This window comes from Micromonospora sp. NPDC047756, from assembly GCF_055587245.1.
This window is the reverse complement of the sequence record NZ_JBVJGQ010000001.1, coordinates 454609-509723: the sequence shown is the minus strand read 5'-3', so window position 1 is coordinate 509723 and position 55115 is coordinate 454609. Positions and strand designations below refer to the sequence as shown.

Genomic DNA, 55115 nt, shown 5'->3' with positions numbered 1-55115 from the left:
TCCTGGCGACGGATGAGGACCGTGAGGGCGAGGCCATCGCCTGGCACCTGGTCGAGACGCTCAAGCCCAAGGTCCCGGTCAAGCGGATGGTCTTCCACGAGATCACCAAGCCGGCGATCCAGGCGGCGGTGGCCAACCCGCGGGAGATCGACCGCGATCTGGTGGACGCCCAGGAGGCGCGCCGGATCCTCGACCGCCTGTACGGCTACGAGGTCTCCCCGGTGCTGTGGAAGAAGGTCATGCCGCGGCTCTCGGCCGGCCGGGTGCAGTCCGTGGCGACCCGCATCGTGGTCGAGCGGGAGCGCCAGCGGATGGCCTTCCGCACCGCCGAGTACTGGGACATCCTGGCCACCCTCGCGGTGGCGAACGCCGGCGAGGGCCCGCGGAACTTCAACGCCACGCTGATCGCGTTGAACGGCGACCGGATCGCCACCGGTAAGGACTTCGAGCCGACCACCGGTCGGGTCCGGGCCGGCGCGGGCGTCGTGCACCTCGACGAGAGTGGCGCCCGGGGTCTCGCGGCCCGACTGGAGGGGCGGCCGTTCACCGTCACCCGGGTCGAGGAGAAGCCCTACCGCCGTCGCCCGTACGCGCCGTTCATCACCTCGACCCTCCAGCAGGAGGCGGCCCGCAAGCTGCGCCTGTCCTCGCAGCAGACGATGCGCACCGCGCAGCGCCTGTACGAGAACGGCTACATCACCTATATGCGTACCGACTCGGTCAACCTGTCGGAGACCGCCATCTCGGCCGCCCGCCGACAGATCGTCGAGCTGTACGGCGAGCGCAGCGTTCCGCCGGAGCCGCGCCGCTACACCGGCAAGGTGAAGAACGCGCAGGAGGCGCACGAGGCGATCCGCCCGGCGGGGGACAACTTCCGTACCCCGGGTGAGGTGGCCAAGGAGCTGTCCTCCGAGGAGTTCAAGCTCTACGAGCTGATCTGGCGGCGCACCATCGCCTCGCAGATGACCGACGCGGTCGGCTCCAGCGTGTCGGTGCGCATCCGGGCGGTCTCCACCTCGCAGGAGGAAGCCGACTTCGGCGCGACCGGCAAGACCATCACCGACCCGGGCTTCCTGCGCGCCTACGTCGAGTCGAGCGACGACGAGAACGCCGAGGCCGAGGACGCCGAGCGTCGGCTGCCCACCCTGGTCAAGGACCAGCCGCTGACCGCCGACCAGCTTGCCGCGCAGGGCCACCACACCCAGCCGCCGTCGCGCTACACCGAAGCGTCGCTGGTCAAGGCCCTGGAAGAGCTGGGCATCGGCCGTCCGTCGACCTACGCGTCGATCATGCAGACGATCCAGGACCGGGGGTACGTCACCAAGCGCGGCCAGGCGATGATCCCGACCTTCCTGGCCTTCGCGGTGATCGGGCTGATGGAGCGGCACTACCCGCGCCTGATCGACTACGACTTCACCGCCACCATGGAGAACGAGCTGGACGAGATCGCCGGCGGTGACCACGCCGCGGTCGACTTCCTCACCGCGTTCTACTTCGGCAGCTCCAACGGTGCCGGCGACCAGGACATCGCTCGTTCCGGCGGGCTCAAGAAGCTGGTCACCGAGAACCTCAACGACATCGACGCCCGCAGCGTCAACTCCATCCCGCTCTTCACCGACGACGACGGCCGCGAGGTCGTCGTGCGGGTCGGCCGCTACGGGCCGTACCTGCAACGGGAGCTGCCCGGCGGCGAGCAGCCGGCACCGGCCGCTGCTTCGGGCGAGGGCGAGGAGGCCGGTGCCCAGGGTGACCGGGCGCCGATCCCCGAGGGCCTGGCCCCGGACGAGTTGACCCCGGAGAAGGTGCACGAGCTGTTCCTCGGCGGCAGCGGCGAGCGCAAGCTCGGCGACGACCCCGGCACCGGCGAGCCGATCGTGCTCAAGTCCGGCCGGTTCGGCCCGTACGTGTCCAGCGGCGAGCGGAAGTCGTCGCTGCTGCGTACGCAGACCCCGGAGTCGCTGACCCTGGAGGAGGCGCTCAAGCTGCTCAGCCTTCCCCGGCTGATCGGTGTCGCGCCGGACGGCGTCGAGATCTTCGCGAACAACGGTCGCTACGGCCCGTACGTCAAGCGGGGCGAGGAGTTCCGTTCGCTGGAGTCAGAGGACCAGATGTTCACCGTCGGTCTGGACGAGGCGCTGGCTCTGCTGGCCGCCCCGAAGACCCGTGGACGGCGAGCCGCGGCTCCGCCGCTGCGCGAGATGGGCGTGGACCCGGCGACCGAGAAGCCGTTGGTGATCAAGGACGGTCGGTTCGGTCCGTACGTGACCGACGGGGAGGTCAACGCGTCGCTGCGGCGCGGCCAGACGCCGGAGGCGCTGACCATCGAGGAAGCGTCCGAGATGCTGGCCGAGAAGCGGGCGAAGGGTCCGGCGCCGCGGAAGAAGGCGGCGGCGAAGAAGGCCCCGGCGAAGAAGGCGACGGCCACCAAGAAGACGGCTGCCGCCAGCAAGTCCACGGCCGCGAAGAAGACCACCACTGCCAAGGCGACGGCGGCGAAGAAGGCTCCGGCGAAGAAGGCCGCCCCGCGCAAGGCCGCCACCAGCACGGAGTAGCTCGCCGCGCCGTCCGACCCGTCGGGTGGCGCCGTTCCGACGCTCCAGATCTTGGGCAGTTTCCGACGGAAACTGCCCAAGATCTATTTTGTGGTGTTTCGGGTCACGCGAGCGGCCGGAGCCTTTCGCGGTTTCGCCGGTACCGTCGTACCGTATGGCCATGCCGACAAGGAAGAGGCGTGCGGGCGGAGAGAAGCGGGATGCCGTTCTCGACGCCGTTGCCGGCGTCCTGGCCACCCGCGGCTACGAGAACACCCGCTTCACGGACGTGTCGGCTGCCGGTGGGGTGGCGATCAGCACCCTCCAGACCTACTTCGGCTCCCGCGAAGACATGATCATCGAAGCGATGCAGGTGTTCACCGACCGGGAGGTGGAGGCCCTGCGCGCCGTCTGCACCGCCGAGGACGATCCGTGGCGACGACTTGTGGCGTTGGTCGACCGGAGCCTGCACAACTCGGAGCAGACCCGGCAGGTTCTGGTCGAGTTCTGGCGCTCCGCGATGCGCGACGACGAGCTGCGCGACTACAGCGCCAACGTGCAGGAGCGGTACCGGGCACCCTTCCTGGCCGCCGTCCGGGAAGGCGCTGCCCGGGGTGCGTTCACGCTGGCCCACGACGCCGAGGCGGTGACGGACCTGCTGCTCTCGGCGCTGGCCGGTCTGATCATCTCTCGCGTCCAGCACCATTCCACGCCGGCACCGGCGGACTTCCGCGATGTTCTCCTGACCCAGCTCAGGCTGATGCTGGGCGTCAACGGCTCCCAACCCGAACGGATCGAGGCACGATGACCACCGTCGAGATCACCCGTTTCCGCGTTCCCGCCGAGCACGCGGACGCCCTGCTGGCCGCGCGGCCGGCGATGCTGCGTGACTTCCAGGCCGACCGTGGTGGCTTCCTCGGTGCGCGACTGATCCGGCTGACGGCCGACGAGTGGCTGGACGTCGTCTTCTGGGCCTCGTCCGAGGACTACGCCGAATCCCGCCGCCGGGGCGCCGACCTGCCCGGCATCCAGACGTTCTTCTCGCTGATCGAATCAGTGATCAGCATGGAGGAGGGCACGACCACCGACCTGGACCAGCCGTGATCTGGGCCGCCGGCTTCCGTACCGGGTTGCTCAGCCCGCACGAGCAGCTTCAGTTCAGCGAACCCCGTGGCTTCGCCGATCAGACCGTCCGTCAGGTGCTGCACCTGGCCGGCGGCGGGGAGGCATTCCGGGTACGGCTGACGAACCGCTACGGCCGCACCCCGTTGACCATCGGGGCTGCCACGGTCGCCGTCGGCGGCCGGTGGGTCGCTCTCACCGTCGACGGTGCTGAGCGTCACGTCATCCCGGCGGGCGAGGAGGCGGTCACCGACCCGGTGGGCATCCCGGTCGCGGCCGGCACGGATCTGGTGCTGAGCCTCTATCTTCCGGAGCGGACCGGTCTGGCCACCCATTCGCACAAGCCGGCCGAGGTCGCCCGGATAGTCGACGGGAATCACGTCACCTCTCCCGATCTGGTGGGGGCCGAGCAGGTCGAGGCCAGGTACCACCTCGCGGGCGTGGACGTGCTCGCCCCCCGGGACACCGCTGTCGCCGTGGCCTTCGGAGACTCCTGGTTCGAAGGCGTCGGCACCACGACGAGCGCGAATCGTCGCTCGGTCGACGTCCTCAACGGGCGTCTGAAGCGCGGATGGGTGGTCAACCAGGGCATCGCCGGCAACCGTCTCCTGCGTGACGGCGTCGGTGAACACGCGCTCGCGCGCTTCGACAGTGACGTCCTCTCCATCCCCGCCCTGACCCACGTCCTGGTCCACTTCGGTATCAACGACCTCGGTCTCCCGGTCATGTTGGGCGAGCCGGCCGTCACCGCCGACGCTCTCGTCGGGGGCTTCCGGGCGCTGGCCGACCGCGCCCACGGCGCCGGCCTGCGGATCGTCGTCGCCACCATCGGCCCCTTCGCGGGCGCCGGCCCGGAGATCAGCACGCCGGCCGGCCTCGCCACCCGACGCGAGGTGAACGACTGGATCCGTACGACGGACGCCTTCGACGCCGTCTTCGATGTGGCGAGCGCCGTCGCGGATCCGCACGCCCCCGACCACATTCACCCGGCGCTGGACAGCGGCGACGGCATGCACCTGAACGACCGGGGCGCGCAGGCGATGGCCGACGCGGTGAACCTGGACGACCTGGTGCTTTAAGGCTGGTCACCGCGACGGCGCGTACCGAGGTGAGCCGTCAGACCCCGAGGACGTGCTTCAGGTGGGGGTTGGTGAAGACGCGGTGGGGGTCGAGCCGGTCGCGGACAGCCTGGAAATCAGCGAAGCGGGGGTACGCGGTGGCCAGCGAGGCGGCGTCGCGGTAGTGCAGCTTGCCCCAGTGCGGGCGGCCGCCCAGCCCGGCGGTCACCTGCTCGAAGGCCCGGAAGTACGGCTCGTACGGCATGCCGACGTACTGGTGCACGGCGATGTAGGCGTTGTCCCGGCCGTAGCCGTGCGACAGCCAGATGTCGTCGGCGGCGGTGAATCGCACCTCCACCGGGAAGAGCACCTTGAACGGCAGGCCGTCCACGATCCGCTGGAGCGCGGCGAGCGCCTCGGGCAACGCCTCCCGGGGCAGGCCGTACTCCATCTCCACGAAGCGGACCCGGCGCGGTGTGCAGAAGACCCGGTCGGAGCGTCCGGTGTACTGCCGTTCGGTGAGGGCGCGGGCGGACACCGCGCTGATCCCCGGGGCCAGCGCGGGCACGGCTCGGCCGAGTCGGCAGGCGCCGGCGAAGACCCGGTTGGACAGGAAGTCGTCGTCCACCCAGCCGCGCCAGCGGGACAGCGGCCGGTCGTTGGCGGGTACCCGGTCGTTTGCCTTGACCTGGACGCGGGACGTGTACGGGAACCAGTAGAACTCGACGTGGTCGTGCCGGCCGATCAGCTCGGGTAGTTCGCCGAGCACGTCGGCGAGTTCGGCCGGTCGTTCGTGGGCGCGCAGGACGAAGGCGTCCACGCAACGCAGGGTCACCTCGACCAGGACGCCGAGCGCGCCGAGCGACACCCGGGCGGCGGCGAGGACGTCGGGGTGCTCGTCGGCGGAGCAGCGCAGCACCTCGCCGGTGCCGGTGACCAGGGTGATCGCCTCGACGAAGGTGGAGAGGCACCCGTAGCCGGCTCCGGTGCCGTGGGTGCCGGTGGAGATCGCCCCGGCGACGGTCTGCGCGTCGATGTCGCCGAGGTTGGGCAGCGCGAGGCCGTGCCGGGCGAGCAGGCCGTTGAGCGCGTGCAGGGTCATGCCCGCCGGCACGGTGACCAGTCGGTGTGCGACGTCCACGCTGACGGTGGTGTCCAGGTCGGACAGGTCCATTCGACGGTCGTCGGCGAGCGCGACGGCGGTGAACGAGTGGCCGCTGCCCGTCACCCGGATCCGACCGCCGTCGTCGGCGGTGGATCTGACGGCTTCTGCGACCTCGGTCGGCGAGCCGGGGCGCAGGATCGCGCTGGCGCTGCCACGCTGGTTCCCGGCCCAGTTGGACCATCCAGCCCCGAGGGGTGCGGTGCGGACCATGCGCGCTCCTCATTCATGAATATGAACTGACTTCATATCAGGAACGTTCTAGCTGGTAAATACCGCAATTGCGATCCGCTCGTTGTACCGGTAGTCACGGACTCGTGACGTGGAGATATGTTCATCCGTCGAAGGGGGGTGGCGCAGAGTGTCCACACCAGCCGCCACGACCGGGCCGCTGCGCCGCGTACCGGTGCAAGGTCGAAGTGTCGCGCGGGTACAGCGCATGTTGGATGCCTGCGCCGAACTCGTCGACGAGGTGGGGTACGAGGGGCTGACCACCACCCTGCTGGCCGAGCGGGCCGAGGTGGCGATCGGGTCGGTCTACCAGTTCTTCCCGGACAAGCGAGCCATCGTGCAGGCGTTGACCCTGCGGACCATGGAGTCCTACCTCCAGCGCCTCGACGAGCGGTTCGCCTCCGACGAGATGACCCACTGGTGGGACGGCGTCGACGCGGGCATCGACGAGTACATCACGATGCACCGCACCGTCCCCGGCTTCCGTACCCTGCACTTCGGCGACGTGGTCGACCTGCACCTGCTCGACGAGCAGCGGGACAACAACGGCGTGATCGCCGACCAGTTGGCCCGGGTGCTCACCGAGCGTTTCGGGCTCACCGACGTGCCCAAGCTGCGCTTCGTGCTGGAGATCGCCGTCGAGGCGGCGGACGCGCTGATCAAGCTCGCGTTCCGTCGGAAGTCCGACGGTGACGAGCGGGTGCTGCTGGAGGCGAAGGCGTTGATCCGGGAGTACCTGCACCGCCAGGTCGACGGCCCGGAAAACGGCCGGCCCGTGGTCGGCCAGCAGGCCGAGGCGCCCCAACACGCCTGAGTCGGCGTGGGGCGCCGGCCCCGGCCGGCGGTGGTGGGGCCGGCTGTCCGGTCTCAGAGGAAAGCCTGCCCCTCACCCCGGTAGGTGGGGACGGTCGCCACGAGCCTGTCGCCCTCGATCAGGTGCAGCTCGTTGACCCGTTCGCACAGCTCACCCGCCTTGGCGTGCCGGAACCACACCCGGTCGCCGACGCGCAGCCCGGCCGCCGCCGCTCCGGACAGCGGAGTCTGCACCTCGCCGGCGCCCTCGGTGCCGACCAGCTTCAGCCCGGCCGGTAGCCACGGCCGGGGCAGTCGACTGTCGGCGGCCGGGCCGGAGGCGATCCAGCCACCGCCGAGCACCGTCGCCAACTCCGGCGTCGGTCGGCGGACCACCGCGCAGGCGAAGAACGCCGCCGGGGTGGGCCGCCAGGCACGGTAGGCGTCGAACAGCGTCGGCCCGTACAGGCCCGATCCCGCGGTGATCTCGGTTACCGCGGGATCGGCGCTGGTCGCGGCCATGCTGCCGGTGCCGCCGCCGTTGACGAACTCCAGGTCGGCGTGCTCGCGTACCGCAGCGACCGCCGCACCACGGCGGGCCAGCAACTCCCGGTACGACCCGCGCTGGGCCAGCCTGATCGCGCCCGCCAGCAGCGTCTTACCCGGCGGCGCGTCACCCAGGCCGGCGATCTGCGCCTCGTACGACATGAGCCCGACCAGCCGGAAGCCGGGCCGACCGGCGACGGCGGCGGCGAGCGCGCCGGCCGCCCGAGCGCTGTGCACCGGTGAGCGGCGGACGCCGACGTGCACCCCGCGCACCGGTCGCCAGGAGGCGTCCAGATCCAGGCAGAGCCGTAGCTCGGCGCGCTGCCCCGGGCCCTTGACGGCGTCGACGAGGTCGAGTTGGCCGGCGCTGTCGATCATCAGGGTGATCGCGGCGGCGAGTGTCTGGTCGGCGCACAGCTCGGCGAGGGCGGCCCGGTCGGCGCTCGGGTACGCGACCAGCACGTCGTCGCTGACGCCGGCGCGGACCAACCAGATCGCCTCGGGCACCGTGAAGGCCATCACGCCCTGCCAGCCGGGCCGGGCGAGGGCTCGGCCGATCAACTCCCGACTGCGGACCGACTTGCTGGCGAGCCGGACCGGTTTTCCGGCGGCGCGGTCGGCCAGAGCGGCCGCATTGGCGTCGAAGGCGGTGAGGTCGACCACCGCGTACGGGGGGTCGAGGTGGGCAGTCGCCCGATCCAGGCGCTCGCGAAGTTTGTCGCTTTCGATGGCCACGTGTGCACGCTAACTGTCTGACGGAGAATGCGAAATACCCTCGCGTACGTCCGGGCTGCGGTCGGTACCTCCAGCGGCCTAGGCTCAGCGAGCAGGAGAATGTCGCCCGGGGGGTGGCCCCCACCGGGTCTAGAGTGTTGCACCGGAGGTGCCCAGCGATGGGCCGGCACGTGGAGGTACGGCCATCGAAAGCCAGAACAGCGGCGAGTCGCCCGGCGTGTCGCGTTCGAGCGACAAGTCGGGCAACGGCGCCAACCCGTCCAGCGGTGGTCAGGCAGACCCGTCCGGTTACGCCGCCATCCGGTCCGTGTTGCGCATCCGGCCGTTCCGCCGGCTCTGGATCGTGCTCGGCGCAGCCTCCTTCGGTGACTGGCTCGGCCTGCTGGCCACCGCGCTCTTCGCCGCCTCGCAGGTGCAGGGCAGCACCGCCCAGGGCGCCGCGTTCGGCGGGGTCACCGCGATCCGGCTGCTGCCCGCGCTGGTGCTCGGCCCGGTGGCCGGCGTCTTCGCCGACCGGTTCGACCGACGCTGGACGATGGTCATCTGCGACCTGCTGCGCTTCGTGCTCTTCGCGTCCATTCCGCTCTACGCCCTCAGCGGGGCCGCGGGCGGCCTGGTGGTCGGCTGGGCGCTGATCGCCACCTTCCTGATCGAGTCGCTCACCCTGCTCTGGATCCCGGCCAAGGAGGCCGCGGTCCCGAACCTCATCCCGCGGGCCCGGCTCGAGGCGGCCAACCAGCTCACCCTGATCACCACCTACGGCCTCACCCCCGTCGCCGCCGCCATCGGCCTCGCCGTGCTCGACCGTGGCGTCCGTGGTGCCGTCGGCGGCGACCTGCCCTCGTGGGCCGAGCCGGCCCAGCTCGCCCTCTGGTTCAACGCCTTCTCCCGGCTCGCCACCGCACTGGTGGTGGCATTCGGGATCAAGGAGATCAGCGAGGCGCAACGCGGTGAGGCCGAACGCTCCGAGCAGAGCATGTTCCGGCAGTTCTCCGAGGGCTGGAAGTACATCGGCAAGACCCCGCTCGTCCGCGGCCTGGTGCTGGGCATCTTCGGCGCGTTCGCCGGCGGTGGCATCGTGGTCGGCACCGCCAAGTTCTTCGCCAACTCACTGGGTGCCGGTGATGCCGCGTTCTCGCTGCTCTTCGGCGCGATCTTCGTCGGCCTGGCGCTCGGCATCGGGCTGGGCCCGATGATCGTCAAGGAAATGTCCCGGCGTCGCTGGTTCGGCATGAGCATCGTGCTGGCCAGCGCCGCGGTGATGACCCTCGCCTTCGCCATCCACCTGTCCATGGCGATCGTCGGCGCGGTGCTGGTCGGCGCCGGTGCCGGGATGGCCTTCCTGGCCGGCACCACGCTGCTGGGCGGGGAGGTGGCCGACGAGGTGCGGGGCCGGGTCTTCGCCGTGGTGCAGATCGGCACCCGACTGGTGCTGATCCTGGCCATCGGGCTGAGCAGCGTGTTGGTCGGCGTCGGTGGCTCGCGCAAGCTGGAGATCGCCGACCTCGGCATCTCCGTCTCCTCCACCCGACTGCTGCTGCTCGCCGCCGGTGCCGCCGGCATCTTCGCCGGCATCAGCGCGTTCGGCCAGATGGACGACAAGAAGGGCGTCCCGGTCCTCGCCGACCTGTGGGGCTCCATCCGGGGTCGCCCGCTGATGCCCGCCGAGCCGTTCGTCTCCGCCGGGCTCTTCGTGGTCTTCGAGGGCGGCGAGGGCGCGGGAAAATCCACCCAGCTCACCGCGCTCTCCGAGCGGCTGCGCGGGCACGGCCGGGAGGTCGTGGTCACCCGCGAGCCGGGGGCCACCGGCGTCGGCCGGCGAATCCGGTCGCTGGTGCTGGACACCTCCGGCGACGACGCGCCCTCGCCCCGGGCCGAGGCGCTGCTCTACGCCGCCGACCGGGCGCACCACGTGGCCACCGTCGTCCGGCCCGCGCTGGTTCGGGGCGGCGTGGTGATCAGTGACCGGTACGTCGACTCGTCCCTGGCGTACCAGGGCGCCGGCCGGACCCTGCCCGTCGACGAGGTCTCCTGGCTCTCCTCCTGGGCCACCGGTGGGCTCAAGCCCGACCTGGTGGTGCTGCTGGACGTCGAACCGCGCACCGGCCTGTCCCGGGTGGCCTCGCGCAACACCGGCACCGACCGGCTGGAGGCCGAGTCGATCGCCTTCCACGAGCGCGTCCGGTACGCGTTCCTCGACCTCGCCGCCGCCGACCCGAAGCGCTACCTGGTGCTCGACGCGTCCCGGCCGGCCGACGAGATCACCCAGCTGGTGGTCCGGCGGGTCGAGGAGTTGCTCGGCAAGCCGGGTGGCATCGTGCACCCTCGGCCCGCGCAGGGCCCGGACACCTCGGTGCAACCTGAGTTATCCGACGCGGAGCTGGTGACGATGGAGCACAAGACCTGATGCCCGACGTCTTCGCCGACCTGGTCGGTCAGGACGAGGCGGTGGTCGAGCTGCGGCGCGCCGCCGCGGCCGCCGCCGCCGTCCTGCGTGCCGGCGCAGCCGCGTTGGTCACCGCCGGCCCGGCCGGCGGTGACGGGTCCACGGCCGACGAAGCGGTGACCGGCGTGGACCCGTCCGCCGGGATGACCCACGCGTGGATCTTCACCGGGCCTCCCGGATCCGGCCGCTCGGTCGCCGCCCGCGCGTTCGCCGCCGCACTCCAGTGCGTGCACGGCACCGGCTGCGGTGAGTGCCCCGGCTGCCACACCACGATGGGTGCCACCAACGCCGACGTACGGATGGTGGTGCCGGAAGGGCTCTCCATCGGCGTCGGCGAGATGCGCGCCCTGGTGCTCCGCGCGGCCAGCACCCCGTCCGGCGGGCGCTGGCAGGTGGTGGTCATCGAGGACGCCGACCGGCTCACCGAGGCCGCCGGCAACGCGCTGCTCAAGGCGATCGAGGAACCACCGCCGCGGACGGTCTTCCTGCTCTGCGCCCCGTCCACCCACCCGGACGACATCTCGGTGACCATCCGGTCGCGCTGCCGGGTCGTACCCCTGCGGCAGCCGCCGGCCGCCGCGGTGGCCGAGGTGCTGGTGCGTCGGGACGGCATCGCGCCCGACGTGGCGCAGTGGGCGGCGGCGGCCGCGCAGGGTCACGTGGGTCGGGCCCGCCGGCTGGCCCGCGACCCGGAAGCCCGCAAACGACGCGAGGCGGTGCTCGCGGTGCCCCGCCGGTTGACCGGTGTCGGCGCGGCGTTCGACGCGGCGTCCGCACTGATCGAGGCGGCCGAAGCGGAGGCCGAGGCGTCGGTCACCGAGGCCGACACGACCGAGCGCGCGGCGCTGGAGACCGCGCTCGGCGCGGGCGGCACCGGCCGGGGCGCGGCCGGCGCCCTGCGAGGCGCCGCCGGGCAGCTCAAGGAGTTGGAGAAGCGGCAGAAGTCCCGGGCCACCCGGGCCCAGCGGGACGCACTGGACCGGGCGCTCGTCGACCTCGCGGGCTTCTACCGGGACGCGCTCACCATGGCGCTGCGCGCACCCGTCGCCCCGGTGCACACCGACACTGCCGCGCTCGCCGGTGCCGGCGCGCAGAAGTGGGACGCCGAGGGCGCGCTGCGCCGGTTGGAGGCCGTGCTCGCCTGCCGCGCGGCGATCGAGGCGAACGTCAAGCCGCGGATCGCGGTCGAGGCGATGATGCTCGCCCTCTGGAAGGGCTGACCCGCACTTCCCGGCCGTTGTCCACAGGCATCGACAGGCCCGATTCCGGTGCGGTACGGTCCCTGTGCCGTGGTGACGGTGGCACCACACTGAGTGATGAATCACCCGGGAGGAGTCGGCCGATGCCGCGGGGGGAGATCGACGAGGCCTGGATCGAGGAGGCGGTGCGGCGCTACCGCCGGATCGAGTCCCTCCAGGCCGAGTTCGACCAGGCGGTGTCGACCGTCGAAGTGACCGTCCGCTCGCCGGACGGCCTGGTCGAGGTGGTGGTCACCGCCGGTGGACGGATCACCGACGTCCGGTTCCTCGGGCCGCTGCACAGCCGCAGCCCGCGCGACGTCGCCGGTTCCGTGCAGGCCGCGGTCACCGCGGCGGCCGACGCCGCCGAATGGGCCCGCGAAAAGCTGCACAACGAGACGTTCGCCGCCTACCGACCGCTCGCGGGGGCCTGAGATGGACACACTGCGCGCGCTCTCCGCCCGACTGGACGAGGCGAGCGCCACGCTAACCGTCGTCTCGCACACCGTCACCGCCAGCGATCCGGCCCAGGCCGCGTTCGGCGCCGACGCGCCGGGCCGTCCGGGCGAGATCGGTCGGGCGCTGCACCGGCAGTGGACCACCGCCACGGACGACCGGGCCCGGGAGGCCCGCACCGCGGCCGGTCGACTGGCCGCCGCCGCGGCTGCCGTGCGGGAGGCCGCCGACCGCTACGCCGAGGTCGACCGGGCGGCCCGCCGCCGGCTCACCGGGGAACCGTGATGGACGCGCTGGACCGGCTCGCCGAGCCCGGCCTCGACCTGCTCCGCCGGGTGGATAGGCTGATCGCGGCCGGTGTCCCCGAGGGGCACCGGGTCTGGCCGCTGCTGCGCCGCATGCAGGTGCTGCCGGGCGACGCGGTCCGCGGCTTCCTCGACCTGCACCCCGTGCCGCTCGCCAGCGCCGGCCACGCGGTGCGCCGGCTCGTCCGGGGGTACGACGACGTCTCCGCCGCGCTCACCGACCCGGTGCTCTGGTCCGGTCCGGCCGCCACGGCGTACGGGCAACAGCGGGCGGCGCTGCTGCGTCACCTCGACGAGGGGCCGGACAGCCTGGTCGGGAGACTCGAATCCACCGCCGGTTACGCCGACGCCCTCGCCGACTGGGTGGAGGGCAGCCGACTCGCGCTGGCCCGCACGTTGGCCGACGTGCTCCGCTCGGCCGAAGCGGTCGCCGTGGTCGCCGCCACCGCCACCGGTGCGTCGACCCGCCCCGGCCCGGTCGGGCCCGGCGTGGCCGATGCCGCCGAGATCGCCGCACGGGTGCTGGCGGTGCTCTGCGTCGCGTACGACGGTGCGGAGACGCTGCTGCGTCAGTGGGCGCCGAGCCTGGCCGAGACCGCGTGGCGTCCGCCAACGGACGGGCGTCCCCACTACGACCAGCCCACCCGGGTCGGCTGGTAGCCGAGCCCGGCCCTCCGACCGTGGTCGAGTCGCCCCGCCTTCCGGTCTTCCGGGCGTGGCTGCGTCGCCCTGCCTCTCGACCTCTGATCGAGGTCGTTCTGCCTCGGACAGGCCACGGCGTCGCTCGCGGGCGCCTGCCCTGAAGCCGGCGCTCACGGCGACGCCGTGGTCTTCCCCCTGCACCCCCCGCAGGTCTGCCTCCACTCAACGCCGCCGAGGCACGTCTTGTCTCCTGCCCGGCCCCGGATTCAACCGTCCGGGCGAGCAGCAACGGCACGACGGGACGCCAGGCAATAGGTCGAGTCGACGGTCATGAATGGCAGCGGGGCGTAGCCGGCCGGTGCGCCTTGCGCCGTGACCCGTCGTAGGGTGGGGGGATGGGCATGCTCTGCGCGGTCAGCTTCAACCGGTACGGGCGGCTCTACTACCTCGACCCGGGCGAGTTGCGCCCGCAGGTGGGCGACCGGGTGCTGGTGCCCACCGATGACGGGCCCGAGGTGGCGGAGTGCGTATGGGCCGCGCAGTGGGTGACCGAGGAGACCGACGGTTTCCCCCGCCTGGTTGGGTTGGCCGGCGACGACGACCTCCGCCGGGACGAGGCGTTGCGTCGGCGCAAGGCCGAGGCCAAGGTGGCCGCGAAACGGCTGATCCGCTCGCACGGCCTGCCGATGAAGGTGGTGGCGGTCGACCATGTGCTCGGCTCTGCCGAGAGCGGTGAGCGCAGCACCGTCTACTTCACCGCCCCGCACCGGGTGGACTTCCGGTCCCTCGTCCGCGACCTGGGGGCGACCCTGCACTGTCGGGTGGAGCTGCGTCAGCTCTCCGCCCGCGACTCCGCGCGGGTGCAGGGCGGCATCGGCTCCTGCGGTCGGGACCTGTGCTGCGCCACGTTCCTCACCGACTTCGAGCCGGTGACCATCCGGATGGCGAAGGACCAGGACCTGCCGCTCAACCCGCTGCGCATCTCCGGCGCGTGCGGGCGGCTGATGTGCTGCCTAAAGTACGAGCACCCGCTGTACCAGCGCTTTCAGGAGACCGCCCCGGCGGTCGGCAGTCGGGTCTCCACCCCCGAGGGTGACGGCCGGGTCGTCGGTCACAGCGTCCCCCGTGACGCGGTGACCGTACGCCTGGACGCCGACGGCTCGCGCTCCATGTGCTCCCGCGCCGACGTCTGCGGCTCCCGCCAAGCCCACAACCAGCAATACACCCCCTAACCCCCACCCACCCCCCACCCCCCCTCCCGCGCACCGCCCCCCCTCCCGCGCACCGCCCCCCTTCCGCCCCGTTGATCATGAAGTTATTGCCACCTAGCGCGGCGTGTCGGGGCAATAACTTCATGGTCAACGCGGGTGGGGCGGTGTGGGGTTGGGGTGGGTTGGTCAGCGCAGGACTGTGGGGGGTTCGGTCAGGCGGGGGGTCAGGGGGGATTTGGGGGTCAGCCAGCTTTGGGTGGGGGACTGGTCGGGGTTCACCTGCCAGTCGCGGGAGACCCGGTCCACCCCGAGCGGGTAGATGGTCAACGTGCCGTCCGGGTCGATGCGCAGTCGCAGGAAAGACTTCGAGTCCTCGATGCCCTGGCCGGCGAAGAGTTCGTTGACGTTCACGCCGAACGAGCCCGCCACCAGCAGGTACGCCGCCACCAGTTGGCTGGCGACCAGACCGATCACCGGGCCGTAGAGCACCGCCGCGGCGACCGCCGGCAGCGGCCACGGCCAGCCGTAGAACGGCAGCGCCAACCAGACCCAGGTGCCGCCCGCCGCCAGGGCCACCTGCGCCACGCCGTGGCCGACACCGAGGATCCAGTGCCTCGCATGGCGTTTGCCGCTCGCGCTCGGCGGCTTGGCGAACAGGGCCGCCGCGATCACCGTCACCAGCACCATCACCACCAGCGGGACGCTGAACAGCCGCTGGTCGGTGCTGTCGGCCCAGTTCGCCGTCGCACCGGCCATGGCCAGCATCAGCAGGGTGTGCAGGGTGCCGAGCAACGTGGTGAAGCCGGGATTACGGAACGGCAACCTGGGGAAGATGCCCCAGCCGTAGCGGCGCGACCGCGCGGCGTCCGGGTAACGGGCCACCAGGTCGTACGGCTGAGCGGTGCTGGCCTTGCGGGCCAGCGTGTCCCGCGGCGGCACCTCGATGCGCTCCGGCAGCTTGTGCGTGGGGTAGAGGTACGCGCCGCCCCCGCCGCAGGTGATCAGCTGCCGGTCGCCCCCCGAGTAGCGGGCGTAGTGGTGCAGGTCGCCCGAGAGCAACAGCCGCACCCGCGCCCCGGTCGGGTCGATGATCGTGCGGATGAAGTAGTCGATCGAGTCGTGCGCGGTGGGGTCGTCGACGGCCTTGACCCAGGTCGGTGCCGGCGCTGCGATGATCACCTTGGACTCCGGCCCGAGCCGGCGGGCCACCTCGTCGAAGTAGACCAACTGCGGGTCGTCCAGGTACGAGCCGGACTGGTCGTCGACGCCGAGCAACCACCAGTCGGCCGGCAACTCCACGGCGAAGTACGACCGGGACTGCCCGGTGCCCCAGCCCGCGAAGTTGCGGTCCCGGGAGCGGACGAACAACCGGAGGAACGCGGTGAGGCCGTCGTACCAGTCGTGGTTGCCGGGCACCGCGAAGAGCGTCGGCTTCTCTGCCGGCGCCACCGGAAGGGCTGCCTGGTAGGGGCCCTTGCACCGGTCCTCGTACGCGGCGTAGGCCGCCGACGGATACACCTGGTCGCCGCCCATCACCAGCGTCTGCGCCCGGGGCAGGCGGTGCCCGTCGACGGTCAGCTCGGGCTGCGCCAGCAGGTACGCCACCGAATACGTGGCGTTGAAGCCGTCGCCGAGGTCGGCCACGTAGTCGAGCCACAGCCCGCCGTCCGGCCCGACCTGGCGGAAGACGTCGTCGCCGAACGCGTTCTGCAACTCGCGCTTGTCGAGGTACGCCCCGAAGAGCACCGCCAGCAGCGTCCGGATGCCGGTGCTGATCAACAGAAACGGTGCCAGCCACGGCACCGGCTTGCGCGGCGTGAAGCCCAACTCCAGCGGATCGGTGCTGCGCGGCCGGTGCGCGACGCGTTCACCGGCCGGCGGACGGTCAGGGTGTTCGGCGGGCTCGTCCTCGGGGTGGTCGCGTTCGTCGCTCACCCGCCGCAGCGTAGTCCCGGACCCGATCATCCGCTGTCTGGTAATCGTCCAGATGGCAGCCGATGTCCGGTTGGTGCTGGGCGGCGCGACGGGGGTATCCCGTTCGGTCGGTGGCGGCGGGGTGCCGTACACTTGCTGATCGTTGCCGCCTTAGCTCAGTCGGCTAGAGCGACGCACTCGTAATGCGTAGGTCGACGGTTCGATTCCGTCAGGCGGCTCGGTACAGAAGCCCAGGTCATTGGCCTGGGCTTCTGCCGTTTCCCAAGGTCCGTCACGGTCGCCGCTGCTTCCGGGTTCCGGCCACGGAGCGGGTGCCGATCAGGGCTCCCGTCGTCCGACGATGATGCCGCCGAGCCGGCTCTCCGCCGAGGTGACGGTGGTCTGCGAGTCGATCGTGAAGCCGCTCTGGCGTAGCCAGGCCGCCACCTGGGCCGGCTGCCGACGGTGGACACGCACGTTCATCGGGTGCCCGCCGTACCCCTCGGTCTTGAGGGTCGTTTCGTCGCCCACGTGGAAGCCGAGCAGCAGCGGGCCGCCGGGGCGTATCACCCGCCGGAAGTGGGCGAACACGACGTCGATCTGGTCGTCGGGGATGTGGATGAGGGAGTACCAGGCGACCAGGCCGGCGACCGAGCCGTCGGCCAGGTCCAGGTCGGTCATCGAACCGACCTCGAACCTCAGCTCACTGTGGTCACGACGGGCCACGTCGATCATTCCGGGCGAGAGGTCGATCCCGAAGGCGTCCACGCCGAGCGTGTGCAGGTGGGCGGTGATGCGCCCCGTTCCGCAGCCCACGTCCGCGACCGGCCCACCGCCGGCGGCCAGCACCAGCTGCGCGAACGAGGCCAGAGCGGCTCGTTCGTGCGGTGCTTGCGCGAGGAGGTCGCGCACCAGGCGTGCGTAGCTGACTGCCACCGTGTCGTAGGAGGTGCGAGTATCAGACAGCCAGCCGTCTACCGTCACGACGCCAACGTTAGTTCAGCGACACGACCGGCACCTTGGAGGCGTCCACCCATGACTCCCGCACCCGTGATCGTGAGTCTGCCCATCGCCGACCGTCCCACCTCCTACCGGTTCTACCGCGACGGCCTCGGCCTCGAAGCCGTGGGCGAGTTGGCCGACGACGGCCTCCCGGAACCGTTGCAGTTCGTGGTCAATGACGGGCTGCGCCTGATGCTCGTCCCGACCGGCGGCTTCGGTTGGGTGATCGGCCGGCACGAGGTCGCCCCGAGGGGGCAGAGCGAGTGTCTGCTGAGCCTCACCGTCGACTCGCTTGTCGACGCGGACGCGGTCGTCGAGCGGGCCCGCGCTGCCGGCGCCGAGGTCATCAGCGAGACGTCCGACTACCCCTGGGGGTACGCGGGCGTCTTCGCCGACCCGGACGGTCACTTGTGGATGGTCTCCGTCGCGGAGTCCTGAAAGCGTCGGTGGTCGTGGTTACGGTCTTGCCGTGACCGTGACCACCGATGCCCCTGGAACGCTGCCCACCCCTGCCGACGAGGCCCGGCTGTGGGCACTCATCGAGGCCGCCTGGGCCGGGCTGGGCGAGGAGCCACTGGCGCTGCGCCGGGCCATCGTCGAGCGCGACCCCGCTGATGACGACGGCGACGGCGACGACGATGACGGCCCGTCCTACGCGATCGACGCCTGGCTCGATGCCTTCCTGGACCGGCTCGGGCAGTTGACCGTCGAGCTGACCGGGCAGGAGTTGACGGATCTCGACCGGGTGGTGGAGCGCAAGCTGCACGACATCGACCGGGAGGAGATCCACGAGGTGACCGACGGGTCGGACGACGGCTTCCTCTACGCCCGAGGTTTCATAGTGGCCCTGGGGCGGGCCTACTACGAGGCGGTCCGCGCCGACCCCGCGATGGCGCTGCCGGACGCCGACTGTGAAGGCATGTGTTACCTCTTCGCGCACCTGCACAACGACCGGTTCGGTTCATGGCCGGAGACCGGCTCGGGAATCTCCCGGGAGTCGTTCGGCAACCCGGCCGGCTGGTCGGCCTGATCGGAGGCCCGGGTCGTGCTGCGGGATCAGACGTAGATCTTGGTGGCGTACTCCGGGCCGTAGTGCCGTTCCAGATCGTCGAGGCTCTCCGTCGGAGCCTCGACCTCCTTGATCAGGCGTGCCCGCGACGGCAGTGCCTCGGGCGCCCAGGTCTCCGGCCGCCACAGTGCGGACCGCAGGAACGCCTTCGCGCAGTGGTAGAAGATCTGCTCTATCTCCACCACCACGGCGAGCACCGGCCGGTGCCCCTTGACCACCATGTCGTCGAACCAGGGCGCGTCGCTGACCAGTCGGGCCCGCCCGTTGATGCGCAGCGTGTCGGTCCGCCCGGGGATCAGGAAGAGCAACCCGATGTGCGGGTTGTCGAGGATGTTGCGGTAGCCGTCGGCCCGCTTGTTGCCGGGTCGCTCGGGCAACGCGATCGTCGTCTCGTCCAGAACCAGCGCGAACCCGGCCGGGTCGCCCTTGGGCGAGACGTCGCAGCTGCCGTCCGCGCCGGCCGTGGCCATCAGACAGAACGGCGAGGCACCGAGCCACTCGCGGTCCCGTTCGTGCAGGCGGGCGCGGTCCTTGTTGGCCGCCCGCGCGCTCGGCTCACCGAGCAACTCGCGCAACTCCTCGTGCGAGGTGATCTCCACCGTCACGTTGATCCTCCCTCAGCCGTTGACCCGGTGGTGGGCACCACCGTCGTCAGCCTAGGCCGCCGTGACCAGCGCGAGGTTTGTGCCGGGTTGCTGGGGGTACGGCCTCACCCGACGCGCTCGCCGACGTGGACCGTTCCGCAGGACGCCGACCAGTGGAGGCCGGGAGATGGAGAGCCGACTCAAGGTGCTGGGGCACCCAGTCCATCCGATGCTGGTGATGTTCCCGGTCGCGCTGCTGGCCACGGCGGTGCTGTTCGACCTGGTGGACACCGTCGGCGGTCCCGACTTCCTCGGCGAGGTCGCGTACTGGAACATCACCGTCGGCCTGATCGGCGGCCTGCTCGCCGCGGCGGCCGGCTCGTTCGACCTGCTGGCGATACCGAGCGGCACCCGCGCCAAGCGGGTGGGTCTGCTGCACGCCGGCGCCAACGTCGCGGTGATCCTGCTCTTCGCCGCCGTGTGGGCGGTGCGGCTCAACGCGGACTCCCGGGCCGCCGGCGGGGCGCTGATCGCCATCGAGCTGGTCGCGTTGGCGATTCTCGGCATCAGCGCCTGGCTCGGTGGCGAGCTGGTCGACCGGCTCGGTGTGGGCGTCGACAGTGACGCCGGCCTGGACGCGCCCAGCTCACTACGGCCGCCGACGGCCGCCCAGCGGATCGGAGAGGTGTGATGAGCGAGCAGCAGTTCGGCGGCTTCGGCCGGGGGTGGCGGGGCAACCGGCAGCAGGGCTGGGACCCGATGGGGGAGTTGCAGTCGCTGCGCTCCGAGTTGAGCCGCCTGGTCGGTGGTCGCGGCGGGGCGTCCGACGTCGAGTTGACCGAAACCTCGGACGGCTGGGAGGTCGTCGTCCGCTTGCCCGGGGTGGCGCCGGAGGAGGTGGCCGTCGAGTTGGACGACCGCGAGTTGTGCGTGCGGGCCCGCTCGGAGGCGGAGGTCAACGCCGACCACGGCATCCCGGGCGGCTTCGAGACGCGCGGCTTCGAATACCGGGTCAACCTGCCGGCGCGGGTCGACCCGGACACCATCGACGCGGTGATGGACCACGGCCTGCTGCGGGTGCGGCTGCCACGGGCGACGCGGCCCGCGCCGCGCACCATTACCGTCGGCCGCACCGGGCCGCGCTCCGGCGACCTCTCCAGGGGTACGCCGATGCCAGCCGATCCCGCCGCGGACCGGGAGTTGCACCGCCCGGACACCGCCGGCGAGATCGACCGGCCGTAGCGGGTCGGGTGGCCACCCCGTCCGTGCTCGGCCCGACCGCCGAGCGCCTTCCCGACGTACGGCGGATCGCCGTGCTGCGCGCCAACGCGCTCGGTGACTTCATCTTCGCCCTGCCGGCGCTGGACGCCTTGCGCGGCGCGTACCCCTCGGCGGAGATCGTGCTGCTCGGGGCGCCGTGGCACGCGAAGCTCTGGCGTGACCGGCCCGGCCCGGTGGACCGGGTGCTGGTGGTGCCGCCGGCACCCGGCATCCGTACGCCGGAGCCGGGCGAGCCGGAATCGTCGGGCGACGACTTCGTGGCCGCTGCCGCCGCGATGGAATTCGACCTGGCGGTGCAGATCCACGGCGGGGGGGCCAACTCCAACCCGCTGATCAGCCGGCTCGGTGCCCGGTTGACCGTCGGCCTGCGCGCCGACGACGCGCCGCCGCTGGACCGGTGGCTGCGCTACGTCTACTACCAGCACGAGGTGATCCGCTACCTGGAGGTCGTGGCGCTGGCGGGAGCGCCGGCCACCACCATCACGCCGACGCTGGCGGTGACCGACGCCGACCGGGCCGAGGCCGCCCAGGTGCTCGGCCCGGCGAGCCGTCCCCGGGTGGCGTTGCATCCGGGTGCCACCGACACCCGCCGCCGCTGGCCCGCCGAGCGCTTCGCCGAGGTGGCCGGTGCGCTGCACGAGGACGGCTACGAGGTGCTGGTCACCGGCACGCCCTCCGAGCAGGAGGTGGTGGACCGGGTCGTCGCCGCGGCGCAGGTGCCGGTGCGCCCACAGGTGGGCACGCTCAGCCTGGGTGGGCTGGTGGGCTGCTACGCCGACTGCGCTTTGGTCGTCTCGAACGACACCGGCCCGCTGCACCTGGCCGCCGCGGTGGGCACGCCAACGGTGGGCATCTTCTGGGTCGGCAACCTGATCAACGGGGCCAGCCCGCTGCGGGGCCGGCACCGCCCGATCAGCTCGTGGACGGTGCACTGCCCGGTCTGCGGGGTCGACTGCACGCCGGGCATCTATCCGCACCGACCCGGCGACGGTGACTGCCCGCATCGGGACTCGTTCGTGACCGACGTACCGGTGATCGAGGTGCTGGAAGCCGCCCGGGAGTTGCTCACCCGGTAGTTCAGGCCGGCTGTGGGGTGTCCTCCTCGGCGAGGACGACCTCCCACGCCTCCACGTCCCGGTCGGTGACGGTGGTGGGGGACTCCAGGTGGTAGGCGCCGCTGGGCAGGATGCCCGCGCCGCCGTAGCGGGACATCACGGCGAGCTGCGCCGCCACGTCCTCGCCCTGGTGCTTCTCCTGCACCCGACGCCAGAAGTCGAAGCCGCCGGCGTCGACGAGCTTGGCCCGGTCGTAGAGCACGCACCCGCCGATCCAGGAGACCTTGTATGCCCGCCACGTGCCCGGCGGCAGCGCCAACTGCTCGGTGATGTGCAGCAGGTTCGCAGCCGAGTGGATCCGGGCCCGGTTCCACTGCGGGGTGTCGGGCCGGATGCGCTCCGGTGTGGGCGGCCCGACCCACTCCTCGTAGTGGCCGTGCGATTCCGGCCGCACGTCGTCGGTGTAGGAGAGCCCGTGTACGCCGTTGCCGACGAAACCGCAGCCCAGCTCACCGATCGCGGTGACCAGTCGGTGCAGCGCACCCGGTTCCAGCCAGATGTCGTCGTCGAGGCTGAGGACGTACCGGGCGGCCGAGGCGGCCAGCAGGTAGGCCCGGTGTTCGGCCAACCCCCGTCGGGGTAGCCGGCGGGTCAGCAGCACCGGGTGACCCCGGTGGCGCAGCGCCCGGACCATTGTGGCCGCGGCGGGATGCGCGTACGCCGGATCCCCGTCGGACTGATCGCTGACGACCACGCCGAAACCGGGCACCCCGTCCTGGGCCGCGAGCCCGCCCAGGGTGACGGCCAGTTCGGCGGGCCGGTTCCGGGTCGGAATCAGCACGTCGACCAGCCGGTCGGCGCGGAACTCCTCCGGGGTGCCGACGTCGAGGGGGCGGTTCACGACGCCTGGGTGCGGGTGCGCAGCGACGGGTCGGGCTTTCGGTCGTCGAGGCGTGGCGACGGGTCCTGGCTGTGCGACCGGATCCGCTCGATGATCGCGGAGGTGGACCGGTCCGGCACGTACCCCAGGGTGCGCACCTGGCCGCCGAGGCGGCGCACCAGCGGCGCCTCCGGCACCAGCTCCGGCGGATAGTCGCCGCCCTTGACGTACACGTCCGGTCGGACCGCCTCGATCAGCGCCGCCGGTGAGTCCTCCTCGAAGACCACCACGTGGTCCACGCAGGCCAGCGCGGCCAGCAGGGCACCCCGGTCCTCGACCGGGTTGACCGGCCGGTCCGGGCCCTTCAGCCGACGAACGCTGCCGTCCGAGTTGACCGCCACGATGAGCAGGTCGCCCAACGCGCGGGCCTGCTCCAGGTAGCGCACATGCCCGCGATGCAGCACGTCGAAGCAGCCGTTGGTGAAGACCACCGACCGTCCCGCCTCGCGGTACCCGGCGACGATCGTGTCCAACTCGTCGCCGCTGACCAGCGCGGGGTGGCCCGCGGTGTCGGTCGGCTGCTCCAGGGCGGCCAGCAGGTCGTCGCGTCGGCACACACAGGTGCCGGTGTCCGAGACGGTGATGGTGGCCGCGAGTTGGGCGAGTTGGGCGGCGGTGGGCAGGGGCGCGTCGGCGGCCAGGGCCAACGTCATCGCCGCCAGGTACGCGTCGCCGGCGCCCACGGCGTGGCTTGCCGGCACCGGAGTGCTGTGGCTGCGGCGTGGCTCCCCGTCGGCACCGCCGACCACCGCGCCCTCGGTGTCCAGGGTCACCGCGACCACGTCGGCACCGGTGTGCGCACGCAGTTCGGCCAGCCGCGACTTGGCCAGGACGGCCCGGTCGACGCCCTCGCCAGCCCGGGTGTTCACTGTGACGCCGGTGCCGGTGACGCTGAGCCCGTCGCCGGTCAGGGCGACCCGTCCCTCGCCCGGGGTGGGCTCGCCGACCGGTCCCGGGCGGTCGGCCCGGATCAGCTCGGCGTCGGTGTCGTCGACGCGTACCGCCCCCGGGGCCGCGCCGGCCGTCATCTCGGAGGGCCCGTCGGCGGGGTCGGCGTCCGGGTGTTCCAGGTGCAGTTCGGTCCCGCCGGTCGGTCGGGTCGTACCGCCCGCGCGGGCCAACAGTCGGGTGGCCTCGGCGAAGCTGGGCGTGACCACTGTCGGCGCGAGACCCCGCCAGTCGGCCAGGTCGTGGGCGTCCAGCGCGACTGTGGCGTACCGCTGGCGGTTCTCGACCAGCCACGCGCGGACCGGCGCGGGCAGCGCGCCCAGGCCGTAGTCGCAGACCACCAGGGTCGGGGCCTCCCCACCGGCGGCGGCGCGCAGCTCTTCGGTGGCGCAGCTCAGGGCGGTGAGCAGCCGGCTCACCCCGTCGTGGTCCAGCGCGTCCTCCGGGTCGCCGGAGTCCTCACGCAGCAGGATCTGGTTGCCGGCCAACATCCGCCGCTTGACCGGGGTGGGCCGCCCGGGTTGGTTGACGGTGCGGTCCCAGACGCTCGCGCGGTCCAGGCAGTCGTGCAGTTCGTCCCCGGCGACGTCGGCACCGACCGGCGCCACCAGCACCGCCCGGCCGCCGAGGGCGGCGACGTTGACGGCGGTGTTCGCGGCCCCACCGGCGGCGGAGATCCGCCGACGCAGGGTGAGGACCGGGGCGGGCGCCTCCCGGCACAGCCGGTCGGAGTCGGCGAACCGCCATTCGTCCAACATGGCGTCACCGACGATCAGGACTGGGCGTCCGAGCCAGCTCTCCACGACGGTGGCGAGCCGGCGCTGCTCCGCTGCTGCTCCTGCCATGCCTCCCCGGGTCCCCAGCGGCCTGGCGGACAAACCTGCGCGCCGACCGGTCCCGCCGCTGGTCAGGGGGTCTTCGGCGGTGTCTGACCGGTCCGAGCCGGTCCGACACCGGTGCGACCTGTTTCGGGCGTTCGAGGGCGGGAAGGGGATTGAGGTACCCCCGGAAAGGAGATGTACCGAGATGGCAGCGACATTGCAGGGCAAGCGGGTCGCCTTCCTGGCCGCCGACGGCGTCGAGGAGGTCGAGTACGTCCAGCCACGCGAGGCGGTCGAGGCCGCCGGCGCGACGGCCGAGTTGGTCTCGCTGAAGCCCGGCTCCATCCAGTCCTTCAACCACCTGGACCACTCCAAGACGTACGACGTGGACGTGACCGTCGACAAGGCCGACCCCGCCGGCTACGACGCGTTGGTGCTGCCCGGAGGCGTGGCGAACCCGGACTTCCTGCGGGGCGACCCGGACGCGGTGCGGTTCGTGAAGGCGTTCTTCGACGCGGGCAAGCCGGTCGGGGTGATCTGTCACGGCCCGTGGACGCTGATCGAGGCGGACGTGGTGCGGGGCCGCCGGATCACCTCCTGGCCCACCCTGCGTACCGACCTGACCAACGCGGGAGCCACCTGGGTGGACGAGGAGTGCGTCACCGACGGCAACCTGACCAGCAGCCGCAACCCCGACGACCTCCCCGCCTTCTGCGCAACGATCACCAAAACCTTCACAACCCCCTAGGTCCCCCTGAACCCCTGTTGACCATGAAGTTATTGCCACCTCGCGCGGCGTGTCGTGGCAATAACTTCATGATCAACGCTGGCGGGTTTTTTGGTGGGGTGGCGCATGGTTTGTTGGTTGCGGGATAGACGGGCACATGACCACCGAAGCCTCGGGTGCGCCGATGCTGAACCGTCAGCAGATCCGGCTGCTCATGTTGGGCCTGATGACCGGCATGTTGCTGGCCGCCCTCGACCAGACCATCGTCGGTACGGCGCTGCCGACCATCGTGGGCGAGCTGGGCGGGATCAACCACTACTCCTGGGTGGTCACCGCGTACCTGCTCGCCTCGACTGCGTCGACGCCGCTCTACGGCAAGATGGCCGACCTGTACGGGCGTCGGCCGGTCTTCCTCTTCTCGATCGGCACGTTCCTGGTCGGGTCGCTGCTGGCCGGACTGTCGCAGAACATGACCCAGCTGATCGTCACCCGAGGTATCCAGGGTCTCGGTGCCGGTGGTCTGCTGACGCTCGCGTTCACCATCATCTCGGACGTGGTGTCACCCCGGGAACGTGGTAAGTACCAGGGCCTGTTCGGCGCGGTCTTCGGGATCTCGTCGGTCGCCGGGCCGCTGGTGGGCGGTTACTTCGCGGAGACCGACTGGCGGTGGATCTTCTACATCAACGTGCCGCTGGCGATCCTGGCGATCGTCGTCTGCTACCACGTGATGCGGCTGATCCCGTTCGAACGTCGGGACCACTCGATCGACTGGCTCGGTGCCGGCCTGCTGGTGGCCGGGGTGAGTTCCCTGCTGCTCGCGCTGAGCTGGGGCGGCAACGAGTACGCCTGGGGCTCTGGCGTGATCATTACGCTCTTCGTGGTCGGTGCGGTGCTGGGGGTGCTCTTCGTCCTCCAGGAGGCCCGGGTGGCCGAGCCGATCCTGCCGCTGCGGCTGTTCCGGAGCGCCACCTTCGCGTTGGCCAACTCGGCGCTGCTCATCATCGGTCTGGTGATGTTCGGTTCGATCATCTTCATTCCGCTGTACCTGCAGATCGTGAAGGGCGCCTCGCCGACCCGGAGCGGTCTGCTGATGCTGCCGATGATGGCCGGCATCATCATCACCTCGATCCTGACCGGCCGCGCGATGACCCGGATCGGCCGGTACAAGTGGTTCCCGGTGGCCGGTTCGGTGACCCTCCTGGCCGGTATGTTCCTCTTCACCCAGTTGGAGGTGGCCACCTCGCTCTGGGTGGCGTTCGGCTTCATGGTGGTGATCGGCGTCGGGCTGGGCCTGTGCATGCAGTCGCTGATCCTGGCGGTGCAGAACGCGGTGTCGGTACGCGACCTGGGCGCCGGCACCTCCTCGGCGACCTTCTTCCGGTCGCTGGGTGGTTCGTTCGGGGTGGCGATCCTCGGCACTGTGCTCTCGTCCCGGCTGACCGGTGGGCTCGCCGACCGGTTGCCCGGCGCGATCGCGCAGCTCCCGCCGCAGGAGCAGGCCGCGGTCGCGGCGAGCGGCGGTGCCAACATCTCGATCAACGACCCAGCCACGATCCTGGCCCTGCCGGGGCCGGTACGCGCGGCAATCCAGGGCGCCTTCGTCGACGCGCTGGACATGGTCTTCCTGACCGCCGGCCTGATCGCGATCGTGGCGGTGCTGGTCACCCTGATGCTGCCCAACACCCAGCTGCGGGGTGCCGGCCCGCAGGGTGCCACCGGTGGCGCGGACCCGCTGGGCGGGGAGGCCCCGGCTCCGGGTGGCAAGCCGTTGACCCGCGAGTCGAAGGAGGAGGCCGCCGCCGACATGGAGGCCAAGTCCCAGACGATGATCTGATCGTCCCGACACCGGTCGCCCCGGATCGCGCCGGGGCTGCCGGCGTCCGCCGGGGCGTCGGTGATGGATCAGGCGGGGCGGCGGTACGCGCCGTACCACCAGGTCGCGGCCAACTCCCGGGCGGCTGCCGCGTCGGTCTCGGGGTCGGCCGAGGTCGTGCTGACGTGGTCGGCGAGGAAGCGGTCACCGCCGAGCACGATCAGCCGGCTGGCCGTCGTCACGTCCAGGTCGGCGGGGGTACGCCCGGCCTGCTGCTCGATCCGGAGCAGGTCGACGGTGCGGGTCACGAACTGTTCCAGCCCGGCCGCCCAGTACTCCCGGACCACCTCGTCGTACGCGGCGACCTCGCTGACCGCGGCCAGCACCGGGGCGTACGTCCGATAGATCCGGATCACGTCGGCGAAGGCCTCGGTGAGCCGTGCGAGCAGGTCGCCGGAGCCGCCCGGGTCCCATTCGCCGGTGCGGTCGAACGAGCTTTCCCGCATGGTGCCGGCGAGGCGCATGAGCAGTTCGGTCTTGTCCCGGAAGTGGGTGTAGAAGGTCGACCGCGCCACGCCGGCCTCGGCGGCGATCCGCTGCACGCCGAGGTCGGTGAAGCGGATCCCCTCCTTCAGGAGTCGTTCGGTGGCCGCGAGCACCCGCGCTTCGACGGCCGCGCGTCCGTCGGGGTTGCGCGGGCGGCGGCGGGTGATCGAGGGCATAGCCGGAATCCTAGGTGGCCGGGGGTCGGGTGGGCGACGTACGCTCATTGCCGGACACAGTGTCCGACATAGTGACCACGGAGTGCCTGACCTCGGCCTCCGACCCACCACGAGGAGCGACACACGTGAAGTACCGACTGCTGGGCACCACCGGGGTGTACGTCTCGGAGATCTCGCTCGGCGCGATGACCTTCGGCGGCAGCGGGCACCCGATCTACGGCACCCTGGGCGGGCTGGCGCTGCCCGAGGCCCAGCGCATGGTGGACACCGCCCTGGACGCAGGCGTCAACTTCGTCGACACCGCCGACGGCTACAGCGACGGCGAGAGCGAGGAACTGCTCGGCAAGGCCCTCGGCAAGCGGCGTCGCGACGTCGTACTGGCGACGAAGGTGCACTCCCGGACGGGCCCCGGCCCGAACGACGTCGGCACCTCCCGGCTGCACATCATGCAGAACCTGGAGGACAGCCTGCGCCGACTGGGCACCGATCACATCGATCTGTACCAGATCCACAACTTCGACCAGATCACTCCCATGGAGGAGATGCTGCGCGCGCTCGACGACGCGGTCCGGCAGGGCAAGGTGCGCTACATCGGCGCCGCCAACTTCGCCGCCTGGCAGATCTCCAAGGCGCTGGGCATCTCCGCCCGGGAGAAGTTGGCAGGGTTCGTCTCGGTGCAGGAGTACTACTCGCTGCTGGGCCGGGACGTGGAGCGCGACGTGGTGCCGATGGCGCTCAACGAGGGTGTCGGGCTGACCGTCTGGAGCCCACTCGCTGGCGGTTTCCTCTCCGGCAAGGTCAGCCGGGACGGTGCCGTCGCCGACAGTGGCGCGCGGAGCGCCCAGCCCGGTTACGCCAGCTTCACCCCGTTCGACCCCGAGCACGCCTTCGCAGTGGTCGACGTGCTCAAGGGCGTCGCCGAGCGGCACGAGGTGAGCCCGGCCCGGGTGGCGGTCGCCTGGCTGCTGTCCCGCCCGGCCGTGACCAGCGTGATCGTCGGTGCCCGCAAGCACGAGCAGTTGGTCGACAACATCGCCGCCTCGGATCTCACGCTGACCGAGCAGGACCTCACCGAGCTGGACGAGGCCACCAAGCTGCCGGTCGCGTACCCGAACTGGATCCAGGAGGGTTTCTTCGCCGGGATGCGCTACCCGCAGTAACGCGGCCCGGCCGACCTACTTGAGGATGAGCCGGTTCGTCTGATCGAAGACGTCCAGGTCGGCAAGGGTTTCGATGACCGAGGTGGAGAGGGGGGCGGGAAACCGGTCGCGGGCGAAGAAGCCGGCGTCGGTGGTCTCGTCGGTGACCCGAGCCAACTGCCCGTCCCACTCCTCCACCTTGAACGCGGTGGTGAATACCTGGTACGTGTGCCCGTACATGTTGGTGCTCGTTCGGTCCGGGCCGGTGTAGAGGGCGAACGCGCAGACCCGCAGCGCGCGCAGGCCGGTCTCCTCACGGACCTCGCGTACCGCGCAGTCGGCGATCGACTCGCCCAGCTCCATCGCGCCGGCCGGCATGGCCCACTGGCCGTTGTCCGAGCGTTTGATCAGCAGAACGCGGCCGGCGTCGTCGTTGACCACGGCACGGGCACCGACGAACATCAGCGTCCGGTCGCCGGCGATCGCCCGCAACTGCCCCACGTACGAGTCGGCCCACGAGATGCTCACCTGCGACAACTTACCGGGGGTTCCCAACGTGTGACCGCCGACACTAGCTTGTTACCCATGCGTAGCACGATGATGGACGCCCCTCTGCAGATCTCCCGGATCCTCGACCACGGCGCAGGGGTGCACGGCACGGCCGAGGTGGTCACCTGGACGGGCGCCGAGCCCCGCCGGATGACGTACGCCGAGGTGGGCCGGGCCGCCGCCCGGCTGGCACACGCGCTGCGCGACGAGTGTGGGGTGACCGGCGACGAGCGGGTCGCGACCTTCATGTGGAACAACAACGAGCACCTGGTTGCCTACTTCGCGGTGCCGAGCATGGGTGCGGTGCTGCACACGCTCAACATCCGGCTCTTCCCCGACCAGGTCGTCTACATCGCCAACCACGCCGAGGACCGGGTGGTCCTCGTCGACAGCACGCTCATCCCGCTGCTGGCCCGGGTGATCGGTGAGCTGACCACCGTGCGGCACGTCGTGGTGGTCGGCGGTGGCGACCCGGCGCCACTGGTGGAGGCTGCCGGCGACCGGATCACGGTGCACCACTGGGACGCGTTGCTCGCCGACCGTCCGGACACCTACGACTGGCCCGAGGTGGACGAGCGCGACGCCGCCGCGCTCTGCTACACCTCCGGAACCACCGGCAACCCCAAGGGTGTGGCCTACTCGCACCGGTCGATCTACCTGCACTCGTTGCAGGTCTGCATGCCGGAGGGTTTCGGCCTCGGGCCGACCGACCGCGAGTTGGCCATCGTGCCGATGTTCCACGCCATGTCGTGGGGCCTGCCCTACGCGGCCTTCCTCTCCGGCGCATCGTTGATCATGCCGGACCGGTTCCTCCAGGCCGCGCCGATCGCCGAGATGATCGCCGCCGAGCGGCCCACCCTGGCCGGCGCGGTGCCGACCATCTGGACCGACCTGCTGGCCTACCTGGACACTCACGACGTGGACACCTCCTCGCTCGGTGAGGTGATCGTCGGCGGCTCGGCGTGCCCACCGGCGCTGATGCACGCGTTCGACGAACGGCACGCTATCGACGTCATCCACGCCTGGGGGATGACCGAGATGTCCCCGCTGGGGTCGGTCTCGCGTCCGCCCGCCGGTGCGACCGGTGACGATGCCTGGCGCTACCGCTACACGCAGGGGCGGGTGCCGGCGGGCGTGCAGGCGCGCATCGTCGGCCCGTCGGGTGACCCGATGCCCGCCGACGGCACGGCCGTGGGCGAGCTGGAGGTCCGCGGGCCGTGGGTGACCGCCCGGTACGTCGGTGACGACGCCCCGGACGAGGAGAAGTTCCGCGACGGCTGGCTGCGGACCGGCGACGTGGGCACCCTCTCGCCGGACGGGTACATCAACCTGACCGACCGCGCCAAGGACGTGATCAAGTCCGGCGGCGAGTGGATCTCGTCGGTGGAGTTGGAGAACGCGCTGATGGCCCACCCGGCGGTGCTGGAGGCGTGCGTGGTGGGGGTGCCGGACGAGCGGTGGGACGAACGTCCGCTGGCCACCGTCGTGCTCCGGGAGGGCGCTTCGGTGACCGCCGAGGAGTTGCGGGAATTCCTGGCCGGGTCGGTGGCGCGCTGGCAGTTGCCCGAGCGCTGGGCGTTCATCGACACGGTGCCGAAGACCAGCGTCGGCAAGTTCGACAAGAAGGTCGTCCGTTCGCGGTACGCCGAGGGTGAGCTGACTGTCCGGGAGCTGACAGCCCCGTAACGTTTTCCCCGGCACTGTCGCCTGTTGGGGCGGGAGTACTCCTGAACCCTCCCCAGGGGCGGCCCCGGCGTTCGCACCGCGCCGGGGCCGCCCGCTCCACGCGGGGTTACCCGCACCGTCATTGTTGCGAAACTTATTCGCTTCTGTCCTGCTGACGGAAAAATCGGGTGGTCGGCGACCCGATCAGGCGTCGCTGGTGGTGATGAGCACCTTGCCCACCGTCGCGTCCTCCACCGCCTGGTGCGCGGCGGCCGCCTCCGCCAACGGGTAGTAGTGCAACGGCAGGCCGGCGTCCGCGCCGACCCGGATGCCACCCTGGCTGGCCGCCGCCGCCACGTCCTTCACGCCCTGCGCCTTGGCCGCCTTCGGCTCGGTGTAGACCAGGACGAACTGCCAGCGGGCGTTCGGCGCCATCATCGCCCGGATCGGGATGCTCACCTCGTCCCCGCCGCTGTCGGCGTACATGCAGACCGCGCCGCCATGCCGCAACACCTGTGCATCGACCGAGGCGTTGCGGGCGGGGGCGACCTCCACGATCGTGTGGACCCCGTCGGGAGCGATCTTGTGGACCTCCTCGACCACGTCCTGCTCCCGATAGTTGATCACGAAGCTTGCGCCGGCTGCGGCGGCGAGCTGGGCCTTCTCCGCGCTGCTCACAGTGGCGATCACAGTCGCGTCGGCCCACCGGGCGAGCTGGATCGCGGCGTTACCGACCGCCCCCGCGCCGCCCTGCACCAGCACCGTGTGATCCGCCAACGCACCCGCCCGCAGCGTGTCCGGCATGAACTCGCCAGCGGTCAGACAGCGGTGTGCGGTGAGGAACGGAATGCCGAGGGCCGCGCCCAGCTCGAACGGAGCGGCACCGAGGCGTACCGCCTGCCGGACCGGCACCAGCGTGTACTCCGCCGTCGTGCCCCACTGGCGCTGCCAGGCGGCCTCCCAGACCCACACCCGCTCGCCGATCAGGTCGGGGTCGACCCCGTCGCCGACCGCCTCGACCAACCCCGCACCGTCCTGCCCGGGGATCTGCCACCCGTTCGGCGGGCCGTTGCGGCGAGACTTCCAGTCGGTCGGGTTCACCCCGGAGACCGCCATCCGCACCAGGACCTCGCCCGCGCCCGGCTCGGGCACCGGGCGGTCGACCAGGTGGAGCACCGAAGGGTCGCCGTTGCGCTCGTACACGATGGCCTTCATCCGTGGTCTCTACCCGGCTCGACCCGGGTCAACCCAGCTCGTCCACCAGCTCCGGGGTCAGCTCACCGATCGCGTCCAGCGTCACCACGGCCAGCGCGGCGGCGTCCGGATCGAGAGGGTACGAGCCGTGCGGCACCGCCACCACCCGCATCCCCGCCGCCGCGGCGGAACGCACACCGTTGGACGAGTCCTCCACCGCCACACACCGGGTCGGGTCGACGCCGAGGCGCTGCGCCACGCTCAGGTACACGTCCGGTGCGGGCTTGCCCCGCTCCGTCCGCTCGGTGGAGAGGGTCGCGCCGAACGCGTCGGTCAGGTCGGTCGCCGCCAGCGCCGCCTCGATCAGCCGGGTCGGCGACGAACTGGCCAACCCGAGCGGCCACCGCGCGGCCAGCCCGCGAACGACCTGGTCGGCGCCGTCGATCAGGGGTACGTGGTCCCGGTAGCGTCGGGCCATCTCCTCGACCACCTCGACGGCGACCTGCTCGGCGGTGCGGTCGACGCCCAGCTCTGCGCTGAGGTAGTGCGCCCACTCGCCGGTGCTCATCCCCATCAGTCGGCGTTGCGTGTCGGGCTGCCACGTCCCGCCGTGCGCCGCCACGTACGCCCGGCGGACCTCCTCCCACACCGGCTCGGAATCCACGATCACGCCGTCCAGGTCGAAGACCACCGCATCAGTCACGGCCCCATCCTGCCCGACCGGCGGGTGCCCGGTCAGCCGGGCAACGCGGGCAGACCGAGCGGACTGCCCTCGGGGAGCAGGGTGTGGCCGGACCGGGCGATCGGCTCCAGCAGCTCCCGGAGCCGGTCCGTGTCGTCGACGCCGAGCGCCTGCCACGGGTGCGCGGCGGCCAGGTCGGTGGCGTCCTCGATGGCCTGGAACTCGGCGCGGGCGAGGTCGGTGGCCTCGCCGTCACCGGTCAGCCAACCCCGCTCGGTGAGCCGCTCGCGGGCGGCCTTCCACTGCTCCTCGGACCAGCCCCGGCCCAGCAGGTACTGCGGTGGCGAACCGTCCAGCGCGACCCGCGCGGTCAGCGTCTCCACCGGGTCCAGGCCGGCGGCCACCAGCGCCGCCACGTGCCCGTCCCCCCGGTGCTCGCGCAGCGTGGTGGCGGCCTGCCAGAGCCGCGCCAACGGGTACTCACCGGCCGGGAGGGCCGCGTTCGCCGCGCCGAGCACCCGGCCGGCGGTCTGCGCCGCCGATGCGGCCCGTTCCAACAGGTCGGCGGCCTCCACCAGGTGCGACTCGGGCAGCTCGTAGGTCAGCTCGGCGAGCGCCTGCACCGCACCGGTCAGGCGGGCACGCAGCGCCTCCTGGGGAGTGGCCAACCGCCACACCGCGGGCAGTGCGCGGGTCACCATCGGTGGCGCGAAATTGAAGAAGGCGGCGATCACCGGGGCTGCCTCGGCGGCTCCCAGCGGCGCGGCGCGGCCGGCGAAGTAACCGCGCCAGTAGCCGCGCAACCCGACCGCCTCGTACGCGGCACGCGCCCGGGGGTGGAGGTACGTGACAGCGTGAACCGGCTCGAAGTACGCCCACATCGACCGGGCGGTCCGCCCAGGCTCGTCCAGCGCAGTCACACGCACCTCCGCGTCGCGGTTCCGGATGGCCACCCCGGGCGACGAACCGCCCGGGGTGACGCCGAACCTACTGCCGCTGGGTGACGGGCCGGAAGCCCCATGTGAACAACTCCATCCCGTCCCGGCGACAACCGGGACGATCCGGACAGGTCACTGGGCGGCGAGCACGTCCACCACGAAGCGCAGCGGACCGGTCGGACGGCCACCGGCGGCGGCCTCGTCGTTGCCGTACGCCAGCTCGCCCGGGATGTCGAGCTGCACCCGGCTGCCCACGGTCACGCCAACCAGACCCTGGTCCCAGCCGGGGATGACCTGGCCGACGCCGATCGGGAAGGTGGCCGGCTGCCCGCGCTCCCAGGAGGAGTCGAACTCCTTGCCGTCCTTGAAGAACACCCCCACGTAGTTGGTGGTGATGTTCTGGCCCTTCTGCACGGCCGGGCCGGTGCCCTTGATCAGCGGGGTGACCGCGAGCTTCTTGAGGTCACCCGTGCCCGGCGTCAGCGTCGGCTTGGTGCCCAGCGCCGGGTCGGCGCCCTCGGGCAGCTGGGGAGCGGGGGGCGCGCCGGCCTCGTCGGGAGCCGGGGCGGAGGCGGACGGGGTGGCGTCGGCCTGGTTGTTGGGCTTGTCGTCGCCGCCGCCGATCCACACGAAGACGCCGATCAGCGTCGCGGCCACGGCGAGGGCGGCGAGGCTACTGAGCCCGGCGTTGATCTTCCGCCTCCGGTCGGCGGCCTTCTTCTCAGCCAACTGGGCGGCCAGGCGGCGCCCCGACTTGGTTGCCGGGCTCTGGTCCGGGCCCGTCTGCTGCGTCCGCTCGCTCACGTCGTCGACTCCCTGCTGCGAAGTGTGGCCGGCACCCGGTGCCGGGGGGAAAGCCGACGCACACGGTACCCGCACAGCGGCCCACCGTGCCCGCCGCGGACGCCTCGGATCGCCCAGCGCGACAGTTCCGGTTCTTTCCCGGGCGGTTATTCCGGGACGACCATGAAGTCGGTCACGAACGAGGTGACCCGCCCGTCGGCGGCGCGGCCGATCCAGGTGCCGTAGCAGCCGTCACCCCAACCGCTCGTCACGATGACGACGTTCGCCCCACTGGCCTCGTCCAACACGGCGGTGATGAGCCCCGGCACCGGGGACGAGGGCAGCTCGTTCGGGATGAAGACCTCCTCGACCCGGTCCTCGTCCCAGCCCTCCAGAACGGCGAGCGCGGTCGGGTCGGCGAGGGTGCCGACACCGGCGTCCACCCCGTAGCCGAAGTAGTCGTCCGCGCCGAGCGTGGCGACGTCCTGGTCACCCGCGACGGCCGGCTCCCAGCGGATCGTCGGCTCGGCTGAGACGACCAGCTCCAGCGCGGCGACCCGCCGGTCCACTTCGGCGTCCTCCCGGAGCACCACCGCCACCCAGGCACGCGCGGGATGCCGTCCCGGCGGCACTGTCACGGTGAACGGCTCCGCCTCCGGGCACACCAGCGGGTCACACCCGACCACGCGGCCGGTCGGCAACACGATGTCGCCCACCGGGTGCGCCTCGATCAGGTATCCGCCGTGCTGGTCGGTGAAGCGGGCGCCGGGCGTCAGTAACCGGTCCAGATCAGGGGTGTACGGCATGGGGGCTCCTCCGGTCGCCAGCGGCCGGCGGAGCGTACCCGGCGAGGCGGACACCGTCGCCGCTGCCGTACGGTCAGGCGCTCTTGCGGGGTGCGGTCTTGCGGGCGGCGGTCTTCTTCGCCGGCTCCGCCTTCTTCGCGGCGGTCTTCTTGGTGGCGGTCTTCTTCGCCGGCTCCGCCGCCTTCTTCTCGGCCGTCTTCTTCGCCGCGGTCTTCTTCGCGGGCGCCTTGGTCGCCTTCTTCTCGGCTGCCTTCTGCGCCGACCGGGCCGACGAGATGGGCGTCGGCTCACCCGCGCCACCACCCCCGCCGGCGGGCTGCTCGCCGCGAGCCGCCTTGGCCCGCTCCACCGAGGCCTTCAACGCCGCCATCAGGTCCACCGCCGCGGCCGGGGCCTCCTCGACCTCCTCCGGCTGGACGACCTCCCGACCCTCCACCTTGGCGTCGATGACCTCCTGCAACGCGGCCCGGTAGTCGTCGGTGAAGACGTCCGGCTCGAACTCGCCGGTCATCGAGTCGATCAGCGAGCTGGCCATGGCCAGCTCCGGGGGGCGCACCTTGAGGTCCTCGTCGAGGAAACCGAAGTCCGGGGTACGGATCTCGTCCGGCCAGAGCATGGTGTTGAGCAGCAGCACGCCCTCGCGGACCCGCAGCGTGGCCAGTTGCTCCCGCTGGCGCAGCGCCACCTTGACGATGGCCACCCGCTCCGAGTCGATGAGCGCGTCGCGCAGCAGCACGTACGGCTTGGTCGCGGCGCCCTCGGGTTCGAGGAAGTACGCCTTGTTGTAGAGGATCGGGTCGACCTGCTCGGCCGGCACGAACTCCAGCACGTCGATGGCGCGGGAGCTGGTCAGCGGCAGGTCGGCGAAGTCCTCGTCGGTGAGGATCACCATCTCGCCGCCGCCGATGTCGTAGCCCTTGGCGATGTCGTCGTAGGTGACCTCTTCGCCGCAGACCGAGCAGGTGCGCTTGTAGCGGATCCGGCCGCCGTCCTCGCGGTGCACCTGGTGGAACCGAATGTCCTTCTCCTCGGTCGCGGAGTAGAGCCTCACCCCGATCGAGACGAGCCCGAACGACACGGCTCCCTTCCAGATTGCACGCATCCTGCGCTCCCTTCCCCGGTATCGACCATGCTCGCATCCGTTGGAACCGGACGCGAGGTGTTCGGGCCGCTACTACAATTCGGGTCGTGCCCGGAGCGCCGCTCAAGCCGATGCTCGCGATGACCGGGCCGCTGCCGGCCGGCGACGGCTGGGCGTACGAGTTCAAGTGGGACGGCGTCCGCGCCCTGGCCGACATCTCCGGCGGCGGTCAACACCTGTATGCCCGTTCCGGCGTCGAGATCACCGCCGCGTACCCGGAGTTGGCGACCCTGCCCGAACAGGTCGACGACGCGCTGCTCGACGGTGAGGTGGTGCTGCTCGGCCAGAACGGGCAGCCGTCGTTCACCGCGCTGGCCGAGCGGATGCACGTCCGGGACCGGGTCAAGGCGGCCCGGTTGGCAGCGGTCATGCCGGTGACGTACATGATCTTCGACCTGCTCCGGCTGAACGGCGACGACCTGACCGGCTGGCCGTACGAGCGTCGCCGCGAGGCGTTGGACGCGCTGGCGCTCGGTGGCCTCCGGTGGGCGGTGCCACCGATGTTCACCGACGGCCCGGCGACCTACGAGGCGGCCGGGGAGCACGGCCTGGAGGGTGTGATGGCCAAGCGCTCCGGGGCCGTCTACCGCCCGGGGGTGCGCTCGCCGGACTGGGTGAAGGTCAAGCTGGAGGTGACCGGTGACTTCGTCATCGGCGGTTGGCGACCGGGCGCGCGCCGGATCGGCGGGCTGCTGGTCGGGGTGCCCGGCCCGGACGGCCAACTGATCTACCGGGGTCGGGTCGGCGGCGGCATCGGCGCGGCCATCGAGCGGCAGCTCCTCACCGAGCTGGAGCCGCTGCGCTCCGGCGTGTCACCGTTCGCGCCGGGGGTGCCGCGCGAGGATGCGCGGAGCGCCATCTGGGTAACACCCCAGGTGGTGGTGGAGGTGAAGTACGGCCAGCGCACCCCCGACGGCCGGCTGCGCTTCCCCCGGGTGCTGCGGTTGCGCCCGGACAAGCCTCCGGAGGAGGTCGACGATGCCGGCTGACCGGCTACGGGTGGACGTCGAGGGTCGCGCGCTGGAGCTGTCCAACCTGGACAAGGTGCTCTACCCGGCGGCCGGGTTCACCAAGGGCGAGGTGATCGACTACTACACCCGGATCTCGCCGGTACTGCTGCCGCACCTGCGGGACCGACCGGTCACCCGGATCCGCTTCCCCAACGGGGTGGACGACAAGTCGTTCTTCGAGAAGAACACGCCGGCCGCGACCCCGGACTGGGTGCGGGTGGAGAACCTGCCGGCGCCCGGGTCGACGAAGGGCCGGGAGACCATCGACTACGTGGTCGCCGACGACCTGCCCACCCTGGTCTGGCTGGCCAACCTGGCCGCCCTGGAGCTGCACACACCGCAGTGGAAGGTGGGCGAGCACCCGGACATGATGGTCGTCGACCTGGACCCGGGCCCGCCGGCCGGGCTCGCCGAGTGCTGCCCGGTGGCGGTGCTGATGCGCGACCGCCTCGCCGAGGACGGCATCGAGTCGTACCCGAAGACGTCCGGTAAGAAGGGCATGCAGCTCTGCTGCCCGATCGCCGGCACCCAGTCGTCCGACCTCGTCTCCGACTACGCCCGGCGGATCGCGCAGGAGTTGGAGACGGCCCACCCGAAGCTGATCGTGTCGAAGATGGCGAAGAACCTTCGACCGGGCAAGGTCTTCATCGACTGGAGCCAGAACAACGCGGCGAAGACCACAGTGGCGCCGTACTCGCTGCGGGCCCAGTCGGTGCCGTCGGTGTCGACGCCGCTGACCTGGGACGAGGTGGAGGCCGGCGCGCGCGGCCGGAAGCCGGCCGTCCGCCAGTTCACCGCCGCCGAGGTTCTGGCCCGGGTCGAGGAGTACGACGACCTGCTCGGCCCCCTGCTCGACGGCGGCCCGGAACTGCCCACCCGCTGACGGGCACCGACGGTAGGAACCGCCCGGCCCGGCGTCCACGCCTGCGGACGCCGGGCCGGATCGGCTGCACAGCTCAGTTGCGGCATCGGCGCTCCTCGGTGGTGTTTCGGGGGCCATCGCCCATCGTGTGCGGGCCACCCGGCCGACCGATGCGGCCGTCGGCCGACGACCGGCGCTACCAAAGTCGGTGAGTAGGGTGGTGCCCACGTCGACCCGGGGAGCGTGGAGATGCAGCCAACCGACACGGCCGACCTGGCGGCCCGGCCCGTCGAGGCCGAGCGCCCGCTGCTCAGCTACCGCGACGAGGCGACCGGCGAGCGCGTCGACCTGACCGCCCAGCAGGTCGGCCAGTGGGCGGCCCGGAGCGCCGGCCTGCTGCGGGACGGTTGCGGCCTCGGCCCCGGCAGCCGCGTAGCGGTCCTGCTGCCGCCGCACTGGCGTACCGCCGCTGTGTTGTTGGGGGCTTGGGCCTCGGGCCTGGCGGTGTCGTTCCGGCCGCGCGCCACGGCGGGCCTGGCGGTGCTCGAACCGGGCGGCGACCGGCCGTTCGATGCGGTCTTCGTGACGCCGGAGCGGCAGGACGACTGGCTGGAGGACGTGCCGGACGCGCCGCACCGCTACCTCGTCGGCACCGGCCCGGGACGGCTGGACGACGTGCCGTTGGGCTGGTTGGACTGGTCCGCCGAGGTGCTCCGGCACGGCGACGGCACGCCCGACCACACCGCCATCCACCCGTCGGACCCGGCCACCGCCGACGGCACCACCTACGGTCAGTGGGGTGCGCTCGCCCAGGAGTTCGCCACGATGCTGGACCTGCGCCCCGGCGACCGCCTGCTGGTCGACGCCGCCGAAACCGAGCAGCCGCTGAAGTGGTTGCTGGCACCGCTCTCGGCCGGCGCGTCAGTGGTGATCAGCGCCAACCTGGACCCGGCGCGACGGGACGCGATCGCCACCGCGGAACGCGTCACCCGCGTCCTCTGAGGCTGTCCCGGGTCACCCGACCGGTGGAGCCGCTGCCTTCCGTCAGCTCTCACATTTCTCCTGCTCATACGCTTCGCCGAAGGCACGCGCGAGGGTCCGGGCGCGGCCACTGTGCACACCGGCGGGGGGTCGATGGCTTCGAGGCGTACACCTCGGGTTGTGGTCGCGGCGGTGGCCGGTGGACTCTTCGCCCTGGGGGTGGTCGTGCCCGGCCCGGCGGCGGCGCCGCTGCCCCGCGCGGCCCAGGCCGACGGGCCCACGGGCCCTGACCCGCGTGAGCCGCGCCCGCCGCTGCTCCCCGCCGACTTCCAGGGCACCGGCCGGTACGTCGTGCGGGACCTCGGCATCGACGTGCCGTTCTCCTGGCAGGGCCGGAACGGCAACAGTCAGATGATTGCCGGCGGCCCGGACCACCCGATCTGGTTCACGAACCTGATCTACGAGAACACGCTCTACACGCTCACCTACAAGTGGCCGAACATCCCGCTGTTCCCGCCCCGCGCGTGCAGCAAGGTGCCGGGGTTCTTCAACCGGCAGATCTTCAACGACAAGCTGAAGACCGCTCGTTACGTGGGGCCGGAGATCCTGCAGGGACCGACAGACCGGCATGTCGACCACTGGCGGGTCGGGGTGGTCGGCGGCTCCGCGGTGCCAGGGGAGTTCTTCCGGTTCCCGATCGCGCTCGGCGACATCTACGTCGACCGGCACGACCCGAGCCGGTGGTGGCAGGTGTTGCAGTTCGGCCTGCAGAACCTCTTCGACCCGGAGCTGGACGAATGGTTCACCATGGACACCTTCCACCACCGCCCCGGCGAGGTCACCCTCCCCGACCGGTGCCCACCCCCCACGTCTTAGCGCGTCCGGCGCACGCCTTCCGCCTTGATCGCCCGGTTCCCGCGAGACCGGGGCATCCGGGTGCTGCCGGACCCCGCGATATTCGGCAGTGAGTCGATCAAGCGAGGTGTCGCTACTGTGGTACCGCCAGTAGTACCAGTACAGCAAGTGATCAAGGCGATCGACAAGAAGGAGGCCTCGTGATGGAGACCGAATCCCGTCCTGAGGTGTCCCACTACACCTACCGCGTCACCTGGTCCGTCGAGGATCGCGAATTTGTCGCTACCTGCGCCGAGTTCCCATCCCTCTCCTGGCTGGCGCCTTCGCAGATCGATGCCCTGAAGGGCTTGCAGGACTTGCTAAGAGAAACTGTGGCCGACATGGAGGATGAGGGAGAGCAGGTGCCGCAGCCGTTGGCCGAGCGGAACTACTCGGGCAAGTTCAACCTCCGCGTCGGGGAGAGCCTGCACCGCGAACTCGCAATTCAGGCTGCCGAAGACGGGATGAGCCTCAACCAGTACGTCTTGCGCAAGCTCCGCACCGCCTGACGGCGACCATGCTTCCACTTGCTGAACGCGAAGGTCGACCCGAGCGCTCCTACCGCTGGACATGTCACCAGGAAGCGCGGTCAGAGGGCGAACAGCAGGGCGGCGTTGAGGAGGACGACGAGGGCGGTGGCGAAGTGGATGCCGAATGCCACAGCCTTCGTTCCGCCGTTCCGTAGCACGATGACGGTGTCGCCCAGCGGGACGAGCGCGACGACCAGCATGAACCACGCGACCGCGTGGGCGGTCGTGAAGGCGATCAGGGCGAGGCCGAGCAGCCCGAACGTGAGGTCCTTCAGCCCTTTGACCGCCAGGTAGGCGGGGTCGCCGTCCGGGCGGGCCGGCACGCCGTACCCGGCGGCGGCGGCCTGCGGTACCAGCAGGAACCGCGCACCGATGAAGACGACGAAGAGGCTGAGTACGACGGCGAGCCCGTAGGCGATGAAGGACAGCATGAGTCCGCTCCAGTTCCTAGCGCTGCTAGATGTAAGAGCGACGCTAACAGAGCATCGGCAGAACTGCTAGCAGTGCTAGGGTTGTGGTCATGTCGACGCAGGGACGCCGGGAGCGCGAACGGGCCGAACGGGAGCAGGCCATCATCACCGCGGCCCGCGGCCTGGCCCTGGCGGAGGGCTGGGACGCGGTGACCACCCGGCGGCTGGCGGCCGAGATCGAGTACAGCCAGCCCGTCCTCTACAGCCACTTCAAGGGCAAGGACGCCATCATGGCGGCGGTAGCCGTCGAGGGCTTCGCCGAACTGGCCGCCACGCTCGTCTCGGCCCGAGCGTCGGCCGCCGACGCCCGTCAGGCGGTCGCCGACGTCGCGGCGGCGTACGCCGCCTTCGCCGAGCAGCGCCCCGCGATCTACGACGCGATGTTCACCCTCGCCGTGGACCTGCCGTTCGCCAGCCAGGACGTGCCGACCGACCTGGCCCGGGGCTTCGCCGAGTTGGCCGAGACGGTGCGCCCATTCGTCGGGGACGACGACCTGGAGGCGGTCACCGAGACGTTCTGGAGCGGCCTGCACGGGCTGGTCACGCTGATGCGCAGCGGCCGGCTCCGCCGCGCCGACCACGACCGCCGGCTCGCGGTCCTGGTAGACCGCTTCTCCCAATGAGCGTCGGCGACAGGGTCGGGCGCGCTCTGAGTTCACTGACCGCCGGGCCGGAGTGTGCGGCGGGCGCAGGGCGACAGGTGGTCGGTGGGCAGGGCGCACCGCCTCCCGCCGGGCAGTGCCCGATCACAGAACACCCAATGTCGTACGCCCTGCTGGTCCTCAGCCGAGATGGTCACCCCGCCCGGCTCGACCCGCGCGCTGAGCCGGACCAACACCCGAGCTGCGGTACGCGCGAAGATCCGGGCGCGCAGCAGGTCGGGCGCGATGATCGGCAGGTGGATCACCCAGCGTTCGCTCATCGGTAGCGGCACTGTTCGGGGAGCTGCCGGGGCTGCGGCCGCTTTTACCGCCCTCTCGTCGGAGGTGGCTCGTCGTGCCGGCTCGCCAGTCGACTGGTCTGGTTGCGCACGGTGGCTGCCCTTCGTCGGATGGAATCGACGTGGAGGGGCGGTCTCCGCCGGTTGCGCTCGGCGGAGACCGCCCGTCCGCCGCCGTCCGGGGGGTACGGCAGCGGGACCGCGCCGGGGGAGCGCGGCGGGTGGGGTCTCGGCGGTTCCGATCTAGACGGGTGGGTCTCGGCGGTTCGGATCTTGGCGGGATGCGAGGCCGTCACGAGAGGCGCCAACCGACCGCAGCAGCACCACATCACCGAGAGCGACGCTATCGATACTGAGTCACCTATGTCAAGAACGTCTTTGAGTCATCTACTCACCTACGTCACTCACGCTACATACGTTGCCTGCCTCGAAGCGGCTGATCAATACTGGGCGAGCCAACCGACTGCAAGGGGCTCCACGTGCCTATCCCGCCCACGATGGACGAGCTGCTCGACGATCTCTTGAAGAAGATCAAGAGCGGGACCTACTCGCCTGGGTCCCAGCTGCCGTCCGGGCGCGTGCTGGCAGACGAGTACGACGTCTCGCAGTCAACGATCAGTCGTGCGGTGGCCAAGCTGCGGAAAGAGGGCGTGCTTGTCGGTCGTCCGGGGCGCGGGGTCTTCGTCGCGGAGTCCCGCAAGCGCTGACGCTCGTTGACTGCCTGGAACACGCCGGAGCGCGAGGTCGTCGAGATCTTGGAAAGTTTCCGTTCAGACGTGACGGAAAGTGTCCAAGATCTGGAGTGAGGGACCAGCGGCACGGGCAGGGTGGCGCGGACGACAGTTACCGCGTGCTGCTGGCGGCCCCACGCGGGCGACTGATTCGTCTACGACATCAGCTCCACAGCGAGCGCGAGTGACATCCCGTTCCCGCGCCGTGGTCCGCGCCATCGTGCTGCCCGCGCCCCCCGTGCTGCCCGCGCCCCCCGTGCTGCCCGCGCCCCCCGTGCTGCCCGCGCCCACCGCGCTGCCCGCGCCCACCGCGCTGCCCCGCGCGCACCGCGCTGATCGATTCGGGTTCCAGGAAAGCGGGGCATCAGAGCGCCCCGGACACCGCGACTTCCTGGAAAGCGAGTCGATCAAGGTCGCGCGGAGGTCAGTCGACGGTGGGCAGCTTCGGGCCGAGGACGTCGTCGGCGTCGACGATCGTGTACGCGTACCCCTGCTCGGCGAGGAAGCGCTGCCGGTGTGCCGCGTACTCGGTGTCGATCGTGTCCCGGGACACCACCGTGTAGAAGTGCGCCTGCCGGCCGTCGGCCTTCGGCCGCAGCACCCGCCCGAGCCGCTGCGCCTCCTCCTGGCGTGAGCCGAACGTCCCGGACACCTGGATCGCCACCGCCGCCTCGGGCAGGTCGATGGAGAAGTTGCCGACCTTCGAGATGACCAGGGTTCGCAGCGCGCCGGACCGGAACGCGTCGAACAGCCGCTCCCGTTCCTTGTTCGTGGTCGAGCCCTGGATGATCGGCGCGTCGAGGTACTCGCCGAGCTCGTGCAGCTGGTCGATGTACGCGCCGATCACCAGCACCTGGTCGTCCGGGTGCCGGTCGACCAGCGCCTTGACCACCGGCAGCTTGGTGCGGGCGGTCGCCGCCATCCGGTACCGCTCCTCGGCCTCCGCCGTCGCGTACGACATCCGCTCCGCGTCGGTGAGGGTCACCCGGACCTCGGTGCACTCGGCCGGAGCGATCCAGCCCTGCGACTCGATGTCCTTCCACGGCGCGTCGTACCGCTTCGGCCCGATCAGGCTGAACACATCGCCCTCGCGGCCGTCCTCGCGTACCAGGGTCGCGGTGAGGCCCAGCCGGCGGCGGGCCTGGAGGTCCGCCGTGAACCGGAAGATCGGCGCGGGCAGCAGGTGCACCTCGTCGTAGACCACCAGGCCCCAGTCGCGGGCCCCGAAGAGGTCCAGGTGGGTGAACGCGCCGCCGCGCCGCGAGGTGAGCACCTGGTACGTGGCGATGGTGACCGGACGGATCTCCTTGCGCTCGCCCGAGTACTCGCCGATCTCCTCCTCGGTCAGTGAGGTGCGGGCGATCAGCTCCCGCTTCCACTGCCGGCCGGCGACCGTGTTGGTGACCAGGATCAGGGTGGTCGCCTTCGCCTCGGCCATCGCCGCCGCGCCGACCAGGGTCTTGCCGGCACCGCAGGGCAGCACCACCACCCCCGACCCGCCGGCCCAGAACGCCTCCACGGCCTCCCGCTGGTACGAGCGCAGCGTCCACGGCTTGCGCCCGTCCTTGCCGGCCTCGGCCAGCTCGATCGGGTGCGCCTCACCGTCGACGTAACCGGCCAGGTCCTCCGCCGGCCAGCCCAGCTTGAGCAACGCCTGCTTGAGCCGGCCACGCTCGGACGGGTGCACCCGGATGGTGTCGTCGTCGATCTTGTCGCCGAGCATCCCGGCGAGCTTCTTGCTCTTGGCCACCTCGATCAGCACCAGCCGGTCCAGTGCGCGCAGCACCAACCCGTACGCCGGGTCGTTGGCGAGCTGGAGGCGGCCGTACCGGTCCATCGTCTCGGCCACGTCCACCAGCAGCGCGTGCGGCACCGGATAGCGGGAGTACTTGAGCAGCGAATCCACCACCCCCTCGGCGTCGTGCCCCGCCGCGCGGGCGTTCCACAGACCCAGGGGGGTCAGCCGGTAGGTGTGCACGTGCTCCGGCGAGCGTTCCAGCTCCGCGAACGGCGCGATCGCCATCCGACAGGCCTGCGCGTCGGGGTGGTCGATCTCCAGCAGCAGGGTCTTGTCCGACTGCACGATCAGTGGTCCACCGCTCACGCCAGCGTCCTCTCCTCGGTTGGCCGACCGGCCGGAACGGGTGGCATACCCGCTGCTGGCCGACCATCCAGTGTTGCACGATGCGGGACGGTGGAAGAAAGATGCTCACCGGGCGCAACCGTGACGGCACTTACGAACGTCTAGTAAAGGGACGACTGTCTGGGGAGGGCCCATGGAGCAGTTCCGCATCGCCTCCCGGCTGGTTGCCCTCGTGGTGGTCGTGCTGGTCGGCGCGGGAGCGTGCGCGTTCGATCCGCAGTCCGGCGGGAGTGGTGGCGGGGGAGCCGCCCCGGCCGGTGCGGCGGAACAGGCAACGGGGGCGGGCGACACGTCCGGGCCCGACCAGCACGGCCGGCCCACCCCGGCCGCGCCCACCACCAAACCCTCCCGGAAACCCAAGCCGAAGCCGACCCGCGCGGCACCCACCACCACCCCCGGCACCGGTACGCCGACAGTCGCCGGCTGCCCCCAGGGGCAGCACCAGCGGGCGGTGGAGACCCACCTGGCCCGGTTGGGCGGGTTCGGGGCGGTGACAGTCGACGGCCGGCAGTCCGCCGCCGACTGCGCGGCGATCAAGAAGTTCCAGAAGAGGTACGGCATTCGCCCCGTCGAGGGTCGCGCCGGACCGACCACCCTCGACGTGGCCCAGCGCCTCGCCACCACCGACACGACCCGCTGCAAGGCCGGCACCGGCACCACGTTCTGCGTGGACCTCACCCGACAGACCGTCTGGGCGCTGCGCGGCGGCAAGGTGATCATGGAGCCGACGGTGACCCGTACCGGCATGTCCGGCTACCGCACCCCGGCCGGCACGTACGCCGTCAACTACCGCAACCCCAAGGAATGGTCCAACCCGTACGAGGTGTGGCTGCCGTACTGGCAGCACTTCACCCAGGGGATGGGCTTCCACGAAACCACCACCTACCTGCACGACAAGTCGATCGGCTCGCACGGCTGCGTCAACCTGCTGCACGCCGACGCCGTCCGGATGTGGGAGCTGGGCAAGGTCGGCACCCGGGTGGTGCTGATCGGCCGACGCCCCGGCACCTGAGTGACACGGAGCGAATCGCGGCGGTAACCCCCTGTCCGACCGGACCAACGAGTGTCACCCTTGGAGTCCAGGGCCGGACCGGGCGGGGAGGCTGGGTATGACGGTCGACCGTGACGTGATCGCGGAGCACGAACACGCACCACCCGACGAGGTGTCCCGAGCGACGGTGATCGCGTACGCCGTCGCGGCGACACTGCTGCTCGGGTGGTTCCTCTTCGGCTGGCTGGTGCTCGAGCAGGGCTTCGTCGACTCGGTCGGCGAGTCCGCCGGTGCCGGCTTCGCACTGCTGCTGATCATCTCGGTGGTCGGCACCGTACGCCGCAGCCGCCGCTGACCGGACGGCGTCCGCGCGGTGGCGCCGTCGGTCAGTCCGCCACCACCGCCGCGGTGATCCGGTGCAGCGCGAACGTGTGCAGCATCTCGGTCCGTTCGTCCTCGGCCCGCAGGTAACCGGCACCGATGGAGACCGGCTTGAGCAGGCGTGACGCCGTCGCCCCGTGCGCGTCGACGTAGCCCACCCAGACCAGCGCCTTGTCCCGGACCGCCTGCTGGAGCACCGCCAGTGCCTCGCTGTGGGTGTGCGCCGGCACCGGGCCGCCGCCCAGCCCGGGCGCACCGCCGCGCACCACGGCAGGCGCCCGTCGGGCGGCCCGTGCCGCCGCGTCGCCGCGCCGGATGTGCTCCACCACACCGAGCAGCCGGGGCATGGGCAGCTTCGGGGCGGCCAGCGGATCGATCGTCCGGGTGGTCACCGACACCCGGGGCGGGGCCCGACGGATTCGCGGCCGGGCCAGCACCGTGCTGCCGGTGCCGTCCTCCTGCACCGGGGCGTACCCCGCGTCGCGCAGCGCACCCAGCAGCCGACCGACCTGGTACTGCGTACACAGCACCGTGGGCGCGAGCCGGCGCAGCGCCAACGACTCCAGCCGTCGGTCGGCCAACACCTCACTGACCAGCGTCTCGTCGTCGCTGCGGAGGTACGCCCCGGCCAGGCCGACCCGCAGCCCGCCGTGCTTACGGGCCACGTCGTCGATCAGGTAGGTGAGCCCCTGCGGCACCGGGGTACGTGACCGACGCCGGAACACGTCGTGCAGGTCGTCGGCCGTGTAGCCGGAATCCAGGGCCCGTCGCACGCTCGCCGTGGTGACCCGGTGAACGCTGGCCCCGCCGGCCGACTCCAGCTCGGTCATCGCCTCCAACTCGACGGCGAGCGCCGGCTCCGGCGGGCCGGGCACCACCACTGTCAGGTCGGCCTGCACCAGGAAGTGGTCGACCGGTGCGGGCAGCAAAGCGTCGAGCGCCCGCGCGGTACCGGACGGGTCGCCGCTCTCGACGTCGGCGTGCACGCCCAGCGGGTCGTCGCCCCGCTCGTCGGTCGACGTCAGGTCCCCCAGCAGCAGCCGACCGTACGAGGTCAGCGCCCCCAGCCCCGTCACGCCCAGCTGTGCGGCCTCGGCCAGCACCTCCCGGTGTGCGGCGTCCCGGCCCCGGCTGCGACGGGGAGCCCGCCAGTCCAGCAGCTCCTGCACCTCCTCCGGGGTGGGCGCCGTCGCCGGCTCCAGATCGGCGAGTACGCCGAGCACCGCCCGTCGGGTGGCCGGCGCGCTGGCCCGCTCGGCCTCGGCGGAGAGCGCGGTGATCGGCCGGTCCCGGTCGTCACGGCGGCCCACCAGCCCCACCTGTCGGGTCATGGTCAGCCATGCTCGGGCGAGCTGCTCCCACCGTTGGGCCAGTGAGGCGGCCCGCCACACCTCGTACCCGCCGGTCGGCAGCACCTGCTGATCCGCCCCGTACCGGCCGGTGGTCGCACCGGGCATCTCCAGCTCACCGAGGAGCCCCGCCGCGTACGCCACCTCCAGCAGCAGCGCGGTGGTCGGTTCGTCCAGCCCGGCGGTACGCGCCAACCGGCGCAGGTCCCGGACACCGATGCCACCCGAACGCAGCACCGGCGCGGGCTCTTCGGCGAGCTGCTCCAGCAGCCCTTCGGTGTGCCGGACCACCTCCATGGTCTGCCCGGCTCCGGCCGAGTCGACCGCTTTCGGCTCCCGTGGCGCGGCGGCCACCGGCGGTGGGCTGGTACGCAGTGGCCCGAGGGGACCGCTGTCGCGGCGCAGCAGCAGGCCGACCTCGCGGGGCAGCTCCACCGTTGCGCCGGCCGGGGACGAACCGGTCGTCGCCGGGACCAGCAGTCGGTTGTCGACGAGCCACCGCACCGGGGAGCCGGTCGGCGCGCCACCGTTCGTCGGGTCGGTGAGGACCGGGTCCGCCGCGCCGAGCGGCGGCGCCTGCAACGCCCCCGGCGGCACGCTGCCCACCGGCGGGCCGGCCGCCAACCGGTCCAGGATCGCCCGGGCTGAGGGCGGGGCGGCGAGCACGGTCCGTCGCAGCTTCGCCGGGTCCGCGCAGAGCGCGGCCGCGCGCGGGTCCAGCTCCGCGGCCGGCCGGCCGAGCCCAGCGGGGTACGGGGAGACCTCGTCGACGGCGGGCAACACCTGGAGCGCATGCTCCGGGCCGTACAGCAGGAAGAGCGCACGCAGTCGGCCCACGGCGGCCCGGACGGCCGTCGGAGCCGGCGGGTGCGGCCCGGCGGTCGCCATCGCCAGCACGGTGTCGGTGGCCGTGGTGGCGTCGTCCGGGTTCCGGGTGAGGCGGGCGGCGTCGAGGATCTGGAGGGTGAACTGGTCCAGACCGTCCAGCGCGCGGGCCACGGAGACCCGGGACTGGGCCCGGATGGCCAGGGCGGAGACGTCGGCCGGCACGGGCACGACGAGGTCGGGCCGCAGTTGAAGGAGTGCGGCCAGTGACTCGTCGGGCAGCGACCGCAGGTGGTCGGCGAGTGAGGTGGTCATCGTCTTTCCACGCTAGCCCGGCACCGGGCTTCCGCGCCCCTCGGACGTCCGGTCGACCGGGAGTAGCCGGTACGTTTCTCGACATGCCCGCACTGACCGTCGGATTCGACCTCGACATGACCCTGGTGGACTCCCGCCCCGGCATCGCCGCGGCGTACCGGGCGCTGACCGCGAGGACCGGTGTGCCGGTCGACGCCGAGCTGGCGGTGTCCCGGCTCGGGCCGCCGCTGCGTACCGAGCTCGCGCACTGGTTCCCGCCGGATCAGGTCGAGTCGGCCGTGCGGGTGTATCGCGAGCTGTACCCGGCGTACGCGATCACCCCGACGCTTCTGCTGCCCGGCGCGCGGGAGGCCATCGAGGCGATCCGTGCGCGCGGTGGCCGGGTGCTGGTCGTCACGTCCAAGATCGGCCGGCTGGCCCGGTTGCACCTGGACCACCTCGGTCTCACTGTCGACGAGTTGGCCGGCGACCTGTTCGCCGAGCAGAAGGCGACAGCTCTGCGGGAGCACGGCGCTACCCACTATGTCGGTGATCATGTCGCGGACATGGTGGCGGCGGCTGCGGCCGGGGTGCCCGGCATCGGCGTGGCGACCGGCCCGTGCTCCTCCGATGAGCTACGCGCGGCCGGGGCGGAAGTGGTGCTGGACGAGCTCACCGAATTCCCAGCGGCGCTCGACGGGATGATCCAGCTAGCCTTGGAGCAGTAGCGGCTCAAGTGAAGCAGGGGTTTTCAGGTGCCTACGGGTCGAGTGAAGTGGTACGACACGGCCAAGGGATACGGCTTCGTCACGAGTGACGAGGGCGGCGACGTGTTCCTGCCCAAGGGGGCGCTGCCGGCGGGTGTCACCGACCTCAAGGGTGGCCAGCGGGTCGACTTCAGCGTGGTGGACAGCCGCCGGGGCTCGCAGGCCATGGGGGTCAAGCTGCTGGACGCGCCGCCGTCGATGTCGGAGCTGCGCCGTCGTCCGGCTGAGGAACTGCACGGCCTGGTCGAAGACATGATCAAGGTGCTGGAGGCGAAGGTCCAGCCGGACCTGCGCCGGGGTCGGTACCCGGACAGGAAGGCCGCGCAGAAGATCGCTCAGCTGGTCCACGCGGTGGCCCGCGAGCTGGAGGTCTGAGGCACCAGGCCGGCGGTGGCGGCCCGGTCGAGCAGTGCCGCCACCGCGGCGAAACCGGCCTCGCCCAGGTCGGCGGTGAACTCGTTGACGTAGAGGCCGATGTGCCGGTCGACCACGTCGAGCTCCATCTCCTGGGCGTGCGCCAGCACGTACTCCCGGCTGGCCGCCGGGTCCGCCCAGGCCTGCCGGACCGACTCGCGGACCCAGCCGGCCGCGGCCTGCGGGTCGACCGCCCCGCGTCGGGCCAGGATCGCGCCGAGGGGGATGGGTAGGCCGGTGTCGGCCTCCCACCATTCGCCGAGGTCGACGAGGGCGCTCAGGCCGTGCCGGTGGTAGGTGAACCGGGCCTCGTGGATGACCAGCCCGGCGTCGTAGCGTCCAGCCGCCACGCCCGGCATGATCTCGTGGAACGGCACCACCTCGATCCGGGCCGGTGGCCGTCCGGCCGACCAGAGCCGGAACAGCAGGTACGCGGTGGTCCGGTCTCCCGGCACCGCCACCGTGGCGCCGGTCAGGTCGGCGCGGTCCGGGCCGCCGTCGCGGTCGCCCCGGGTGAGCACCAGCGGACCACAACCGCGGCCGAGGGCGCCGCCGCAGGGCAGCAGGTGATAGTCGTCGAGCAGCCAGGGCAGCGCCGCGAAGCTCACCTTCACCAGGTCGAACGCGCCCCGCTCGGCCGCCGTGTTGGTGACGTCCACGTCGGCGTACGTCACCTCGACCGGCGGTGCGCCGGGCACCCGCCCGTGTACCAGCGCGTGGAAGACGAACGTGTCGTTGGGGCAGGGCGAGATCGCCAGGGAGAGCGCCACACCCTCACGGTAGACCCGCGCCTGCCGTGCGGCCCGCGCCCACCCCGCCCGGTGTGATCCGCGTCGGAGATCCGCGACGACCGGCCCGCGGCTAATGGCGTGGCCTGCGGCTAATGGCGTGGCTGGCGGCATCGGCGTGGCCGGTGGCCGGTCCCCGGCGGCAGCGTGGGTGCCGGCCCCCTCAGCGCCGGGGTCGGGCACCTGCCTCGGACTCCCTTTGGAGCTGATGCCGCAAACGAATCAAGCTGGGCTCAGGGGCCGCAGCGATGCGAGGTCGTGCTGCGGGCCGTGATGGTGCGGGGCTGTGCGGGCCGTGATGGTGCGGGTCGCGGTGGTGCGGGGCTGTGCGGGCCGGGGTGGTGCGGGGTCGTGCGGGCCGCGATGGCGCGGAGCCGTGCGGCCGCGGTGGTGCGGGGCGCGATGGTGCGGGCCCCGTGCGGGCCGTGATGGTGTGGGCGTCGTGCGGGGCGCGATGGTGTGGGCGTCGTGCGGGCCGCGATAAGGCGGGCCCCGTGCGGGCCGCGATGGTGCGGGCCCCGTGCGGGCCGCGATAAGGCGGGCCCCGTGCGGGCCGCGATGGTGCGGTCTCGTGGGGGCAGCAGTGGCGCGGAGTCGGTGGCGGGGTGCGACACGGCGGCGTCCACGGGTGCGGTGTTTCCCATGGGTGCCGTCGGCGCGGGTGTCGTGACGCGGGGCCGCGCCTTCCGAACGCCTTTGGTTGGCGTAGGCCGTGATGATGTCGCAGACGATTCAGCTCCATAGGGGGTTTGCGGAGTAGGTCATCCACCGACCCGAGCGGTTGTCCACAGCTTTATCCACAGCTCTGCCTGGGGTGTTGATAGTGCGCTGACCAGCGGGGAGCATCGGTCCGTGACCGAGGCGAGTGACCACACGGACGAGAGCAGCGGGGTCGATCTCGGTCCGGCGCTCCGCGCTCTGCGTCGGCGGGCCGATCTGAGTCAGCGGCAGTTGGCCGAGAGATCCGGGGTGCCGCAGCCGACGCTGGCCCGCATCGAGTCGGGGCGGGCGCTCAACCCCCGATTCCGGACCGTGGAACGCCTCGTCCGGGCGGCGGGCGGGAGGCTGGCCGTCGGCATCCCACCCGCCGTCTCCGGCGTCGCCGAACCCACGCCGGTTCCGCACGACGACATGCGGGACGAGGCGGGCCGTCGATACCCGGCTCACCTGGACGTCTGGCCGGTCCACGAGCCTCGGGACTGGCCCGGCGCCTGGTGGGCGGAGTGGTACCGGTTGCCGCCCGAGCGGTATCCGCTCCCGCTGCCGCCGGCCGCGTACGAGCTGAACCGTCGTTATCGCGACAACCGGAGGTGGGGTGCCGAGGTCCGAAGGACTACGCAGGTGCGTCGGGTGCTGGCCAGCGACCTGCCGGCCACCTGCTGGCGCTACGTCGCCGAGCTTCCCGACGGCAAGCTGGTTGGTGAGCTGCGGGCCCATGAACGCAGCCCGTTCCTCCAATTCGGCGAGTGGCATCCGGACATGCCGGAGCGGGAGATGGTGCTCGACGGCGTGCTTGTCGACCCCCGGTATCGGCGGTTGGGGCTCGGGCGACGACTGGTCACCGCGCTGGTGACCGGGATGCGCGAGGCGGGCATCGACGACGCGGTCGCTGTCGCCGACCAAGCTGGCACCGACCTGCTGCTGGCGTGCGGCTTCGAGATCGAGGCACGCCGCACCGCCGCACTGCGCCTGGGTCAGCCGGGCAAGCGCCGCTTCTGGTGACCGTCGGCCGGGTCAGCGCAGTGCCCGGTCAGCGCAGTGCCGGTCAGCGCAGTGCCGGGTCAGCGCAGTGCCGGTCAGCGCAGTGCCGGGTCAGCGCAGTGCCGGTCAGCGCAGTGCCGGGGCTGCTGCGGTCAGGGCGGCCAGGGCTTCGCGCAGCCGCCAGGCGTCCCGGTCGCGGGGGCCGATCGGGTTGGAAATCGTGCGCAGTTCGGCGAAGGGCACCCCGGCCTGCGCCGCGGCCACCGCCACGCCGTACCCCTCCATGGCTTCCGCGACCGCTTCCGGATGCCTGCGGCGCAGCTCGTCGGTGCCGGCCGTGGTGCCGGTGACGGTGCTGACCGTGAGCACCGGGCCAGCCGTGGCCGTCGGGAGGGCGGCTCGCAACGCCGTCAGCAGGCCCGGGTCCGCCGACACCCTGCTGCCCGCACCCAGCAGCGCGGGCGGCATACCCAGCTCGTCGACCGGGATGAAGCCGTCGGGCGACTCGGCACCCAGGTCGGCGGCGATGCTGGCGGTGCCGACCACCGTGTCGCCGACCTCGGCCCGCCCGGTGAAGCCGCCGGCCACGCCGGCGCTGACCACCGCACGGTACGGGCGGCCGGCGGCCTCTGCCAGCGCCAGCAGCCGTGCGGTGGCGGCACCGGCGAGGGCCGGGCCCACACCGATCGGGGTGACGGTCACCCCGGGGTCGGTCAGCCCGGCGCGGATCGCGTCCGCCTCGGCGGGAACCGCCGTCACCACCAGCAGACCGGTCACGAGAGTGAGCCGGGAGACTCGCGGCGGGTCTCGTCGTCGGCCCCGCCACCCGGGCCGCCAACGGCCGACGACGGGCGGTAGATGTGGTAGCCCGGCGGGGCGAGGCTCGGGTCGTCGTACTCCGGTGAGCTGGTCCGGGCCGGGGCCGGTGAGGTCGGCGTGGGGTCCCCGGGCTCGTCCGCCGGCTCGTCCTCGGTCAGCTCGTCGTCACCGAGCGGTCGGCCGGCCAGCTTCTCACCGCGCAGCCGGGCGGCGGTCAGCACACCCCGGATCGCGGCCAGTACGCCGACCCCGGCGGCCACGGCGATGCCCATCCGGCCGTCGAACGGCACCAGCCCGAGCCCGCCGCCGGCGACGAAGGCGAGCATCAGCACCGTCTCGGAGTGGGCGAAGGAGCTGGCCCGCAACCGTTCCGGGATGCGCTCCTGGATCGAGGCGTCCACTGCCAGCTTCGCTATCCCGCTGGCCAGCGCGGCGACAAGGCAGAGCAGGGCGACCATCAGCAGCGAGAACTGGATGACGGCGAGCACCGCCACCCCGGCCACGATGATCATGCTGCTGGACTGGATGGCGGTCGGCCGGTGGATGCGCAGCCGGGTGCCGATGGCGGTGGCCAGGAAGGTGCCGACCGCGAGCGCGCCGCCGACCACGCCCAACGCCCATTCGGCGCCCAGATCCCGGCCGAACACCACCGTGGTCAGGTCGCCCTTCTTGATCGCGAAGGCGAGGAAGAGCAGCAGGAAGCCGTAGAGCGCGCGTAGCGTCGCCGCGCCGATCAGGGTGGCGATCACCAGCCGGCCGGACGGTCGGCCCCGGCCCAGCGGCCGGTCGCCACGGCGGCGGCCCAGCGCGCGCAGTGGCCGAGGGACCCGCTCCGGTGGCTCCGAGTCGGCCTTCGGCGGCAGCCGCAGGGAGATCACCATGCCGACCAGGAAGATCACCGACGCGACCCGCAGCGGCCACTGCGGCCCGAACCAGAACGCGGCCAACCCGATCGGTGCCACCAGCGCACCCGCGACAGTGCCGTAGACGCTGGCCCGGGCACCCACCTGGGACAGACCCAGGCCCTCCGGCAGCAACCGGGGCACCGCCGCGGATCGGGCCACCCCGTACGCCCGGGAGAGCGCGAGCACCCCGAACGCGGCCGGGTAGAGCCCGAAGCCGTGGATGTAGTCGGAGATCAACCAGGCCAGGAAGGCGCGCCCGAGCATCGTCGCCGCCAGGGCGTACCGCCGGCCGTGCCGGAAGTGATCCAGCAGCGGGCCCACCACCGGAGCGAGCATCGCGAACGGCACCATGGTCACCAGCAGGTAGAGCGCGACTTTGCTACGAGCCTCGCCGAGCGGCACGTTGAAGAAGATCGTGCCGGCCAGACCGATGGCGATCAGGGTGTCACCGGCGCAGGAGAGCGCGTGCAGGTCGAACAGGCGAACCATGCCGACCTCGCCGCCGGCGCCCCGGGCGCGGGCCCGACCGGCCCGGCGGGTCACCCAGCGGCCGCTACCCATCGAACCCCGCAACAACAGACGAACAGCGCGAATGCCAGTGCCGACGGTCCGGCCGAGGACGGATCGCCCGGAGCGGGAGTACGACGGCATGTGCACCATCCTCGCCCATCTGATCCGGGTACGCCGCACCACCGCTGGGAAAGGTTCCCCGGGAGTCCCTGTCACCCCTGCGGGGCGCATGGGGAACAATGGTCGAGTGACCAGGCCCGCCTCCACCCGTGCCGCCCGTCTCGACCAGGTCTGCGCCGCCGCCGTCGAGGTGGCCCGCGCCGGCATCACCGAGGTGGGCTCCGACGATGTCGGCGACCACCTGCAGGTCGTTGCCGAGGGTGATCGGCTGGTCACCCACTACTTCGAATGTCGCCTCGCCGGCTACAACGGCTGGCGCTGGGCGGTCACCGTCACCCGGGTGCCGCGCAGCAAGACGGTGACCATCTGCGAGACGGTTCTGCTGCCCGGCCCGGACGCGCTGCTCGCGCCCGGCTGGCTGCCCTGGCAGGAGCGGCTCAAG

At 71.7% G+C, this 55115-nt stretch carries 55 protein-coding genes and 1 tRNA gene (2 of these 56 only partly in view); 34 read left to right on the top strand and 22 right to left on the bottom strand.

Annotated elements, in window-relative coordinates; genetic code table 11:
* From topA to ACZ6NZ_RS02365, 4 genes are all read left to right on the top strand, one after another.
* Positions 1-2552 carry the 3' portion of a type I DNA topoisomerase gene (topA, locus tag ACZ6NZ_RS02380; RefSeq protein WP_465855092.1) on the top strand. The gene continues 289 nt to the left of window position 1, outside the view, so 2552 of the gene's 2841 nt are visible here — the last part of the coding sequence; the start codon falls outside the window, past its left edge; its stop codon occupies positions 2550-2552.
* A 160-nt stretch (positions 2553-2712) separates the two neighbouring features.
* Entirely contained in the window at positions 2713-3339 is a 627-nt protein-coding gene (locus ACZ6NZ_RS02375; RefSeq protein WP_465855090.1) for a TetR/AcrR family transcriptional regulator, read from the top strand.
* Positions 3336-3635 (top strand): antibiotic biosynthesis monooxygenase family protein, encoded by a 300-nt coding sequence (locus ACZ6NZ_RS02370; RefSeq protein ID WP_465855088.1) that lies wholly within the window; start codon positions 3336-3338, stop codon positions 3633-3635. Before ACZ6NZ_RS02375 ends, ACZ6NZ_RS02370 begins: the two co-directional genes overlap by 4 nt.
* A complete protein-coding gene (locus ACZ6NZ_RS02365) occupies positions 3632-4732 on the top strand; it encodes a GDSL-type esterase/lipase family protein (protein ID WP_465855086.1) in 1101 nt (366 codons plus the stop codon). Before ACZ6NZ_RS02370 ends, ACZ6NZ_RS02365 begins: the two co-directional genes overlap by 4 nt.
* A 37-nt stretch (positions 4733-4769) precedes the next feature.
* On the opposite strand, the gene ACZ6NZ_RS02360 is transcribed toward ACZ6NZ_RS02365, so the two are convergent.
* Positions 4770-6086 carry a D-arabinono-1,4-lactone oxidase gene (locus ACZ6NZ_RS02360; RefSeq protein ID WP_465855084.1) on the bottom strand — a complete coding sequence of 439 codons (1317 nt, stop codon included), beginning with the start codon at positions 6084-6086 and terminating at the stop codon, positions 4770-4772.
* 226 nt (positions 6087-6312) lie between these two features.
* On the opposite strand from ACZ6NZ_RS02360, the gene ACZ6NZ_RS02355 reads away from it, so the two are divergent.
* Entirely contained in the window at positions 6313-6918 is a 606-nt protein-coding gene (locus ACZ6NZ_RS02355) for a TetR/AcrR family transcriptional regulator (protein WP_366605759.1), read from the top strand.
* Between the two features lie 53 nt (positions 6919-6971).
* Here ACZ6NZ_RS02355 and ACZ6NZ_RS02350 read toward each other — a convergent pair whose 3' ends face one another.
* Positions 6972-8177, bottom strand: a complete 1206-nt coding sequence (locus ACZ6NZ_RS02350; RefSeq protein WP_465855082.1) for an amino acid deaminase/aldolase — start codon at positions 8175-8177, stop codon at positions 6972-6974.
* Between the two features lie 307 nt (positions 8178-8484).
* Between ACZ6NZ_RS02350 and tmk the strand changes: the two genes are divergently transcribed.
* The 6 genes from tmk (at position 8485) to ACZ6NZ_RS02320 (ending at position 14496) form a co-directional block, all read left to right on the top strand.
* Positions 8485-10584: a dTMP kinase gene (gene tmk, locus ACZ6NZ_RS02345; protein ID WP_465855906.1), complete on the top strand. Its 2100-nt coding sequence runs from the start codon at positions 8485-8487 to the stop codon at positions 10582-10584.
* Positions 10584-11843 (top strand): DNA polymerase III subunit delta', encoded by a 1260-nt coding sequence (locus ACZ6NZ_RS02340; protein WP_465855080.1) that lies wholly within the window; start codon positions 10584-10586, stop codon positions 11841-11843. The genes tmk and ACZ6NZ_RS02340 overlap by 1 nt, the downstream gene beginning before the upstream one ends.
* A gap of 122 nt (positions 11844-11965) precedes the next feature.
* The gene (locus ACZ6NZ_RS02335) at positions 11966-12295 is read left to right on the top strand and encodes a YbaB/EbfC family nucleoid-associated protein (protein WP_053659404.1); all 330 of its coding nucleotides are present in this window, start codon (positions 11966-11968) and stop codon (positions 12293-12295) included.
* 1 nt (position 12296) lies between these two features.
* Positions 12297-12602, top strand: coding sequence for a hypothetical protein (locus tag ACZ6NZ_RS02330; RefSeq protein ID WP_366605753.1), 306 nt, complete (start codon positions 12297-12299; stop codon positions 12600-12602).
* Positions 12602-13282, top strand: a complete 681-nt coding sequence (locus tag ACZ6NZ_RS02325; RefSeq protein WP_465855078.1) for a hypothetical protein — start codon at positions 12602-12604, stop codon at positions 13280-13282. Before ACZ6NZ_RS02330 ends, ACZ6NZ_RS02325 begins: the two co-directional genes overlap by 1 nt.
* Positions 13283-13659: 377 nt before the next feature.
* Complete coding sequence (locus tag ACZ6NZ_RS02320; protein WP_366605750.1) at positions 13660-14496, top strand: PSP1 domain-containing protein; 837 nt, start codon at positions 13660-13662, stop codon at positions 14494-14496.
* Positions 14497-14661: 165 nt separating this feature from the next.
* On the opposite strand, the gene ACZ6NZ_RS02315 is transcribed toward ACZ6NZ_RS02320, so the two are convergent.
* On the bottom strand, positions 14662-16542 hold the full coding sequence (locus ACZ6NZ_RS02315) for a metallophosphoesterase family protein (protein ID WP_465855075.1): 1881 nt from the start codon (positions 16540-16542) through the stop codon (positions 14662-14664).
* A 12-nt stretch (positions 16543-16554) separates the two neighbouring features.
* On the opposite strand from ACZ6NZ_RS02315, the gene ACZ6NZ_RS02310 reads away from it, so the two are divergent.
* Positions 16555-16628: transfer RNA gene (locus tag ACZ6NZ_RS02310), tRNA-Thr, on the top strand.
* A gap of 100 nt (positions 16629-16728) precedes the next feature.
* Here ACZ6NZ_RS02310 and ACZ6NZ_RS02305 read toward each other — a convergent pair.
* The gene (locus ACZ6NZ_RS02305) at positions 16729-17373 is read right to left on the bottom strand and encodes a class I SAM-dependent DNA methyltransferase (RefSeq protein WP_465855073.1); all 645 of its coding nucleotides are present in this window, start codon (positions 17371-17373) and stop codon (positions 16729-16731) included.
* A gap of 51 nt (positions 17374-17424) precedes the next feature.
* On the opposite strand from ACZ6NZ_RS02305, the gene ACZ6NZ_RS02300 reads away from it, so the two are divergent.
* Positions 17425-17829, top strand: coding sequence for a VOC family protein (locus tag ACZ6NZ_RS02300; RefSeq protein WP_366605745.1), 405 nt, complete (start codon positions 17425-17427; stop codon positions 17827-17829).
* A gap of 31 nt (positions 17830-17860) precedes the next feature.
* Positions 17861-18421 carry a DUF4240 domain-containing protein gene (locus tag ACZ6NZ_RS02295; RefSeq protein WP_465855071.1) on the top strand — a complete coding sequence of 187 codons (561 nt, stop codon included), beginning with the start codon at positions 17861-17863 and terminating at the stop codon, positions 18419-18421.
* Between the two features lie 26 nt (positions 18422-18447).
* Here the strand turns inward: ACZ6NZ_RS02295 and ACZ6NZ_RS02290 are convergent, their stop codons facing one another.
* Positions 18448-19065, bottom strand: coding sequence for a pyridoxamine 5'-phosphate oxidase family protein (locus tag ACZ6NZ_RS02290; protein ID WP_465855069.1), 618 nt, complete (start codon positions 19063-19065; stop codon positions 18448-18450).
* Positions 19066-19231: 166 nt separating this feature from the next.
* Between ACZ6NZ_RS02290 and ACZ6NZ_RS02285 the strand changes: the two genes are divergently transcribed.
* The 3 genes from ACZ6NZ_RS02285 to ACZ6NZ_RS02275 are packed head-to-tail and all read left to right on the top strand — an operon-like array spanning position 19232 to position 21401.
* Positions 19232-19735, top strand: coding sequence for a DUF2231 domain-containing protein (locus ACZ6NZ_RS02285; RefSeq protein ID WP_366605741.1), 504 nt, complete (start codon positions 19232-19234; stop codon positions 19733-19735).
* A complete protein-coding gene (locus ACZ6NZ_RS02280; protein WP_465855067.1) occupies positions 19735-20286 on the top strand; it encodes an Hsp20/alpha crystallin family protein in 552 nt (183 codons plus the stop codon). Before ACZ6NZ_RS02285 ends, ACZ6NZ_RS02280 begins: the two co-directional genes overlap by 1 nt.
* Positions 20287-20294: 8 nt before the next feature.
* A complete protein-coding gene (locus tag ACZ6NZ_RS02275) occupies positions 20295-21401 on the top strand; it encodes a glycosyltransferase family 9 protein (protein WP_465855065.1) in 1107 nt (368 codons plus the stop codon).
* Between the two features lies 1 nt (position 21402).
* On the opposite strand, the gene ACZ6NZ_RS02270 is transcribed toward ACZ6NZ_RS02275, so the two are convergent.
* Together ACZ6NZ_RS02270 and rfaE2 are read right to left on the bottom strand one after the other, a co-directional pair.
* The gene (locus tag ACZ6NZ_RS02270) at positions 21403-22281 is read right to left on the bottom strand and encodes a glycosyltransferase family 2 protein (protein WP_465855063.1); all 879 of its coding nucleotides are present in this window, start codon (positions 22279-22281) and stop codon (positions 21403-21405) included.
* Entirely contained in the window at positions 22278-24113 is a 1836-nt protein-coding gene (rfaE2, locus tag ACZ6NZ_RS02265) for a D-glycero-beta-D-manno-heptose 1-phosphate adenylyltransferase (protein WP_465855061.1), read from the bottom strand. Before rfaE2 ends, ACZ6NZ_RS02270 begins: the two co-directional genes overlap by 4 nt.
* A 181-nt stretch (positions 24114-24294) precedes the next feature.
* Here rfaE2 and ACZ6NZ_RS02260 point away from each other — a divergent pair, with 181 nt between their 5' ends.
* A complete protein-coding gene (locus tag ACZ6NZ_RS02260; RefSeq protein ID WP_465855059.1) occupies positions 24295-24837 on the top strand; it encodes a type 1 glutamine amidotransferase domain-containing protein in 543 nt (180 codons plus the stop codon).
* A gap of 136 nt (positions 24838-24973) precedes the next feature.
* Complete coding sequence (locus ACZ6NZ_RS02255) at positions 24974-26650, top strand: MDR family MFS transporter (protein ID WP_465855057.1); 1677 nt, start codon at positions 24974-24976, stop codon at positions 26648-26650.
* A 68-nt stretch (positions 26651-26718) separates the two neighbouring features.
* Here ACZ6NZ_RS02255 and ACZ6NZ_RS02250 read toward each other — a convergent pair whose 3' ends face one another.
* On the bottom strand, positions 26719-27351 hold the full coding sequence (locus ACZ6NZ_RS02250; RefSeq protein ID WP_465855055.1) for a TetR/AcrR family transcriptional regulator: 633 nt from the start codon (positions 27349-27351) through the stop codon (positions 26719-26721).
* 125 nt (positions 27352-27476) lie between these two features.
* Here ACZ6NZ_RS02250 and ACZ6NZ_RS02245 point away from each other — a divergent pair, with 125 nt between their 5' ends.
* On the top strand, positions 27477-28511 hold the full coding sequence (locus tag ACZ6NZ_RS02245; protein WP_465855053.1) for an aldo/keto reductase: 1035 nt from the start codon (positions 27477-27479) through the stop codon (positions 28509-28511).
* A 15-nt stretch (positions 28512-28526) separates the two neighbouring features.
* Here the strand turns inward: ACZ6NZ_RS02245 and ACZ6NZ_RS02240 are convergent, their stop codons facing one another.
* Positions 28527-29018 (bottom strand): NUDIX domain-containing protein, encoded by a 492-nt coding sequence (locus ACZ6NZ_RS02240; RefSeq protein ID WP_465855051.1) that lies wholly within the window; start codon positions 29016-29018, stop codon positions 28527-28529.
* Between the two features lie 57 nt (positions 29019-29075).
* On the opposite strand from ACZ6NZ_RS02240, the gene ACZ6NZ_RS02235 reads away from it, so the two are divergent.
* Positions 29076-30725, top strand: a complete 1650-nt coding sequence (locus ACZ6NZ_RS02235) for a fatty acid--CoA ligase (protein WP_465855049.1) — start codon at positions 29076-29078, stop codon at positions 30723-30725.
* A gap of 183 nt (positions 30726-30908) precedes the next feature.
* Here the strand turns inward: ACZ6NZ_RS02235 and ACZ6NZ_RS02230 are convergent, their stop codons facing one another.
* From ACZ6NZ_RS02230 to ku, 6 genes are all read right to left on the bottom strand, one after another.
* Positions 30909-31919 carry an NADPH:quinone reductase gene (locus ACZ6NZ_RS02230; RefSeq protein ID WP_465855047.1) on the bottom strand — a complete coding sequence of 337 codons (1011 nt, stop codon included), beginning with the start codon at positions 31917-31919 and terminating at the stop codon, positions 30909-30911.
* Positions 31920-31947: 28 nt separating this feature from the next.
* Entirely contained in the window at positions 31948-32601 is a 654-nt protein-coding gene (locus tag ACZ6NZ_RS02225) for an HAD family hydrolase (RefSeq protein ID WP_465855045.1), read from the bottom strand.
* A gap of 32 nt (positions 32602-32633) precedes the next feature.
* On the bottom strand, positions 32634-33461 hold the full coding sequence (locus ACZ6NZ_RS02220) for an SCO6745 family protein (protein WP_465855904.1): 828 nt from the start codon (positions 33459-33461) through the stop codon (positions 32634-32636).
* A 189-nt stretch (positions 33462-33650) separates the two neighbouring features.
* Complete coding sequence (locus ACZ6NZ_RS02215) at positions 33651-34322, bottom strand: FKBP-type peptidyl-prolyl cis-trans isomerase (protein WP_465855043.1); 672 nt, start codon at positions 34320-34322, stop codon at positions 33651-33653.
* A 146-nt stretch (positions 34323-34468) separates the two neighbouring features.
* Positions 34469-35107, bottom strand: coding sequence for a DUF4241 domain-containing protein (locus ACZ6NZ_RS02210; protein ID WP_465855041.1), 639 nt, complete (start codon positions 35105-35107; stop codon positions 34469-34471).
* A 73-nt stretch (positions 35108-35180) separates the two neighbouring features.
* Entirely contained in the window at positions 35181-36209 is a 1029-nt protein-coding gene (gene ku, locus ACZ6NZ_RS02205; protein ID WP_465855039.1) for a non-homologous end joining protein Ku, read from the bottom strand.
* 86 nt (positions 36210-36295) lie between these two features.
* On the opposite strand from ku, the gene ligD (ACZ6NZ_RS02200) reads away from it, so the two are divergent.
* The 5 genes from ligD (ACZ6NZ_RS02200) (at position 36296) to ACZ6NZ_RS02180 (ending at position 40504) form a co-directional block, all read left to right on the top strand.
* Positions 36296-37237 carry a non-homologous end-joining DNA ligase gene (ligD, locus tag ACZ6NZ_RS02200; RefSeq protein WP_465855037.1) on the top strand — a complete coding sequence of 314 codons (942 nt, stop codon included), beginning with the start codon at positions 36296-36298 and terminating at the stop codon, positions 37235-37237.
* Positions 37227-38141: a non-homologous end-joining DNA ligase gene (ligD, locus tag ACZ6NZ_RS02195; RefSeq protein ID WP_366605711.1), complete on the top strand. Its 915-nt coding sequence runs from the start codon at positions 37227-37229 to the stop codon at positions 38139-38141. The genes ligD (ACZ6NZ_RS02200) and ligD (ACZ6NZ_RS02195) overlap by 11 nt, the downstream gene beginning before the upstream one ends.
* A 228-nt stretch (positions 38142-38369) precedes the next feature.
* Positions 38370-39122 carry a TIGR03089 family protein gene (locus ACZ6NZ_RS02190; protein ID WP_465855035.1) on the top strand — a complete coding sequence of 251 codons (753 nt, stop codon included), beginning with the start codon at positions 38370-38372 and terminating at the stop codon, positions 39120-39122.
* Between the two features lie 159 nt (positions 39123-39281).
* A complete protein-coding gene (locus tag ACZ6NZ_RS02185) occupies positions 39282-39977 on the top strand; it encodes a hypothetical protein (RefSeq protein ID WP_465855033.1) in 696 nt (231 codons plus the stop codon).
* 182 nt (positions 39978-40159) lie between these two features.
* Entirely contained in the window at positions 40160-40504 is a 345-nt protein-coding gene (locus tag ACZ6NZ_RS02180) for a type II toxin-antitoxin system HicB family antitoxin (RefSeq protein WP_465855031.1), read from the top strand.
* An 80-nt stretch (positions 40505-40584) separates the two neighbouring features.
* Here the strand turns inward: ACZ6NZ_RS02180 and ACZ6NZ_RS02175 are convergent, their stop codons facing one another.
* Entirely contained in the window at positions 40585-40956 is a 372-nt protein-coding gene (locus ACZ6NZ_RS02175; RefSeq protein ID WP_465855029.1) for a DUF4267 domain-containing protein, read from the bottom strand.
* A gap of 89 nt (positions 40957-41045) precedes the next feature.
* Here ACZ6NZ_RS02175 and ACZ6NZ_RS02170 point away from each other — a divergent pair, with 89 nt between their 5' ends.
* Entirely contained in the window at positions 41046-41618 is a 573-nt protein-coding gene (locus tag ACZ6NZ_RS02170; protein ID WP_465855027.1) for a TetR/AcrR family transcriptional regulator, read from the top strand.
* A 32-nt stretch (positions 41619-41650) separates the two neighbouring features.
* On the opposite strand, the gene ACZ6NZ_RS02165 is transcribed toward ACZ6NZ_RS02170, so the two are convergent.
* Entirely contained in the window at positions 41651-41917 is a 267-nt protein-coding gene (locus ACZ6NZ_RS02165; protein WP_465855025.1) for a hypothetical protein, read from the bottom strand.
* A 515-nt stretch (positions 41918-42432) separates the two neighbouring features.
* On the opposite strand from ACZ6NZ_RS02165, the gene ACZ6NZ_RS02160 reads away from it, so the two are divergent.
* Positions 42433-42642 (top strand): GntR family transcriptional regulator, encoded by a 210-nt coding sequence (locus ACZ6NZ_RS02160; protein WP_449866822.1) that lies wholly within the window; start codon positions 42433-42435, stop codon positions 42640-42642.
* 448 nt (positions 42643-43090) lie between these two features.
* Here ACZ6NZ_RS02160 and ACZ6NZ_RS02155 read toward each other — a convergent pair whose 3' ends face one another.
* Positions 43091-44770, bottom strand: a complete 1680-nt coding sequence (locus ACZ6NZ_RS02155) for a DNA repair helicase XPB (RefSeq protein WP_366605697.1) — start codon at positions 44768-44770, stop codon at positions 43091-43093.
* Positions 44771-44942: 172 nt separating this feature from the next.
* Between ACZ6NZ_RS02155 and ACZ6NZ_RS02150 the strand changes: the two genes are divergently transcribed.
* Together ACZ6NZ_RS02150 and ACZ6NZ_RS02145 are read left to right on the top strand one after the other, a co-directional pair.
* Positions 44943-45821: a L,D-transpeptidase family protein gene (locus ACZ6NZ_RS02150; RefSeq protein ID WP_465855022.1), complete on the top strand. Its 879-nt coding sequence runs from the start codon at positions 44943-44945 to the stop codon at positions 45819-45821.
* Positions 45822-45918: 97 nt separating this feature from the next.
* Positions 45919-46155, top strand: coding sequence for a hypothetical protein (locus tag ACZ6NZ_RS02145; RefSeq protein WP_366605693.1), 237 nt, complete (start codon positions 45919-45921; stop codon positions 46153-46155).
* Between the two features lie 31 nt (positions 46156-46186).
* On the opposite strand, the gene ACZ6NZ_RS02140 is transcribed toward ACZ6NZ_RS02145, so the two are convergent.
* Positions 46187-48670 carry a helicase-associated domain-containing protein gene (locus ACZ6NZ_RS02140; protein WP_465855020.1) on the bottom strand — a complete coding sequence of 828 codons (2484 nt, stop codon included), beginning with the start codon at positions 48668-48670 and terminating at the stop codon, positions 46187-46189.
* An 83-nt stretch (positions 48671-48753) separates the two neighbouring features.
* On the opposite strand from ACZ6NZ_RS02140, the gene ACZ6NZ_RS02135 reads away from it, so the two are divergent.
* Positions 48754-49377: an HAD family hydrolase gene (locus ACZ6NZ_RS02135; RefSeq protein ID WP_366605690.1), complete on the top strand. Its 624-nt coding sequence runs from the start codon at positions 48754-48756 to the stop codon at positions 49375-49377.
* A 27-nt stretch (positions 49378-49404) separates the two neighbouring features.
* A complete protein-coding gene (locus ACZ6NZ_RS02130) occupies positions 49405-49791 on the top strand; it encodes a cold-shock protein (protein WP_366605688.1) in 387 nt (128 codons plus the stop codon).
* Here ACZ6NZ_RS02130 and ACZ6NZ_RS02125 read toward each other — a convergent pair.
* Positions 49752-50600 (bottom strand): 1,4-dihydroxy-6-naphthoate synthase, encoded by an 849-nt coding sequence (locus ACZ6NZ_RS02125; protein WP_465855017.1) that lies wholly within the window; start codon positions 50598-50600, stop codon positions 49752-49754. The genes ACZ6NZ_RS02130 and ACZ6NZ_RS02125 overlap by 40 nt on opposite strands.
* An 870-nt stretch (positions 50601-51470) precedes the next feature.
* Here ACZ6NZ_RS02125 and ACZ6NZ_RS02120 point away from each other — a divergent pair.
* A complete protein-coding gene (locus tag ACZ6NZ_RS02120) occupies positions 51471-52340 on the top strand; it encodes a helix-turn-helix domain-containing protein (protein ID WP_465855015.1) in 870 nt (289 codons plus the stop codon).
* Positions 52341-52445: 105 nt separating this feature from the next.
* Here ACZ6NZ_RS02120 and ACZ6NZ_RS02115 read toward each other — a convergent pair whose 3' ends face one another.
* Together ACZ6NZ_RS02115 and ACZ6NZ_RS02110 are read right to left on the bottom strand one after the other, a co-directional pair.
* Positions 52446-53096, bottom strand: a complete 651-nt coding sequence (locus ACZ6NZ_RS02115) for a futalosine hydrolase (RefSeq protein WP_465855013.1) — start codon at positions 53094-53096, stop codon at positions 52446-52448.
* Positions 53093-54694, bottom strand: a complete 1602-nt coding sequence (locus ACZ6NZ_RS02110; RefSeq protein WP_465855011.1) for an MFS transporter — start codon at positions 54692-54694, stop codon at positions 53093-53095. The genes ACZ6NZ_RS02115 and ACZ6NZ_RS02110 overlap by 4 nt, the downstream gene beginning before the upstream one ends.
* Between ACZ6NZ_RS02110 and ACZ6NZ_RS02105 the strand changes: the two genes are divergently transcribed.
* On the top strand, positions 54693-55115 hold the start of the coding sequence (locus tag ACZ6NZ_RS02105; protein WP_465855009.1) for a DUF3027 domain-containing protein. Its footprint extends 507 nt past the window's final position; the window shows 423 of its 930 coding nt (coding positions 1-423); the start codon lies at positions 54693-54695; its stop codon lies beyond the right edge, outside the window. The genes ACZ6NZ_RS02110 and ACZ6NZ_RS02105 overlap by 2 nt on opposite strands.

What these genes read in the sequence shown, in the direction of transcription:
- ACZ6NZ_RS02335 (WP_053659404.1), top strand. Translation starts at nt 11,966, where the DNA reads ATGCCGCGGGGGGAGATCGACGAGGCCTGGATCGAGGAGGCGGTGCGG.
- ACZ6NZ_RS02280 (WP_465855067.1), top strand. Translation starts at nt 19,735, where the DNA reads ATGAGCGAGCAGCAGTTCGGCGGCTTCGGCCGGGGGTGGCGGGGCAAC.
- ACZ6NZ_RS02170 (WP_465855027.1), top strand. Translation starts at nt 41,046, where the DNA reads ATGTCGACGCAGGGACGCCGGGAGCGCGAACGGGCCGAACGGGAGCAG.
- ACZ6NZ_RS02135 (WP_366605690.1), top strand. Translation starts at nt 48,754, where the DNA reads ATGCCCGCACTGACCGTCGGATTCGACCTCGACATGACCCTGGTGGAC.
- ligD (WP_366605711.1), top strand. Translation starts at nt 37,227, where the DNA reads ATGCCGGCTGACCGGCTACGGGTGGACGTCGAGGGTCGCGCGCTGGAG.
- ACZ6NZ_RS02300 (WP_366605745.1), top strand. Translation starts at nt 17,425, where the DNA reads ATGACTCCCGCACCCGTGATCGTGAGTCTGCCCATCGCCGACCGTCCC.
- ACZ6NZ_RS02180 (WP_465855031.1), top strand. Translation starts at nt 40,160, where the DNA reads ATGGAGACCGAATCCCGTCCTGAGGTGTCCCACTACACCTACCGCGTC.
- ACZ6NZ_RS02145 (WP_366605693.1), top strand. Translation starts at nt 45,919, where the DNA reads ATGACGGTCGACCGTGACGTGATCGCGGAGCACGAACACGCACCACCC.
- ACZ6NZ_RS02340 (WP_465855080.1), top strand. Translation starts at nt 10,584, where the DNA reads ATGCCCGACGTCTTCGCCGACCTGGTCGGTCAGGACGAGGCGGTGGTC.
- ACZ6NZ_RS02285 (WP_366605741.1), top strand. Translation starts at nt 19,232, where the DNA reads ATGGAGAGCCGACTCAAGGTGCTGGGGCACCCAGTCCATCCGATGCTG.
- ACZ6NZ_RS02320 (WP_366605750.1), top strand. Translation starts at nt 13,660, where the DNA reads ATGGGCATGCTCTGCGCGGTCAGCTTCAACCGGTACGGGCGGCTCTAC.
- ACZ6NZ_RS02175 (WP_465855029.1), bottom strand. Translation starts at nt 40,956, where the DNA reads ATGCTGTCCTTCATCGCCTACGGGCTCGCCGTCGTACTCAGCCTCTTC.
- ACZ6NZ_RS02140 (WP_465855020.1), bottom strand. Translation starts at nt 48,670, where the DNA reads ATGACCACCTCACTCGCCGACCACCTGCGGTCGCTGCCCGACGAGTCA.
- ACZ6NZ_RS02375 (WP_465855090.1), top strand. Translation starts at nt 2,713, where the DNA reads ATGCCGACAAGGAAGAGGCGTGCGGGCGGAGAGAAGCGGGATGCCGTT.
- ACZ6NZ_RS02355 (WP_366605759.1), top strand. Translation starts at nt 6,313, where the DNA reads ATGTTGGATGCCTGCGCCGAACTCGTCGACGAGGTGGGGTACGAGGGG.
- ACZ6NZ_RS02160 (WP_449866822.1), top strand. Translation starts at nt 42,433, where the DNA reads ATGGACGAGCTGCTCGACGATCTCTTGAAGAAGATCAAGAGCGGGACC.
- ACZ6NZ_RS02230 (WP_465855047.1), bottom strand. Translation starts at nt 31,919, where the DNA reads ATGAAGGCCATCGTGTACGAGCGCAACGGCGACCCTTCGGTGCTCCAC.
- ACZ6NZ_RS02360 (WP_465855084.1), bottom strand. Translation starts at nt 6,086, where the DNA reads ATGGTCCGCACCGCACCCCTCGGGGCTGGATGGTCCAACTGGGCCGGG.
- ku (WP_465855039.1), bottom strand. Translation starts at nt 36,209, where the DNA reads ATGCGTGCAATCTGGAAGGGAGCCGTGTCGTTCGGGCTCGTCTCGATC.
- ACZ6NZ_RS02150 (WP_465855022.1), top strand. Translation starts at nt 44,943, where the DNA reads ATGGAGCAGTTCCGCATCGCCTCCCGGCTGGTTGCCCTCGTGGTGGTC.
- ACZ6NZ_RS02370 (WP_465855088.1), top strand. Translation starts at nt 3,336, where the DNA reads ATGACCACCGTCGAGATCACCCGTTTCCGCGTTCCCGCCGAGCACGCG.
- ACZ6NZ_RS02220 (WP_465855904.1), bottom strand. Translation starts at nt 33,461, where the DNA reads ATGTGGGCGTACTTCGAGCCGGTTCACGCTGTCACGTACCTCCACCCC.
- ACZ6NZ_RS02165 (WP_465855025.1), bottom strand. Translation starts at nt 41,917, where the DNA reads ATGAGCGAACGCTGGGTGATCCACCTGCCGATCATCGCGCCCGACCTG.
- ACZ6NZ_RS02325 (WP_465855078.1), top strand. Translation starts at nt 12,602, where the DNA reads ATGGACGCGCTGGACCGGCTCGCCGAGCCCGGCCTCGACCTGCTCCGC.
- ACZ6NZ_RS02110 (WP_465855011.1), bottom strand. Translation starts at nt 54,694, where the DNA reads ATGCCGTCGTACTCCCGCTCCGGGCGATCCGTCCTCGGCCGGACCGTC.
- ACZ6NZ_RS02260 (WP_465855059.1), top strand. Translation starts at nt 24,295, where the DNA reads ATGGCAGCGACATTGCAGGGCAAGCGGGTCGCCTTCCTGGCCGCCGAC.
- ACZ6NZ_RS02210 (WP_465855041.1), bottom strand. Translation starts at nt 35,107, where the DNA reads ATGCCGTACACCCCTGATCTGGACCGGTTACTGACGCCCGGCGCCCGC.
- ACZ6NZ_RS02250 (WP_465855055.1), bottom strand. Translation starts at nt 27,351, where the DNA reads ATGCCCTCGATCACCCGCCGCCGCCCGCGCAACCCCGACGGACGCGCG.
- ACZ6NZ_RS02235 (WP_465855049.1), top strand. Translation starts at nt 29,076, where the DNA reads ATGCGTAGCACGATGATGGACGCCCCTCTGCAGATCTCCCGGATCCTC.
- rfaE2 (WP_465855061.1), bottom strand. Translation starts at nt 24,113, where the DNA reads ATGGCAGGAGCAGCAGCGGAGCAGCGCCGGCTCGCCACCGTCGTGGAG.
- ACZ6NZ_RS02255 (WP_465855057.1), top strand. Translation starts at nt 24,974, where the DNA reads ATGACCACCGAAGCCTCGGGTGCGCCGATGCTGAACCGTCAGCAGATC.
- ACZ6NZ_RS02330 (WP_366605753.1), top strand. Translation starts at nt 12,297, where the DNA reads ATGGACACACTGCGCGCGCTCTCCGCCCGACTGGACGAGGCGAGCGCC.
- ACZ6NZ_RS02190 (WP_465855035.1), top strand. Translation starts at nt 38,370, where the DNA reads ATGCAGCCAACCGACACGGCCGACCTGGCGGCCCGGCCCGTCGAGGCC.